The 56,946-nt window shown below is 58.0% G+C and carries 52 protein-coding genes and 1 pseudogene (2 of these 53 only partly in view); 21 read left to right on the top strand and 32 right to left on the bottom strand.

The features are described from left to right. The 4 genes from ACAM29_RS14185 to spoT all read left to right on the top strand — a co-directional run. Positions 1–832, top strand: partial view of a TRAP transporter large permease gene (locus tag ACAM29_RS14185; protein WP_091826248.1) — the 3' portion only. It extends 452 nt beyond the left edge of the window; 832 of the gene's 1,284 nt are visible here — the last part of the coding sequence; its start codon lies off the left edge, out of view; the stop codon is at positions 830–832. An 87-nt stretch (positions 833–919) separates the two neighbouring features. Continuing rightward, entirely contained in the window at positions 920–1,546 is a 627-nt protein-coding gene (gmk, locus tag ACAM29_RS14180) for a guanylate kinase (RefSeq protein WP_091826250.1), read from the top strand. 56 nt (positions 1,547–1,602) lie between these two features. Beyond that, positions 1,603–1,815 carry a DNA-directed RNA polymerase subunit omega gene (rpoZ, locus tag ACAM29_RS14175; protein WP_091826252.1) on the top strand — a complete coding sequence of 71 codons (213 nt, stop codon included), beginning with the start codon at positions 1,603–1,605 and terminating at the stop codon, positions 1,813–1,815. 81 nt (positions 1,816–1,896) lie between these two features. Further along, positions 1,897–4,020 (top strand): bifunctional GTP diphosphokinase/guanosine-3',5'-bis pyrophosphate 3'-pyrophosphohydrolase, encoded by a 2,124-nt coding sequence (gene spoT / locus ACAM29_RS14170; protein WP_091826253.1) that lies wholly within the window; start codon positions 1,897–1,899, stop codon positions 4,018–4,020. A gap of 20 nt (positions 4,021–4,040) precedes the next feature. Here spoT and ggt read toward each other — a convergent pair whose 3' ends face one another. Further along, positions 4,041–5,783 carry a gamma-glutamyltransferase gene (gene ggt, locus ACAM29_RS14165; RefSeq protein ID WP_369624502.1) on the bottom strand — a complete coding sequence of 581 codons (1,743 nt, stop codon included), beginning with the start codon at positions 5,781–5,783 and terminating at the stop codon, positions 4,041–4,043. After that, entirely contained in the window at positions 5,780–6,265 is a 486-nt protein-coding gene (locus tag ACAM29_RS14160; protein ID WP_206838021.1) for an asparaginase domain-containing protein, read from the bottom strand. Before ACAM29_RS14160 ends, ggt begins: the two co-directional genes overlap by 4 nt. Positions 6,266–6,364: 99 nt before the next feature. On the opposite strand from ACAM29_RS14160, the gene ACAM29_RS14155 reads away from it, so the two are divergent. Further along, complete coding sequence (locus ACAM29_RS14155) at positions 6,365–7,681, top strand: HDOD domain-containing protein (protein ID WP_369624501.1); 1,317 nt, start codon at positions 6,365–6,367, stop codon at positions 7,679–7,681. Here the strand turns inward: ACAM29_RS14155 and ACAM29_RS14150 are convergent, their stop codons facing one another. Then, positions 7,682–9,610: an ATP-binding cassette domain-containing protein gene (locus ACAM29_RS14150; protein ID WP_369625147.1), complete on the bottom strand. Its 1,929-nt coding sequence runs from the start codon at positions 9,608–9,610 to the stop codon at positions 7,682–7,684. Positions 9,611–9,631: 21 nt separating this feature from the next. On the opposite strand from ACAM29_RS14150, the gene ACAM29_RS14145 reads away from it, so the two are divergent. Then, entirely contained in the window at positions 9,632–10,117 is a 486-nt protein-coding gene (locus ACAM29_RS14145; RefSeq protein ID WP_369624500.1) for a TIGR02444 family protein, read from the top strand. 59 nt (positions 10,118–10,176) lie between these two features. Beyond that, complete coding sequence (locus ACAM29_RS14140) at positions 10,177–10,875, top strand: FKBP-type peptidyl-prolyl cis-trans isomerase (protein WP_341868542.1); 699 nt, start codon at positions 10,177–10,179, stop codon at positions 10,873–10,875. Between the two features lie 89 nt (positions 10,876–10,964). On the opposite strand, the gene ACAM29_RS14135 is transcribed toward ACAM29_RS14140, so the two are convergent. Further along, positions 10,965–11,945, bottom strand: a complete 981-nt coding sequence (locus ACAM29_RS14135) for a WD40 repeat domain-containing protein (protein WP_091826264.1) — start codon at positions 11,943–11,945, stop codon at positions 10,965–10,967. A 2-nt stretch (positions 11,946–11,947) separates the two neighbouring features. Beyond that, positions 11,948–12,412, bottom strand: a complete 465-nt coding sequence (gene rsd, locus ACAM29_RS14130; protein WP_369624499.1) for a sigma D regulator — start codon at positions 12,410–12,412, stop codon at positions 11,948–11,950. A 138-nt stretch (positions 12,413–12,550) separates the two neighbouring features. Here rsd and fliL point away from each other — a divergent pair, with 138 nt between their 5' ends. Then, positions 12,551–12,949, top strand: coding sequence for a flagellar basal body-associated protein FliL (gene fliL, locus ACAM29_RS14125; RefSeq protein ID WP_091826267.1), 399 nt, complete (start codon positions 12,551–12,553; stop codon positions 12,947–12,949). 3 nt (positions 12,950–12,952) lie between these two features. On the opposite strand, the gene gshA is transcribed toward fliL, so the two are convergent. The 3 genes from gshA to pyk form a co-directional block, all read right to left on the bottom strand. Next, the gene (gshA, locus tag ACAM29_RS14120) at positions 12,953–14,524 is read right to left on the bottom strand and encodes a glutamate--cysteine ligase (RefSeq protein ID WP_369624498.1); all 1,572 of its coding nucleotides are present in this window, start codon (positions 14,522–14,524) and stop codon (positions 12,953–12,955) included. Between the two features lie 66 nt (positions 14,525–14,590). Continuing rightward, on the bottom strand, positions 14,591–16,855 hold the full coding sequence (locus ACAM29_RS14115) for a Tex family protein (protein ID WP_369624497.1): 2,265 nt from the start codon (positions 16,853–16,855) through the stop codon (positions 14,591–14,593). 18 nt (positions 16,856–16,873) lie between these two features. Beyond that, positions 16,874–18,310 carry a pyruvate kinase gene (gene pyk, locus ACAM29_RS14110; RefSeq protein WP_091826271.1) on the bottom strand — a complete coding sequence of 479 codons (1,437 nt, stop codon included), beginning with the start codon at positions 18,308–18,310 and terminating at the stop codon, positions 16,874–16,876. A gap of 134 nt (positions 18,311–18,444) precedes the next feature. On the opposite strand from pyk, the gene ACAM29_RS14105 reads away from it, so the two are divergent. Beyond that, positions 18,445–20,319: an ATP-binding protein gene (locus ACAM29_RS14105; RefSeq protein WP_369624496.1), complete on the top strand. Its 1,875-nt coding sequence runs from the start codon at positions 18,445–18,447 to the stop codon at positions 20,317–20,319. Continuing rightward, on the top strand, positions 20,316–21,683 hold the full coding sequence (locus ACAM29_RS14100; protein ID WP_091826274.1) for a sigma-54 dependent transcriptional regulator: 1,368 nt from the start codon (positions 20,316–20,318) through the stop codon (positions 21,681–21,683). Before ACAM29_RS14105 ends, ACAM29_RS14100 begins: the two co-directional genes overlap by 4 nt. A 63-nt stretch (positions 21,684–21,746) precedes the next feature. On the opposite strand, the gene ACAM29_RS14095 is transcribed toward ACAM29_RS14100, so the two are convergent. The 4 genes from ACAM29_RS14095 to ACAM29_RS14080 all read right to left on the bottom strand — a co-directional run bounded on the left by ACAM29_RS14095 (position 21,747) and on the right by ACAM29_RS14080 (position 27,324). Beyond that, on the bottom strand, positions 21,747–23,354 hold the full coding sequence (locus ACAM29_RS14095) for a methyl-accepting chemotaxis protein (RefSeq protein WP_369624495.1): 1,608 nt from the start codon (positions 23,352–23,354) through the stop codon (positions 21,747–21,749). A 221-nt stretch (positions 23,355–23,575) separates the two neighbouring features. Continuing rightward, entirely contained in the window at positions 23,576–25,741 is a 2,166-nt protein-coding gene (locus ACAM29_RS14090; protein WP_369624494.1) for a TRAP transporter fused permease subunit, read from the bottom strand. An 82-nt stretch (positions 25,742–25,823) separates the two neighbouring features. Beyond that, a complete protein-coding gene (locus tag ACAM29_RS14085) occupies positions 25,824–26,807 on the bottom strand; it encodes a TAXI family TRAP transporter solute-binding subunit (RefSeq protein WP_091826279.1) in 984 nt (327 codons plus the stop codon). 64 nt (positions 26,808–26,871) lie between these two features. Continuing rightward, a complete protein-coding gene (locus ACAM29_RS14080) occupies positions 26,872–27,324 on the bottom strand; it encodes a universal stress protein (protein ID WP_369624493.1) in 453 nt (150 codons plus the stop codon). 275 nt (positions 27,325–27,599) lie between these two features. Between ACAM29_RS14080 and ACAM29_RS14075 the strand changes: the two genes are divergently transcribed. Further along, positions 27,600–28,151 carry a hypothetical protein gene (locus ACAM29_RS14075; protein ID WP_091826282.1) on the top strand — a complete coding sequence of 184 codons (552 nt, stop codon included), beginning with the start codon at positions 27,600–27,602 and terminating at the stop codon, positions 28,149–28,151. On the opposite strand, the gene ilvA is transcribed toward ACAM29_RS14075, so the two are convergent. Further along, positions 28,137–29,654 (bottom strand): threonine ammonia-lyase, biosynthetic, encoded by a 1,518-nt coding sequence (gene ilvA, locus ACAM29_RS14070; protein WP_354409480.1) that lies wholly within the window; start codon positions 29,652–29,654, stop codon positions 28,137–28,139. The two genes, ACAM29_RS14075 and ilvA, sit on opposite strands and share 15 nt — an antisense overlap. Before the next feature lie 143 nt (positions 29,655–29,797). Between ilvA and rpiA the strand changes: the two genes are divergently transcribed. After that, a complete protein-coding gene (gene rpiA / locus ACAM29_RS14065; protein ID WP_091826512.1) occupies positions 29,798–30,469 on the top strand; it encodes a ribose-5-phosphate isomerase RpiA in 672 nt (223 codons plus the stop codon). A gap of 2 nt (positions 30,470–30,471) precedes the next feature. On the opposite strand, the gene ACAM29_RS14060 is transcribed toward rpiA, so the two are convergent. From ACAM29_RS14060 to ACAM29_RS14045, 4 genes are all read right to left on the bottom strand, one after another. Next, positions 30,472–30,921, bottom strand: coding sequence for a heavy metal-responsive transcriptional regulator (locus ACAM29_RS14060; protein ID WP_091826286.1), 450 nt, complete (start codon positions 30,919–30,921; stop codon positions 30,472–30,474). A gap of 16 nt (positions 30,922–30,937) precedes the next feature. After that, complete coding sequence (locus tag ACAM29_RS14055) at positions 30,938–31,063, bottom strand: hypothetical protein (protein ID WP_277987737.1); 126 nt, start codon at positions 31,061–31,063, stop codon at positions 30,938–30,940. Between the two features lie 130 nt (positions 31,064–31,193). Continuing rightward, positions 31,194–33,662 (bottom strand): ABC transporter permease, encoded by a 2,469-nt coding sequence (locus ACAM29_RS14050; protein WP_369624492.1) that lies wholly within the window; start codon positions 33,660–33,662, stop codon positions 31,194–31,196. Then, positions 33,659–34,354, bottom strand: coding sequence for an ABC transporter ATP-binding protein (locus tag ACAM29_RS14045; RefSeq protein WP_206838086.1), 696 nt, complete (start codon positions 34,352–34,354; stop codon positions 33,659–33,661). The genes ACAM29_RS14050 and ACAM29_RS14045 overlap by 4 nt, the downstream gene beginning before the upstream one ends. Between ACAM29_RS14045 and ACAM29_RS14040 the strand changes: the two genes are divergently transcribed. Further along, positions 34,353–34,970, top strand: a complete 618-nt coding sequence (locus ACAM29_RS14040) for an arylesterase (protein WP_369624491.1) — start codon at positions 34,353–34,355, stop codon at positions 34,968–34,970. The genes ACAM29_RS14045 and ACAM29_RS14040 overlap by 2 nt on opposite strands. On the opposite strand, the gene ACAM29_RS14035 is transcribed toward ACAM29_RS14040, so the two are convergent. The 3 genes from ACAM29_RS14035 to nudE form a co-directional block, all read right to left on the bottom strand. Further along, complete coding sequence (locus tag ACAM29_RS14035; RefSeq protein WP_369624490.1) at positions 34,909–36,624, bottom strand: sensor histidine kinase; 1,716 nt, start codon at positions 36,622–36,624, stop codon at positions 34,909–34,911. The two genes, ACAM29_RS14040 and ACAM29_RS14035, sit on opposite strands and share 62 nt — an antisense overlap. Before the next feature lie 88 nt (positions 36,625–36,712). After that, positions 36,713–37,297 carry a Fe-Mn family superoxide dismutase gene (locus ACAM29_RS14030; protein WP_091826295.1) on the bottom strand — a complete coding sequence of 195 codons (585 nt, stop codon included), beginning with the start codon at positions 37,295–37,297 and terminating at the stop codon, positions 36,713–36,715. 216 nt (positions 37,298–37,513) lie between these two features. Continuing rightward, positions 37,514–38,062, bottom strand: a complete 549-nt coding sequence (gene nudE / locus ACAM29_RS14025; RefSeq protein WP_091826297.1) for an ADP compounds hydrolase NudE — start codon at positions 38,060–38,062, stop codon at positions 37,514–37,516. Between the two features lie 46 nt (positions 38,063–38,108). Between nudE and yrfG the strand changes: the two genes are divergently transcribed. Beyond that, the gene (gene yrfG, locus ACAM29_RS14020; protein WP_369624489.1) at positions 38,109–38,765 is read left to right on the top strand and encodes a GMP/IMP nucleotidase; all 657 of its coding nucleotides are present in this window, start codon (positions 38,109–38,111) and stop codon (positions 38,763–38,765) included. Further along, the gene (gene hslR / locus ACAM29_RS14015) at positions 38,762–39,187 is read left to right on the top strand and encodes a ribosome-associated heat shock protein Hsp15 (protein WP_354409500.1); all 426 of its coding nucleotides are present in this window, start codon (positions 38,762–38,764) and stop codon (positions 39,185–39,187) included. Before yrfG ends, hslR begins: the two co-directional genes overlap by 4 nt. On the opposite strand, the gene ACAM29_RS14010 is transcribed toward hslR, so the two are convergent. Next, positions 39,188–39,982, bottom strand: a complete 795-nt coding sequence (locus ACAM29_RS14010; RefSeq protein WP_091826300.1) for a phosphatase PAP2 family protein — start codon at positions 39,980–39,982, stop codon at positions 39,188–39,190. A 95-nt stretch (positions 39,983–40,077) separates the two neighbouring features. Between ACAM29_RS14010 and hslO the strand changes: the two genes are divergently transcribed. Together hslO and ACAM29_RS14000 are read left to right on the top strand one after the other, a co-directional pair. Then, a complete protein-coding gene (gene hslO / locus ACAM29_RS14005; RefSeq protein ID WP_369624488.1) occupies positions 40,078–40,953 on the top strand; it encodes an Hsp33 family molecular chaperone HslO in 876 nt (291 codons plus the stop codon). Between the two features lie 196 nt (positions 40,954–41,149). Next, complete coding sequence (locus tag ACAM29_RS14000; protein WP_091826304.1) at positions 41,150–42,697, top strand: phosphoenolpyruvate carboxykinase; 1,548 nt, start codon at positions 41,150–41,152, stop codon at positions 42,695–42,697. A gap of 57 nt (positions 42,698–42,754) precedes the next feature. On the opposite strand, the gene ACAM29_RS13995 is transcribed toward ACAM29_RS14000, so the two are convergent. Together ACAM29_RS13995 and ppx are read right to left on the bottom strand one after the other, a co-directional pair. Then, a complete protein-coding gene (locus ACAM29_RS13995) occupies positions 42,755–43,726 on the bottom strand; it encodes a hypothetical protein (RefSeq protein WP_369624487.1) in 972 nt (323 codons plus the stop codon). Beyond that, the gene (gene ppx, locus ACAM29_RS13990; protein WP_369624486.1) at positions 43,726–45,246 is read right to left on the bottom strand and encodes an exopolyphosphatase; all 1,521 of its coding nucleotides are present in this window, start codon (positions 45,244–45,246) and stop codon (positions 43,726–43,728) included. The genes ACAM29_RS13995 and ppx overlap by 1 nt, the downstream gene beginning before the upstream one ends. 187 nt (positions 45,247–45,433) lie before the next feature. Here ppx and trxA point away from each other — a divergent pair, with 187 nt between their 5' ends. From trxA to ACAM29_RS13970, 4 genes are all read left to right on the top strand, one after another. Then, entirely contained in the window at positions 45,434–45,760 is a 327-nt protein-coding gene (gene trxA, locus ACAM29_RS13985; RefSeq protein WP_091826310.1) for a thioredoxin TrxA, read from the top strand. Positions 45,761–45,977: 217 nt separating this feature from the next. Next, positions 45,978–47,237, top strand: a complete 1,260-nt coding sequence (rho, locus tag ACAM29_RS13980; RefSeq protein WP_091826312.1) for a transcription termination factor Rho — start codon at positions 45,978–45,980, stop codon at positions 47,235–47,237. Between the two features lie 113 nt (positions 47,238–47,350). Beyond that, a complete protein-coding gene (ubiD, locus tag ACAM29_RS13975; RefSeq protein WP_091826314.1) occupies positions 47,351–48,832 on the top strand; it encodes a 4-hydroxy-3-polyprenylbenzoate decarboxylase in 1,482 nt (493 codons plus the stop codon). A gap of 43 nt (positions 48,833–48,875) precedes the next feature. Then, on the top strand, positions 48,876–49,613 hold the full coding sequence (locus tag ACAM29_RS13970) for an NAD(P)H-flavin reductase (protein WP_369624485.1): 738 nt from the start codon (positions 48,876–48,878) through the stop codon (positions 49,611–49,613). Between the two features lie 64 nt (positions 49,614–49,677). Here ACAM29_RS13970 and ACAM29_RS13965 read toward each other — a convergent pair whose 3' ends face one another. From ACAM29_RS13965 to exbB, 9 genes and pseudogenes are all read right to left on the bottom strand, one after another. Then, positions 49,678–50,931: a heme biosynthesis HemY N-terminal domain-containing protein gene (locus ACAM29_RS13965; protein WP_369624484.1), complete on the bottom strand. Its 1,254-nt coding sequence runs from the start codon at positions 50,929–50,931 to the stop codon at positions 49,678–49,680. Then, the gene (locus ACAM29_RS13960; RefSeq protein WP_369624483.1) at positions 50,928–52,208 is read right to left on the bottom strand and encodes a uroporphyrinogen-III C-methyltransferase; all 1,281 of its coding nucleotides are present in this window, start codon (positions 52,206–52,208) and stop codon (positions 50,928–50,930) included. The genes ACAM29_RS13965 and ACAM29_RS13960 overlap by 4 nt, the downstream gene beginning before the upstream one ends. Positions 52,209–52,225: 17 nt before the next feature. Continuing rightward, positions 52,226–53,008 carry a uroporphyrinogen-III synthase gene (locus ACAM29_RS13955; protein WP_369624482.1) on the bottom strand — a complete coding sequence of 261 codons (783 nt, stop codon included), beginning with the start codon at positions 53,006–53,008 and terminating at the stop codon, positions 52,226–52,228. Next, positions 53,001–53,939 carry a hydroxymethylbilane synthase gene (gene hemC, locus ACAM29_RS13950; protein ID WP_369624481.1) on the bottom strand — a complete coding sequence of 313 codons (939 nt, stop codon included), beginning with the start codon at positions 53,937–53,939 and terminating at the stop codon, positions 53,001–53,003. Before hemC ends, ACAM29_RS13955 begins: the two co-directional genes overlap by 8 nt. A gap of 106 nt (positions 53,940–54,045) precedes the next feature. Beyond that, positions 54,046–54,822 (bottom strand): IclR family transcriptional regulator, encoded by a 777-nt coding sequence (locus ACAM29_RS13945; RefSeq protein ID WP_206838168.1) that lies wholly within the window; start codon positions 54,820–54,822, stop codon positions 54,046–54,048. 64 nt (positions 54,823–54,886) lie between these two features. Continuing rightward, positions 54,887–55,117 (bottom strand): annotated as a pseudogene (locus ACAM29_RS13940) (LysR family transcriptional regulator); the annotation flags it as partial. A gap of 86 nt (positions 55,118–55,203) precedes the next feature. Continuing rightward, on the bottom strand, positions 55,204–56,127 hold the full coding sequence (locus ACAM29_RS13935) for an energy transducer TonB (protein WP_369624480.1): 924 nt from the start codon (positions 56,125–56,127) through the stop codon (positions 55,204–55,206). Next, a complete protein-coding gene (gene exbD, locus ACAM29_RS13930; protein ID WP_369624479.1) occupies positions 56,124–56,576 on the bottom strand; it encodes a TonB system transport protein ExbD in 453 nt (150 codons plus the stop codon). Before exbD ends, ACAM29_RS13935 begins: the two co-directional genes overlap by 4 nt. Before the next feature lie 2 nt (positions 56,577–56,578). Then, positions 56,579–56,946, bottom strand: partial view of a tonB-system energizer ExbB gene (exbB, locus tag ACAM29_RS13925; protein ID WP_369624478.1) — the end only. The gene runs 433 nt beyond the window's last position; only the last 368 of its 801 coding nucleotides appear in the window; its start codon lies off the right edge, out of view; its stop codon occupies positions 56,579–56,581.

Below are 56,946 nucleotides of genomic sequence, written 5' to 3'. Positions count from 1 at the left end.
CCCCCCCAGCATCGGCATGATCATCTATGGTGTGGTATCCAACACCTCAATTTCTGAACTGTTTATCGCAGGTGTCGGGCCGGGTTTGCTGATTCTTGGCATGTTTGCACTCTACAGTTATATCTATGCCTGCATTAACCGAGTGCCCACAGAAGAAAAAGCCAGCTGGCCCGAGCGCTGGCAGGCCGTGCGCAAGGCGATTTGGCCCTTGGGCTTTCCGGTTATCATTGTGGGCGGTATCTATGGCGGTATATTCAGCCCGACCGAAGCGGCAGCTGTGTGTGTCCTCTATGCCGTAATCCTCGAATTCATCGTGTTCAGGGCTCTCAAACCCGCTGAGCTGTACAAGATTGCCAAGTCGACCGGCCTTATCACGGCGGTTGTGTTTATTCTGGTGGCGGCCGGAGCGGCCTTTTCCTGGATCATCTCCTTCGCGCAGATACCCCAAACCATTATCGCCTCACTGGGGCTGGCCGATGCCAGCCCTACAGGGGTGCTGATCGCGATCTGTATAGCGTTTTTTATCGGCTGCATGTTTGTCGATCCGATCGTGGTGATTCTGGTACTGGTGCCGATCTTTGCCCCGCTGGTCGCTTCGGCAGGGCTTGATCCTGTGCTGGTTGGGGTGTTGATTACGCTGCAGGTGGCCATTGGTTCCGCTACCCCGCCGTTTGGCTGCGATATATTCACCGCGATCGCCATATTCAGGCGTCCCTATATTGAAGTGATCAAAGGCACTCCTCCTTTTGTCTTCATGCTGATACTGGCTGCGGCCTTGCTGATCATCTTCCCGCAGATCTCTCTGTTCCTGCGTGACCTGGCGTTTGGCTGAGGGTATTGGAAGCAGGGTGCTGGGTCAGTCTGGAGCTGCGTGCTATAGTTTCGGTTCGCAATCAGGATGACATCGGGACAACAGGCAATGACTCAGCTCGCAGGCACACTGTACATTCTTTCGGCTCCCTCTGGCGCTGGCAAGACCAGCCTGGTCAAGGCTCTGCTGGAGCAGGACCCCCAACTGGTGGTATCGGTATCCCATACCACCCGGGCAAGGCGTCCTGGTGAAGTGGGTGGCCAGGATTACAATTTTGTCAGCATGGATGCATTCAACGAGCTGATCGAGCAGGGCCAGTTTCTTGAGTATGCCGAAGTGTTCGGCAACAAATACGGCACCTCCCAGCAGTGGGTGCGTGAGCAGCTGGCTGCAGGGCAGGATGTAATCCTTGAAATTGACTGGCAGGGTGCCGAGCAGGTCAGGCGTTTGATGCCCGAAGCGGTAACGGTTTTCATTCTGCCTCCCAGCCGAGCCGCTCTGCGTGAGCGACTGACCAACCGGGGTCAGGACAGTGATGCCATCATCGCCGGACGGATGTCTGCTGCAGTAAGCGAAATGAGCCACTACCCGGAGTATGACTATCTGGTGATTAACGACCGGTTCGAAGTTGCACTCGATCAGCTTGCCAGTCTTTTCAAGGCACGGCGGTTGCGGCAGGAGGTGCAGCAGCAGTTGCAGGCTGAACTGCTGAGTGAGCTCTTGTCTGAACGCTGAAACCCCCGTAGACTTATCGGTCTTTTCTCTGGCTCCAACCCTGTCTGAGGTCCGCAATGGCACGAGTAACCGTTGAAGATTGTCTGGAAAATGTCGAAAACCGTTTTGAATTGGTGATGATCGCATCTAAGCGTGCACGCCAGATCGCAGTTGGCGGCAAGGACCCCAAGGTCGATTGGGAAAACGATAAGCCCACCGTTGTTGCCCTGCGTGAAATCGCTGAAAAACTGGTCGATCGCAGCGTGCTGGATGAGCAGGTACAGCGCTGATCTTTCCCCCGCACGCTTAATACGGCATCATCAGGGTATATGGCTGGCCCAAGTGCCAGCCCTGGCCTGACGGAGTGATAGATGCCGACCATTGATGCCCTTTCACATCGCCTCGAAGAGTATCTGACACAGGATCAGATTGCTCGGGTGCGTCGCGCCTATTTCTATGCCGAGCAGGCCCACGATGGTCAGCGCCGTAAAAGCGGCGAACCCTATGTGACTCATCCACTGGCCGTAGCCAATGTACTGGCCGGGATGCACATGGACCATCAAAGCTTGATGGCGGCCATGTTGCACGATGTAATCGAAGATACCGAGATCGAATATGCGGGCATTGAGGGGCAGTTCGGCACCTCTGTAGCGGATATTGTCGATGGCGTCTCCAAGCTGACCCATTTGGAGTTCGAGACCAAGGCGGAAGCCCAGGCCGAGAATTTCCAGAAAATGGTGTTGGCGATGGCGGAAGATATCCGCGTCATTCTGGTCAAGTTGGCAGATCGGCTGCACAACATGCGTACCCTCGGTGCCATGCGGCCTGACAAACAGCGTCGTATTGCCCGCGAAACCCTCGATATTTATGCACCCATTGCCGCGCGTCTGGGTATGCGAGACCTGCAGGTTGAACTGGAGGATCTGGCATTCCAGTCCTATTACCCGATGCGAGCCAAGCGCATTCGGCGAGCGGTGGTGCATGCGCGCGGACAGCGCAAGGACATCATTGAACAGGTGCGAGAATCGATCCAGGCCCGGCTGGATCAGGAAGGGCTCAGCGGAAGTGTATCCGGTCGCGAGAAACACCTCTACAGCATCTATCGCAAAATGAAGGTACAGCGTAAGGCGTTCGCCGACATTATGGATGTGTTTGCCTTTCGGATTGTGACCGGCAGCGTTGATGACTGTTACCGTATTCTGGGGGCCGTGCACAACCTGTACAAGCCGGTACCGGGTTGCTTCAAGGATTATATTGCCATTCCCAAGGCCAATGGTTACCAGTCGTTGCACACGGTGCTGTTTGGCGCCCGGGGCATGACCATCGAGGTACAGATCCGTACCAGTGACATGGATGCGGTCGCCAGCCAGGGGATTGCCGAACACAGTCATTACAAGGTCAAGGGTAGTACTGAAAGCGCACTGGGTTCTTACAACCGTGCTCGTAAATGGGTACAGGGGCTGCTGGAGATGCAGCAAAGTGCCGGTGACTCGATGGAATTTATCGAGAGCGTGAAAAAAGACCTGTTCCCGGACGAGGTCTACATCTTCACCCCCAAAGGACGGATTTTGGAGTTGCCGCGTGGCGCAACACCGGTCGACTTTGCCTACGCCGTGCATACGGACGTGGGTAACTCCTGTGTTTCCTGCCGTATCAACCGTCGCCTGGCGCCACTGTCGGAACCTCTGGAAAGCGGTCAAACGGTCGAAATCATCACTACGCCGCGGGCCCAGCCGAACATGGCATGGCTCAATTTTGTAGTGACCGGCAAGGCACGCACCAGCATCCGACACTTTCTGAAGAATCAACAACGCAATGAATCGATCGAATTGGGGCGTCGACTGTTGAGCCAGTTTTTGGGCAACTACGGTGCAAGCCTTGATGACATTGACCCTGATCAGTTGGCGCAGCTGCTGGACGAAGCTGAGTTCAAGCAGCTGGATGACCTGCTGGAAGATATCGGCATGGGCAACCGCATGGCGTATGTGGTAGCGCGCCGTCTGCGCCCTGCCGAGCATGTTGAGCAGGACCCTGGGTTGACTGAACAGGGCCGGCCTCTGGCTATTCGGGGTGCTGAGGGGATGGTCATGCAGTATGCCCGCTGCTGCCACCCCATTCCCGGAGACAGCATCATCGGGCATATCAGCAGTGGTCGTGGGCTTGTGGTACATCGTACCGACTGTCGCAACATAGGTTACCTGCGTGATAACCCCGAAAAAACCATCTATCTGGAGTGGTCAGCACCACAAAGCAACGAAGAAGAATTTGTGGTCGGGCTTTTCCTTGAGGTTGAATCCCAGCGCGGCATCATTGCCAACCTGGCGACGGCCGCTGCCAGTATGGGTGCCAACCTGCTTAAAATCGACAGTGGCGAGCGTGATGGTCAGCTGTTCAGCGTGAACATGGAGCTGACGGTTTACAACCGTGTGCATCTGGCACGGGTGATTCGCAAGCTGCGCAGCCTGCGCTCAGTCAATCACATTAACCGCCAGTAAACATATGGCTGGCTGATAGTTCAGCGTCCCAGTGCCTTTCCCTCGCGGCGCGGATCGACCCCCGACTCCCAGCGACCATCGGACCGTTGACGAATGGCGTGTACTCCGCTGTTGAGTTCCCGAATGCTTACGCGATGCCCCATATCCCTGAGCTCGAACAGCAGTTGCTCGGCGGAGGTGGCTTCCTCCAGTTCGGTATCGCCGTTACGGTTACTTATATTGGGCTGGTAGAGGATCTCCTGCAGTGACATATCGGTATGCAGCATCAGCAGGAGAGTTTGTGTCACATAGTTGATGATACGACTGCCACCAGGAGAGCCGAGCGCAGCGATCGGGCGATTATCGGCGTTGAATACCATCACCGGTGCCATTGAGCTGCGTGGGCGCTTGCCTGGTTCAACCCGGTTAGCCACTGGCACGCCGTTGATCTCGGGGATAAAGGAAAAGTCAGTGAGCTGATTGTTGAGCAGAAAGCCCCCTGCCATCAGGGTCGAGCCGAATGCCATCTCAATACTGCTGGTCATCGACAGCAGGTTGCCATATCTGTCTCGAATGACGAAGTGGCTGGTTGACGGCAACTCGGGCGAGCGGTCATCGGCACGGGTCAGTTCCACTGGCTGGCCTGGCTGGGCCTGCCCCATGTCGTGCTCAGAGCTGATCAGGCTGGCGCGCTGGCGCAAGTATGTGGGATCGAGGAGCGCCGCTGTTGGGACCTCCACAAAGTCCGGGTCAGCCAGGTAGCGACCCCGGTCGGCATAGGCCAGGCGGCTGGCCTGGGTAAACAGATGAGCAAAGCCACTACTGTCGTGAGGCAGTGCAGCCAACGGAGTGTGCTGCAGCAGGCCCAGTATTTGCAGCAGCGTCACACCACCCGAAGTCGGTGGTGGAAAGCCACAGACACGGTATTCGTGATAGGGCAAACATATCGGCTTGCGTTCCCGTGCAACATAGCTCGCCATATCCGTTCGGCTGATCATGCCCGGGTTGTCTTTAGCCTCGGATATGCTGGTTAGAATCTGGTCTGCAATAGGACCGTGATACAGGGCGTCCGCCCCTTGGGCGGCGATCAGTCGCAACGATTCGGCCAGTTCAGGGTTACGCAGCAGAGCTCCGGCAGGCAGCGGCGCACCGGAGTGGTCAAAAAAGTACTGGCGACTGGCCGCATAGCGATCCAGCCCGGGATTGACTCTGTCTGAGATCAGTTTGTGTAACCGGTTACCGATATGGAACCCCTGCTCGGCACGGGCAATGCTGGCGTCAAACAGCATCGACCAGTCCAGTCTGCCATGGCGCTGATGGGCCAGTTCAAGCATCCGCAATACTCCCGGAACCCCAACTGAGCGCCCGCCAACAAGCGCTTCATGCCATGGCATAGTGCTACCGTCAGATTGCAGGAAGAGATTTTCAGTGACGTCAGCCGGGGCGGTTTCACGGCCATCATAGGCGTGCAATGTTTGGCTGGACTGGTCCCAGTAGAGCAGAAAGGCACCGCCACCAAGGCCAGAAGACTGGGGCTCGACCAGGGTCAGCATTGCCTGAACAGCGATGGCTGAATCCACAGCGGTGCCGCCCTGGCGGAGCATATCAAAGCCCGCTTCAGTCGCCAGTGGGTGAGCCGTGACCACCAGCGAATCCTCAGCGATGACGCGCTGGGGGTGTTGCCAGCCGGTAGCGCTTTCCGGTGCGATCGACTCATCAGCGGCCCAGAGGAAAGGGATCTGCAAAGCCAGCAGAGCGATAATTGCTTGGCGAAAAATGCTCATGTAGACACCTGAAATTGTCCGGCTGCACGATTCTTGATGGTGTGCTCAGGGTTGAAAACACGTCCGTTCATAAAGATGTAGACCCCCGCAGGCAGCGTTTGGGCCAAGGCCATGGCTCCTCCCAGATTGAAGGCCGCATCACTGTCGCGAAATCGGGCCGGTTGCATGGCGCCGGTGAGGACGATGGTGCGGTCATTCAGCGCCTGCAGGGCACGGGCTGTATCAACCATGGTGTCGGTACCGTGTGTAATGACGATATGTCGGCAGGTATCGGCTTCAATATGGTCACGAATCAGCGCCCGGTCATGTGCATCCATTTCAAGGCTGTCCTTGCGCAGCAGGCTTTCGATGCTGTATTGGCAACTCACACCGGCCTGTGCCAGCAGTTCTGTCGCCGCCGGCTCACCGATACGATAGTCACTCAGTGCATCGTAGTAGACCTTGTCGATTGTGCCCCCGATTGTCAGAATCTTGATCTGCATTGGATGCCTGTAGCCTCTATTTCCGTTATTCTTAATGCAAGCTTAAAGCATCGAATAGTGTCACAAAAGCGCCAACTAATCCGCCAGCGGAGAAAAGTCTTGTCTGTAGATATCGGCACACTCTCAGAGATGAGCACCCCGGCACAGCAGGTTCGGCTGGTGCTGCTGCATGATCGTCAGGGTAAGGTATTGGCGCTGCTGCCTCCGTCACGGATGCTGGACCTGACCTCGGTAGCGAAACTGTATGGGCGCGAGCTTCAGGCTGCACGAGTGGATGATGCGCAACGCTTTTTTACTCAGCCGGGTCTGCAGACAGAGGCCGGTCAGGCAAAGCTGCTGTCGTTGCCGTTGCTGCTCGACAGTAGCCTTGGCGAAGCGCCACTGAGTTGCAACGAGCTTCATTCCGGTCTCTGTTTTACACTCAGCAGCGTGCCCACGCACGACCAGGTCAGTCGCGGTCAGGTCAGTTGTGATCCGGCAACCAGCGGTGTGGGTAGCGCTGGGCTGGATGATGCGACCGTGATCACCCGGGCCGTTGAGCGATTCACCAGTTTGCGGGTTCAGCAACGACTGGAAGATACGCTGGGTCTGCCGGGTCTGTCTCAGACCATGCGCAAGATTGTAATGCTGCGCTCCGACCCGGAAGCCGGCGTGGATGAGCTGGTGCCGGTCGTGAAGCTGGACCCGAGTCTGTCTGCACAGGTGATGAGCTGGGCGTCTTCACCCTATTATGCTGCCCCCGGACGCGTACGCTCAATCGAGGACGCGATCATTCGGGTATTGGGGTTCGACCTGGTCATCAACCTGGCGCTGGGGGTTGCCATGGGGCAGGTGCTGCGGCTGCCCGAAGATACCCCACGGGGTACAGTGCCCTACTGGGAGCAGGCTGTTTATACGGCTACGCTGAGCGAAAAGCTGGCGCGATCCATTCCGCTGGAGCGACGGCCCCGTCCAGGGCTGGCCTACCTGGCTGGCTTGTTGCACAACTTTGGTTATCTGGTGTTGGGGCATCTGTTCCCGCCTCACTTTTCGCGCCTGTCACGTCATATCGAGGCCAACCCCCAGCTGGAGCAAAGCCTGATTGAGCAGGAAGTGTTGCATGTGACCCGTGAGCAGGTGGGTGGGTGGTTGCTGGAAAGCTGGAAGCTGCCGGCTGAAGTGTCTGTTGCGGTACGCTATCAGCATGAACCCGGCTTTGAAGGTGAGCACGCGGAGTATGCGCGCCTGCTGTATCTGGCCAGCCGGCTGCTGCGTCAGCATGGCATGAGTGCAGGTCCGGCAGGGCCGCTGCCGGATGAGGTGGTCCAGGAGCTGGGCCTGCAGCAGGCGGACCTGGAACAGGCCATGCTGGTGCTGAAAGCCGATGCGGAAGGGCTGTCGCAGCTGTCCGACCTATTCAGCAGTTCAGCGAGCTGATCAATCCTCGAGCGACTGTTCCAGTTGCTCCAGTGCCTCCAGCTGGTCCATCCAGTCGGTTTCAATTTGTTCTTGCTGCTGTTTCAGATCGACTTGTTGCTGCAGCAGTGTCTTCAGCTCTGTCTTGCGGTTTTCACTGTACAGGTCGGGATCCCCCAACTGTGTTTCGAGATCGCCGATCTGGGTGGTGACCTGCTCAAGTTGTTGCTCCAGGCGAGCGACCTGCTGTTTCAGCGGTCGCAAGCGAGCACGTTGCTCAGCCTGGACTCGCTTGAGTTCCTTGCGCTCGGTGGCACTGAGTGAACGCTCGGCGGCACTGTCGTTGGTGGTTTCAGGCTCGCTGCGTTTCTGCTCTTCTCGGCGCTGTTGGGCCAGCCATTGGTGATAGTCCTCCAAATCGCCATCGAACTCGCTGATCTGGCCATCGGCGACCAACAGGAACTGATCGACTGTGTTGCGCAGCAGATGGCGATCATGTGACACCAGTATCAACGCACCTTCGAACGCCTGCAGTGCCAGGCTTAGAGCGAGTCGAACCTCCAGATCCAGATGGTTGGTCGGTTCGTCAAGCAACAACAAATTGGGTTGCTGCCAGGCGATCAGGGCCAGCGCCACACGCGCCTTCTCACCGCCGGAAAAACGACCCACTGGATCCAGTGCGTCATCACCAATAAAGCCAAAGCTGCCGAGAAAGTTGCGCAGTTCCTGGTCAGTGGCGTCGGGGCTGATGCGCTGCAGGTGCAGCAGGGGAGAGGCGTCCATATCCAGCGCCTCCAGCTGGTGCTGAGCGAAGTAGCCAATACGCAGATGCTCCCCTTCGTGGCGTTCGCCGGTCAGCAACTCCAGATCGCCCACCAGGGTCTTAATCAGGGTGGATTTGCCTGCACCATTGGCACCGAGCAGACCAATGCGGGCTCCGGGGATCAGACTCAGAGACTGACCCTTGAGAATAGTACGATCCGGATAGCCCAGATCTGCTTCCGCCAACGTAAGCAGGGGAGAGGAGATCTTGTCGCTGGTATCGAAGCGGAAGGAAAAAGGAGAGTCTACATGGGCCGGCGCAATCTGCTCCATGCGTTCCAGCTCTTTGAGCCGACTCTGAGCCTGTTTGGCCTTGGTGGCCTTGGCCCGGAAACGGCGTACAAACTGTTCGATCTGTTCGACGCGGGCCTGCTGTTTTTCGAACGCAGCCTGCTGCTGTGACAGTTTTTCGGCACGGAGGCCTTCGAACGCGGTGTAGTTGCCTTTATAGAGTGTCAGGGTCTGCTGGGCCTGATGCACGATATGGCTCACCACGTTGTCGAGGAAGTCTCGGTCATGGGAGATCAGCAGCAGGGTGCCGGGGTACTGGCGCAGCCACTGCTCCAGCCAGATGGTGGCATCCAGATCCAGATGGTTGGTGGGCTCGTCCAGTAGCAACAGATCGGACGGGCACATCAGGGCCTGGGCCAGATTCAACCGGATACGCCAGCCGCCGGAAAAGCTGTTGACTGGCCGTCCTGCGTCATCCGGGGCAAACCCGAGCCCGGCCAATAGCTGATGCGCGCGTGCTTCGGCGCGATAGCCATCCATCGCATCCAGCTCGGCATGTAGCTCGCCGATCCGGTTAGCCTGATGCTCCGCTTCTGCGACTGCCAGTGCGGCCTCAACGGCACGCAGACGGTGGTCTCCATCCACTACATAGTCCAGTGCACTGCGCTCGGACGTATCCACTTCCTGTGCCATATGGGCAATACGAAGCCGTGAGGGCAGTTGCAGCTCACCGCCGTCGGGTTGCAGCTGGCCCAGCAGCAGCTTGAACAGGGATGACTTGCCCACGCCGTTGGCGCCGACAATACCCACCTTCCAGCCGGCATGAAACGTCAGGCTGGTCTGTGCTAGCAACTGTTGGGTACCGCGATGTAAGCTTAGGTTCTGTATCTGAATCATGGCGCGAGATTTTAGCACAGCATGAGTCTGGAAAATCCTCTCTGGCAGTACGCATTGACACTTTATTCTCGGTCGGGGGTTGAACAATGCTGCCTGCAGTTGCAGGATCAGGGAGCCGTAGTCAATCGCCTCCTGTTTGCCTGCTGGCTTGCCAGTCAGGGCATCAAGCTTGATCATGATCGGTTACACCAATCAGGCAACCGTTGGCAGCCTGAGGTTACCCGGCCATTGCGGGCAGTGCGCTTCAGGGTGCGTGAGCAGTTGGCCGCGCTGCCCGAGGCTGAAGCCTGTTATCGAGCTTTACGTCAGGCGGAGCTGGCGGCAGAGCAGCTGGAGCTCATGCTGCTGTGGCAAGATGGCCAGAGCTGGTTACCTGACAGTGAGGTGGGCGCGGCGCTGTTCCGGCACAACCTGCAGCAGGCGCTCGGCGAACACTACAACCGGGTCTCTGGTGTGCTTCTGCTGCAACTGCAGTCGGCTGCGATTGCACTGCTTGATGATGACTGAACTTTCCTCCGGGCAAGATGTACTAACAAGAACATGTCCGAACAACACTAAGGATTCACATGATGAAAAAAAGCATGCTGGCACTGGCTCTCAGTGGAGCACTGGCCACAACGGCAACAGTGCAGGCACAGGCACTGGAAACTGAACAGCAGAAACTGAGCTACAGCCTGGGGCTGATTTTGGGCGAGCGTATCCAGGCGGATGTTGAAGAGCTGGATATCACTGCATTCAGCCAGGGTGTCGAAGCTGTGTTTTCCGGCGAGGAGCCGGCACTTGATCAGCAGCAGGTTGCCGAGGTGATGCAGGCGTTCCAGAGTCGCAAGATGGAAGAGCAGCGTCAGGCGATGGCAAAGCTGGCCGATGAAAACAGCGCCAAGGGCGCCGCCTACATGGCTGAAAATGGCGCGAAGGAAGGTGTTAAAACCACTGATTCAGGGCTGCAGTATGAAGTTCTGACAGCCGGCGAGGGCAAGAGCCCCAAAACCACGGATACCGTCAAGGTCCACTACCGTGGCCACCTGATTGATGGTACTGAGTTTGACAGTTCCTACGCCCGCAATGAGCCGGTTTCTTTCCCGCTCGATGGTGTGATTCCGGGCTGGACCGAAGGCTTGCAGCTGATGAAAGAAGGTGGCAAAAGCCGCCTGGTGATTCCGGCAGACCTGGCTTATGGCCCGGGTGGTATGGGTAATGCGATCGGCCCGAACGAGACACTGGTGTTCGAAGTGGAGCTGCTGGAAGTGAATCCTTCAGAGTAAGGCTGTTCCGGTCAGGGTGAGCCCGCTGCCTTCAGACAGAGGCAGCGGGGTCGCCGGCCACTGCTGCTCCTGTCACCAGCTGTACCGTCCTACCTGAGCCAGTTCATGACCCCGTTGGACCCTGCAGCCAGCCAGCTGTTTCCGTCCGCACCAAACGCCAGTGCAATGATACCGGTACTGGTAGGTCCGTAGGCGGCTCGCTTGTGTCCCTTCCAGCGTTTGATCAGCTCGCCCCGGTTTACATCCCAGAGCTCTACCGTACCATCTGCACGTCCGGCCAGAAGGCGATCACTGTTGTCTGAGAAACGGGCGCTGAGATAGCTGAGCTTGCGTGGAAACAGGGTCTCGCCCCCACTGAGGTGAAACAACGTCTCGCCGCTGGATGTATCCCAGACCAGTGCCTGATCCAAACTGCCGGAACTGAACGCAAAGCGACCATTGGGTGAAAGTGCAACAGTGTCGACCGTATTGCCAAGTTTCACCTGTTGCAGAATCTGGCCGCTGTCGAGATCCCACAGGCGGGCGCTGTAGTCATCAGCCCCGGTCAGGGCCGTGCGCTCGTCGCCACTGAGGGCGACGCTGCGTACCCGCGCCTGGTGGCGGAGGCTGGTGCGGATACCGCCGTTGCGAATATCGAAGTAGACCGCCTCATGGTTGGCCAGCCCAAGCAGTGCATAGGCACCGCCGCTGGAAAGATCGGCCGCCAGAATTTCGCCGGGTGAGCTCCAGAAGCCTTCTGCCATGCCGGTATCGACGCTCCACAGCACAAGATCCTGTGGGTTTGCAGTCAGGGCGTAGCGGCCATCGGGGGAAAAGTCTACCGCCGGTAACACCGAGAATACGCCAGGCTGGTGGTTCCAGTCATACAGGCGCGCTTCATTATTCAGATCCCAGAGACTGCCACCATGGGTCACGGCACCGACCAGTGCATGCCCTCCGTCGGGGGCAATGGCCGTGCTGTAGGCACCGCTTTGCTCGGTCAGCTCAAGCCAGCGGCTTGGCGAGTGAGCGCTGCCGTCACAGCCGGCAAGAGCGAATGCAGACAACAGCAGGCAGACGGATCGTTGCACGGCTACACCATGTCCTTGTGGGCGTTGTGCAGCGTTTCGATGAGTTGATCTTCCAGCTCAAAACGCTCTTCCAGGGCCTCGCCAAGTGCCGACAGATCTTTCGAAAGTTGGCACAATTGACGCAAGGTGGGGCGTTCCAGCTTGCCATAATGATCGTTGAAATCCAGCGCTGCATCAGTGGAAGGCTGAATTTTCGGAAAGATTGCCTGAGAGCGCTCGAGACTGCCGTCAGCGAATTCACTGCCTTCTCGCAGCAGCTGCTCGTAGACCTCGAAGTGGCCTGAAGACAGGTAGTCCATCAGCAGTACACAAAACTCTGACAGGGAACTGTTGAGTGGGGCACCGGCCTCCTGACCCTGCAGGGAAACGAACACCGAAATCAGCTGCTGTCGCTCCTCCAGCCAGTGATCAATGATTGTGCTGACACCACCCCAGCGTTCTTTGGCGTCGCGGCATTTTTCCAGCATGTTCGATCCCTCCCGATTGACTGCCTCAATACTACTGCCAGGCAGCCAGCGGGTGCAACAAGCATCCGAAGGCATGGAGATTGCGCACCGTGCAGCGGTATACTGAGTTTTTGCACACACGATGCGGAGAGTTTTGGGATGTGGAAAAGCAAAATGCTGGCATTACTGCTGCTGGCAGCCAGTGTCAGCCTGCCTGCGCAGGCGGAAAAAACAGCTGAAGACTACATCAACTACATTGAGCTCAAGCCTTTTGTGACCAACTACGGTGGCCCGGGACCGGTTCGTTTCCTGAAGGCTGAAGTGACGATCCAGGTGGATGACCCGTCAGCGCATCATGCCGTCAATGCTCACGTTGCGCACATCCGCAATGATCTGGTGTTTCTGTTTTCGGGTGTTACGGAAGAAGATCTAGGCAGCATCGCCGCCCAGCAGGTACTGGCAGAACGGGCCCTGCAGACGGTACAGCAGCTGTTGAAGGAAGAGACCGGCAACACACATGTGGCCGACCTCTTTTTTACCAGCTTTGTAACCCAGTAGTTTTCAGCGTGCCACGTAGTCGGCCAGAAACTGATCAAACGGCGGTTGTTCGGCCTGCTCCAGTTCAGCCTGCTCCGTCAGCGAGCGAGCGGCTTCGTCCAGCAGGGATTGCTTCACGGCGGGGTCGATAAGGGGCTCAATATTGGCTCGATGCTCTGAGCTGATTGCCAGTACCCATTCACTGTAGCCCATGCCGCTTTCACGCAGGGCTTTAAGCACTTGGGCCGATGGCGTCAACGCGGAGTCTTCCAGCTTGGCGCGCTGCAGCGAGACAGATCGACGGTAGTGGTCGGTGCCCTGTGCATCGTCCAGCAGCGCAGCGGTTTTGGCCACTTTTTCCAGCACTTGGTAGCCCAGCGCCTCACGGCTGACTTCACCGGCGGGCGTCAGCAGCTTGAGACCCGGCTCGCGACCGCGGTTGACGACACGGCTGTGGTTTTCAGCCACCATCCGGCACTCGGCTTCGTCCAGGTCATCGGCCTGTCCCAGCAAACAGCTGATCAGGAAGACATTGAGGAAGCGGGCCTGATCCAGATCCATGCCCAGGGGCAGCAGTGGGTTGATATCGGTGTTACGTACCTCGATATACTCAATCCCGCGCTTGATCAGGGCGTGCACGGGCTTTTCCCCGGACTGTGTCACCCGTTTTGGACGGATGTCACTGTAGTATTCGTTTTCGATCTGCAGCACGTTGGTGTTCAGCTGACGGTATTCGCCATCGACTTTGACACCAATGTCTTCATAGGCCGCGTGCGAAGTGTGAATCGCCTGCTGCAGCGAGTCGGCGTAACTGTCCAGATGGTTGAAACAGATCTGCAGTGATGCCTGAGCCTTGTTTGAATAGCCCAGATCGCTCATACGCAGGGAGGTGGCCCATGGCAGATAGAGCGTGTTCGCATTCAGTGTTTCCAGCTGGTGAGACCGTCCAGCCATGAAAGAGGCGGACAGTGCCGGAGAGGCTCCGAACAGATACAGCAGCAGCCAGCCGTAGCGACGGAAATTGCGGATCAAACGGAAGTAGCTGGCAGAGCGAAACTCCTGCAGGCTGTCACTGTTTTCACATATCGCCTGCCACTGTGGCCAGAAGGCTTCCGGCAGGGAAAAGTTGTAGTGGATGCCTGCAATGGTTTGCATCATCTTGCCGTAACGGTATTTCAGCCCCTGACGGTACACGTGCTTGAGCCTGCCCACGTTTGAGCTGCCATAGTCGGCGATGGGGATCGCATCCTCTCCAGCAATTTCACACGGCATGCTGGCACACCATAGCTGCTCATCACCGAGCTGCTGCCAGCTGAAGGCGTGCAGATCGGAAAGAAACGCCAGTGCAGACTCCGGGCTTTCGTGTACCGGGGTGATGAACTCCAGCAGCGCTTCAGAGTAGTCGGTCGTGATGTACTTGTGAGTCAGTGCCGACCCCAATCCTTGAGGGTGGGGTGTCTGTGCGATCTGCCCGTCAGGACGCACTCTCAGGCCCTCCTTCTCGATGCCCTGCAGGGTCCGGGTAAGGAGGTTGGCACAGCCCTGGCGGGCCAGAAGTTCAAGTTGGTGTTCCAGAGTTGCCAGCACCGTCATCATTCCTGTCACTTGCGTTGAAGGGGCGCATTATACGCCCTGCCCCGGTTTAAATGCATCCGCTTGCTGTCAACGGCCTTGTTTGAGGCCGGCCGCGCGCAGTTTGTCCGCCAGAGTTCCACCTGCAGCAGCTGGTGCCGGACGAGGCGGCGGGGCGGCGGACTGTCCCGTCGCGCCGGTTGGCTGCCTGCGGGAGCCTGACTTCATGCTCAACGCAATCCGCTTGCGTTTTTCGTCTACCTCCAGCACTCGGACCTGTACGATCTGGCCGCTGCTGACCACTGTATGTGGATCGCTGATGAAGCGGTCGGACAGCTGAGATATGTGCACCAGCCCGTCCTGATGCACTCCGATATCGACGAAGGCGCCGAAGTGGGTCACGTTGGTAACGACACCTTCCAGCTCCATGTCAGGCTGTAGGTCCTTCAGGGTTTCGACGCCGGCGGCATACTGTACCGATCGAAACTCCGGACGTGGGTCACGGCCGGGCTTTTCCAGCTCGGCGATCACATCACGAAGGGTATAGGTGCCATAACCCTGTGCTTCCAGCCGGGCTCTGTCGACCTGCTGAAGTTTCTCCGGCTGTTGCAGCAGGGCTTTGAGTGACAACTTGCAGCTGTCGGCAATCGCTTCGGCAAGAGGATAGCTCTCCGGGTGTACCGCCGAGTTATCCAGTGGCTCTTCACCTTCACGAATGCGTAGAAAGCCGGCGCACTGCTCAAACGCTTTTGGTCCAAGACGCGGAATCTTCAGCAGCTGGCGTCGGTTGCGTAGAGCGCCATTGGCATCGCGCCAGGCGACAATGTTCTCGGCCGTGGTGCGGTTAAGGCCTGCCACGTGGCTTAACAGGGCTGCCGAGGCGGTATTCACGTCCACACCGACATGGTTGACGCAATGTTCAATCACGCCGGTTAACGCATCACCTAGGCGGCTCTGATCGACATCGTGCTGATACTGGCCGACGCCGATCGACTTGGGATCGATCTTGACCAGCTCTGCCAGAGGGTCCTGCAGCCGGCGCGCGATGGATACAGCACCACGGATGGTGACATCTAGATCGGGGAATTCAGCCGCCCCCTGTTCGGATGCCGAGTAGATGGAGGCTCCCGCCTCGTTGACCAGTACGGCCTGAATGTTCTGCTGCGGCAATGCCTTGCACACTGCCTGTGCCAGCTGCTCGGTCTCGCGCGAGGCGGTGCCGTTACCCACAGCGATCAGCTCGATCTGGTGCCTTTTTGCCAGTGTGGTCAGTGTGTGGAGGGACTTGTCCCATTGCTGTTGTGGTACATGTGGATAGATGGTTGTGTAGTCGACCAGCTTGCCGGTAGCGTCGATAACCGCCACCTTGACACCGGTACGCAGGCCCGGGTCCAGCCCAAGGGTGGCGCGGGCCCCGGCCGGAGCAGCCAGCAACAGATCCTGCAGGTTGCGGGCAAAGACCTCAATGGCGGCCAGGTCAGCCTGTTCACGCAGACGTTTGATCAGCTCGGTCTCCAGCGAGGGGCGCATTTTTTTCTGCCATGTCTGCTGCAGTGTTTGCAGCATCCAGCTGTCGAGCTGGGCCGGACGTAGATGGTGGCGTTTGGCCATCTGCTCTTCCGGCCAGCCGGCAAGATTTTCCGGCAGCTGCAGGCTGGCCTTGAGTACGCCTTCGGCTACCCCGCGCAACGCAGCCAGTGCCCTGTGCGAAGGTACGCGCGCGATCGGCTCGGCGTAGTCGAAGTAGTCACGGAACTTGCTGTCCGGATCCGCCTTGCCACGGGCTGCACGAACCTGCAACTCGCCCTGCTGCCACAGTCGTTGGCGCAGGACGCCGATCAGCTCGGCATCCTCGCTCAGGGTCTCCAGCAAGATCTGGCGCACGCCCTCGGCCACTGTGTCAGCATCAATAAAACCGGCTTCAGAGTTGAGAAACTGCTCCAGCTTGCCTACGGGCAATTGCCCTTGCTGCAGGGCTTCCAGCGCCAGCGGCTCCAGTCCTGCCCCACGTGCTTCCTGTGCCTTGTTGCGCCGTTTGGGGCGGTAGGGCAAGTAGAGATCTTCAAGGCGGGCGCGACTGTCGGCCGTCAGCAGGGCCTGCTCCAGCTCCGGTGTCAGCTGCTGCTGTTCACGCAGACGACCAAGAATCGCTTCGCGCCGGCTTTCCAGCTCTCGCAGCTGCCCCAGCCGCTCATGCAGTTGGCGCAGCTGGGTATCATCCAGGGCGCCGGTCTGCTCCTTTCGGTAACGGGCGATGAAGGGAATAGTGGCGCCTTCGTTCAGCAGGGCCAGCGTAGCTGCTACCTGAGCCGGGCGGATGCTCAGCTCGGTAGCCAGTTGTTGTTCGATTGTCATGGGCGCTCGTGCTCAGACTCAGGGGAGCTGCAGAATCTGCAGCGAGTTGGTGCCGCCATGCTCGCCGAGACGGGCGCCGCGGGTCAAGATGATGCGGTCGCCGCTGCCGAGCAGTTCTCGAGCCTGAAGGCCGGCCAGAATTTCGTCATTCAGGCGCTCTTCACTGACGGCGGTGGCATCGAAAAACATCGGCATTACGCCACGGTAAAGTGCCATGCGACGCAGGGTACGGTCATTGCGGGTGAGGGCAAAAATTGGGATGCCGGAGCGAATGCGCGACATCCACAATGGGGTCGAACCGGATTCGGTCAGACAGATGATTGCCTTGATGTTCTCCACGCCGTTGGCGGTGTACATGGCAGCACGGGCAATCGCCTCGTCGGTGCGGGTACACAGGTGATCAGGTGCTACAGGGGCCGGGCGCGACAGCTGATGCTTTTCGGCACCCTGGCAGATACGGGTCATCGCCTGCACCACTTCTACCGGGTAGTTGCCGGCGGCGGTTTCCGCCGAGAGCATCACCGCATCGGTACCGTCGAGAATGGCGTTGGCCACATCGAACACCTCGGCACGGGTCGGCATCGGGTTGAGAATCATGGTCTCCATCATCTGGGTGGCGGTGATCACCACGCGGTTGAGCTGGCGTGCACGCTTGATGATATGTTTCTGCACACCGATCAGTTCTGCATCACCGATCTCTACACCCAGATCGCCCCGCGCCACCATGACACCGTCGCAGGCGTTGATGATCTCATCCAGCGCTTCGGGTGTGGCTACGGTTTCGGCGCGCTCCACCTTGGCGATAATTTCGGCGCGGCTGCCGGCGGCTTCCAGCAGTTCACGCGCGACGTTAAGATCCTCGGCGGTACGCGGGAAGGAAACGGCGACATAATCCATTTCCAGCTCGGCGGCCACCTTGATGTCGTGCCGGTCCTTGTCGGTCAGTGCAGCGGCACTCAGGCCGCCGCCCTGACGGTTGATCCCCTTGTTGTTGGACAGAGGGCCGCCGACCGTTACTTCGGTTTCAATGCGACTGCCATTGATCTCCAATACCTTTAACTGTACGCGACCATCGTCCAGCAACAGAATGTCACCTGCGCTGCAATCCTGCGGCAGTGCCTTGTAGTCCACGCTGACAGCGTTTTGGTCGCCAGCGGTTTCATCCATGGCGGCATCCAGTGTAAAGCGATCACCGATCGCCAGCTGGATAGGCCCTTCCTTGAAGCGGGAAATGCGAATCTTTGGGCCCTGCAGGTCACCCAGCAGGGCCACGGACTCACCGGTGCGGCGGCTGGCCGCACGCACGGCATCCACCCGGCGGCGGTGATCGGCTGCGCTGCCGTGTGAGAAGTTAAGACGTACCGTGTTTACGCCGGCACGGATCAAGTCATCAATTACGCCGGCTTTGTCAGTAGCAGGGCCCAGAGTGGCAACAATTTTGGTACGCTTAAGCATCTGTTTGGGTCTCATGGTCGAGGATGGGACGGGAGCTGCGACTAAAGTATGATTCTGCATCTGTTTTTTCAAGCACTGGCGGGTAATCAACCGGTGGCTGACTGCCCTTATGGGGGCGGCAGGTGAATTCCGCCGTGCGCAGCAGCCACCGGCCCCTGTCGTTGTTGCTGGGGTTATTGGTGCTGGTACTGGTGTTGCTGCAAACGGCCCAGCTGAGTCAGCGACAAGCACTGGAAGCACTGCAAAGTCGGGCCGAATCGGATCTGAACCGCTATGCCCTGAGTGTGCAGCAGAAGCTGGATCGGTACAAGGATCTGCCACGGCTGCTGGCAACCCACTCCAATTTCATGGAAGCACTAGCCCAACCGGAAAATCCCGATGTTATTCAGCATACGAACCTCTATCTGGAACAGGTAACGCGTATCCTGGGTGCATCAGACAGCTACCTGATGGATGCGCAGGGCGTCACCCAGGCCGCGAGCAACTGGAACCGGGAGAACAGCTTTGTCGGGCTGAATTTCGGCTTCCGGCCCTATTTTCGTGATGCCATGGCAGGCAAGACCGGACACTATTTCGCGCTGGGAACGACCTCTCGCCAGCGTGGCTATTATTTTTCCTGGCCGGTCAGGATCGGTGAGCGGATTGCGGGTGCGATCGTGGTCAAGATCGACCTGAATGAGGTGGAACAGGACTGGAGCGATCCGATCATCGATATTGCCGTGACCGATGAAGATGGCGTTATTGTCATCACGACTCGGCCGGAGTGGAAGTTCCATGCACTGGGCGGTTTGTCTTCACAGGATCTGCAGCGCATTCAACAGAGCCAGCGCTATCTGGGACAGCCACTGGAGCCGCTGGAGCTGGTTCGCCACCAGACGCTGGAGGGAGGGCGGGCTGAGCGGGTGACCCTGCGAAGGACAGGTGATCAGGCATCCCATCCGGTTGCCCAGCGCAGTGAGGATTTCCTGCTGCTGACCAAGCCGGTGCCTAATACTGGCCTGAACGTGGCGGTCTTTGCGCGCACCACTCCCGTGGATCGGGCCGTGCTGCAGGCCGTTGTGTTGGCGGGTTTCGTCTGTATAGCGTTGTTATTGCTGGTGCTGTTTATTCAGGCTCGCTGGCGTATTGTGCGGCAGCGACGTGAATTTGAAGTTCGTGAACTGCAGGCCCTGCAGGCGGCACGGGATGTACTGGAAACTCGTGTTGAAGAGCGAACGGCCGATTTGACACGGACCAACGCCCGCTTGCTGGAAGAGATGGAACAGCACCAGAGTACCCAGAACGAACTGGTACAGACCGCCAAGCTGGCAGTGTTGGGCCAACTGGCGGCCGGGATTAATCATGAGCTGAACCAGCCACTGACGGCGATCCGCAATTATGCCGATAATGCTCAGGCCTTCCTGCGCCTGGAACGGTTTGATCGGGTTGGGGATAACCTGAAAGAGATAGCCGGGCTGACCGACCGAATGGCGAGGATCATCCACCCGTTGAAAGAGTTCGCTCGCAAAAGCAGTGGCCGTCCGATGCCGGTGTCATTGCAGGCCGTTAAGGATGGAGCCATGTCGATCATGTATGGGCGCCTGGGCCAGCAGGGTGTTGAAATCGTTTGGCCGGCAGGGCTGTCTCGGATCCATGTGCTGGGCGATACGCTCAGACTGGAGCAGGTGCTGGTTAACCTGTTGGCCAACGCCATGCAGGCAATGGAGTCGTGTGTGCACAAACGAATCGAAGTTGGTCTGGAACAGCAGGGTGAGCGGATAAGGCTTTCGCTGCACGATACCGGTCCTGGCATTGAGGCGGAAGATCCACAGCAGGTATTTGAGCCTTTCTACACCACCAAACAAAGTGGTCAGGGCCTGGGTCTGGGGCTATCGATCTCCCACAGGATTATTGAAAACCTGGGTGGGCACCTGACTGCGGCCAATCATCCCGAAGGTGGTGCCGTGTTCACCCTTGAACTGCTGCTGGCCCAGCCCGCCGAGGCTGGCATGGATGGAGATTCACAATGAACAAGCCTGATCTTCTGCCGGTTATTTTGATCGATGATGAACACCATATCCGTGTGGCGGCTGGACAGACGCTGGAGCTGGCCGGATATGAAGTGACGACGCTGGAACGCGCTGAGCCAGCACTCGAGCGCGTCAGCGAGGACTGGCCAGGGGTGGTTATCACGGATATCAACCTGCCGGGAATCGATGGACTGGAGCTGATGCGCCGCATCCATCAGGTTGACGCAGACCTGCCGGTCATTTTGATTACAGGGCATGGTGATATCTCCATGGCCGTCAGCGCGATTCGCGAAGGGGCCTACGATTTTATTGAAAAACCCTTTGCAGCTGAGCTATTGCTGGATGTTGTGCGCCGTGCACTGGACAAGCGCAATCTGACACTGGAGATCCGCCAGTTGCGGGATGAACTTGAAGCGCAGAACGTGCCGGGCCCGCGTATCATTGGCAATACCCCCATCCTGCGCGCCTTGCGTCGTACCAGCCGCTCTGTTGCCGGGATGCCGGCAGACATCCTTATTCATGCCGAAACCGGCTGTGGCAAGGATCTGCTGGCGCGCTATCTGCATGAACACGGACCGCGGCGTGAACACAACTTCGTTGCCATCAACTGTGGTGCCGTGCCGGAAAACCTGATTGAAAGTGAGTTGTTCGGCCACGAGGCCGGGGCGTTTACCGATGCCAAAACGCGTCGCATCGGCAAGTTTGAGCACGCCAGCGGCGGCACGCTGTTTCTGGATGAGATTGAAAGCATGCCGATGGCGCTGCAGATCAAGCTGCTGCGTGTGCTGGAAGAGCGTGCCATCGAGCGACTGGGTTCGAATACGCTGATTCCGCTGGACTTGCGTGTCATCGCTGCCACCAAGGTGGACCTCAGGCAGGAGGTGGCGGCAGGCCGCTTCCGTGAGGATCTGTACTACCGTCTTAACGTGGTCAAACTGGATATTCCGCCCTTGCGGGAGCGGCGAGAGGATATTCCGCTGCTGTTCCAGCACTTCGCTCTGGTGGCATCTTCCCAGTACGGGCGTGAAATGCCATCGTTGTCAGCCGAGCGCATGCATAGCCTGATGCTGCATGACTGGCCCGGTAACGTCAGGGAGCTGCGTAATCTGGCCGAACGCTATGTTCTGCTGGGGGAGGGCTGTACTTTCGATTTCGATAATCGTCCGATCAGCGACCCTGACTCGGTCGGGGAGATGAGCCTGCCGCAGCAGGTGGAGCGGTTTGAGAAAATGTTGATCCATACCGAACTTGGGCGACACGGAGGATCGATCAAGGACACCCAGGAAAGCCTGGGGCTGCCACGCAAGACACTGTACGACAAGATGAAAAAGTACGGCCTCGACAAGCGTGATTACAAGCAGTAATCGATCGACACCAGAGTCGGTTGCCAGCCAAACCTGATGGATTTGGTTGGCAACCAGCGGGGTTTAGAGCTTGAAGCGGCTGAGCATTTGCTCCAGCTCTTTTGACAGCTGTTCCAGCTCATCTGAAACACGGTTCAGATGCTCGGAACGCTCGGCGGTGTCTTCTGCACTGTTGCTGATCTCGCTGATGCTGCGTTCCACACTGCTGGCCATTTCACTCTGCTCGCGGACGGCACTGGCGACCTGATGGTTAAGGTCGTTGATCACGCGGACTTCTTCCGTGATATTGGTCAGCGCAGAGTTGGTCTTCTGTACCTGCTCGACTCCGTCGCCTGCCGCTGCCAGTGCCTGTTGCATCACGGTCACGGCCTCCTTGGCATCATTTTGCAGTTCGGCAATGATGTGATTGATCTCTTCGGTAGAGTTGTGAGTCCGGCTGGCCAGTGTCCGTACCTCGTCCGCGACCACGGCAAAGCCACGACCCTGTTCACCGGCTCGAGCCGCTTCGATCGCCGCATTCAGGGCCAGCAGGTTGGTTTGCTCGGCGATTTTCTGAATCACCTCCAACACCGTCCCCACATTCTGACTTTGACTGTCCAGTTTCTGGATCACTTGGGTTGCGCGGTCTATATCCTGCTGCAAACGAGTAATGGCGGTAATGGCCTGCTGAGTAACGCGCGCGCCGTCACTGCTTTCCTGTAGCGCCATATTGGATGCGGACACCGTGTTTTCAGCACTGGCCGCAACACTGCGCGTGGCGGCTTCCATCTGCTCCATGGCCGAAGCGACTGAGCTGGTTTGCATTTGCTGATGATGTACAGCCGAGGCCGATTCGGTAGCGACTTTGCTGATACGGCTGCCTGAGTCGGCCAGTTGTGCCACGGTTTGACGAACATGCTGCATGCTGTCGTGGATGTTTTCCAGCATCGAGTTGAAAGCAGCCGACATCTCGCCAATTTCGTCGCTGGAGCTGACCGGAGTGCGCTGGTTCAGGTCGTTGTCGCGCTCAATGGCATGAATGGTCTCGGCCAGGCGGTTCACCGGCGTGACCACGATACGACGCAGAAGCAGGCTGATCAGGATGATGCCGGCAACGAACAGTGCCAGCTCGATCAGGGCAACACTGATCAGATTGCTGTTGATCTGCTTGTCCAGCGCTTCATAGGAATAGGTCACACGAACGGCGCCGACCACTTCATCTTCTTCCACTTGATGGCACAGCAGGCAGTTGGTGCCCTTGTAATCAGACAGGGCACGCATTGGCGTGACGACGGTAAGGCGGTGCCCCTGCTCATCGTTAAGTTCTTCAATCACCTGCTCGCCGCGCATGGCTCGTTGATCATACTCATCAACCGGCATCGAATCTGGAGTACCGGGGCCGTACACGTCTGTGATCTGCTGACCACGAATAATGCGGGCTTCAGTGATGGCTGGGTTGGAAAGAATTTTTTGCTGTAGAGTGCCACGGTTGGCCATGGCGCCACTGAGCATCAGCATGTTGATGCTGTCGAAGTATGAATCGGCCGAGTCAAGAGTCGAACGGGTAACAACGTTGTCAACCAGTGAGGTTTCGCTGCGATATATGGTGGTCAGAGAGCTGATGAGAATAATCAGAAATACAGCAATCAGCGAGAGGTTAACCTTGTTTTGTATCGACAGACCTTTTTTCACTGTATCCCGTTCCGATCTTAGGTTGGAGGTTGTTATGTGACAGGGGGCAGACACTAATTGTGTATTCACATTACCAGATCCTAAGCGAAAAAACGCTGAACCGCTACAGACCCGGATCAACTTCAGGCCCGTTAACACAGCTACTTGTGAGCCCTGTGCCCTGAAATGAAAAAGGGCGCCCCGGCAGGGGGCGCCCTTGACTATTACCACGGATCCAGGGGCTAGCTGGCCAGAGCAGTGCGACGTGTTGCCAGCTGCCAGAACAGCACCAGTGCACTCAGGCCGATACCGATCGCATCGGTGAGCAGGCCACCGGCAATCATCGCCAGAGCGGCCACCAGCAGCATGCATCGCTGGACACGGTTGACACTGCCGTTCAGGAACCAACCCTGAATCGCGGCGGCCAGCAGGTAGATGCCGGCAGAAGCGGTAATGAACACGCGCAGTACCTCGCCCCAGCTGCCTTCCATCAGCAGTGCCGGGCTGTAGAAGAACATGAATGGCACGATGAACGCAGCCAGACCGAACTTGAATGAAGTGACGGCGGTCTTCAGCGGGTCTGTTCCGGAAATCGCGGCAGCCGCGTATCCGGCCAGTGCAACAGGCGGTGTGATGGCTGACAGTACCGCGTAGTAGAACACGAAGAAGTGTGCAACTAGCGGCGGAATGCCGATCTGCTGCAGACCCGGAGCCACCACGGATGCCGCGACGGCGTAGGCGGCCGTGGTTGGCATGCCCATGCCCAGCAGGATACTGATGCACATGGCGAAGAACAGTGCCAGCATATGGCTTGCATCTGCAATCCCCAAAAGCATGGAGGCGAAGCGAGCGCCCACTCCGGTCAGGCTGATGACCCCGACAATGATACCGGCACAGGCACAAACAGCGATCAGCGGAATCGCCATGCGCGCACCCAGCGACAGGGCTTCAAGCAGGGCGCGTATGCCCATGCGGTAGGGGGTCAGCCAGGAGACAACGGCGGCACTGACCATCGCCAGCGTACCGGCCCGAATAACCGAGTAACCCATGAACAGAGTCGATACCAAAATGATGATCGGCAGGAACAGGTAGACCTGCTTGATCATTTGGCTGAACACTGGCAGCTGGTCTTTCGACAGGCCTGACATGCCTTCGCGACGTGCTTCCAGGTCAACCATGAAATAGATCGACAGGAAATACAGTGCAGCCGGGATCAAAGCGGCAATGGCGATATCGGTGTAGGGAATGCCGGTCACTTCAGCCATGATGAATGCGCCGGCACCCATGATCGGCGGCACAATCTGACCGCCGGTTGATGCGGCCGCCTCAATGCCACCGGCACTGCGTGGGTGGTAACCGACCTTTTTCATCAGCGGGATGGTAAGACTGCCGGTGGCCACCACGTTGCCTGCCGAGGTACCGTTAATCATGCCCATCAAGCCGGATGCGAATACTGCCACCTTGGCCGGGCCGCCACGGGCGCGACCGGCCGCGGCAAAGGCAAAGTTGACGAAGTAATCACCTACACGCGATGCCTGCAAAAAGGCGGCGAAGGTGATGAACAGAATGATGTAGGTGGATGATACCGCGGTAGTTGGGCCGAGAATGCCGTTATCGGTGTAGATGTAGGTGAAGAAACGCTGCATGGAGTAGCCACGGTGCTCCAGAATACCCGGCAGCCAGGGACCGGCAAAGGCGTACGCCAGAAATACCGCCGTGATGATAATCAGGGCCAGACCGGCGACACGTCGTGTCAGTTCCATGATCAGCACGACACCGGCCAGTGCCACCAGAAACTCGGTTTGGCCCGCCATCGGTGTACCTGCAGCCATGCGCCAGCGACCCAGAACAAACAACAGGTAGGCTGCAACAACGATGGCCGACAGCATCAGTACCCGGTCAGCCCAGAAAATATGCCGGTTATGGCCGGTGCGCCAGATCCAGCTGCTGATGACAGCGGCCCCGGTTCCGAGTGCCAGTGCCCAGGCAACCTGGGGCAACAGCCAGTTGGGCGGCAGTTCACCCAGCACCATACGACTGAACCACGCATAGGCGATGCCTGCGGCGGCCAGAACGATAGCCAGGCTGGTTGGCACGCGGGCGGCCCACTGCAGTGGCGACAGCGGTGCTGGTTGTGTCTGCCGGTCGAGGGTAAAGGCTGCGATCAGTGCAAACCCCACCACCAGACCCCCTGCGACATGGATGATGCGGAATGCCCAGGTTTCGATGGGGGATACGTTCAATGCGTAGAGGTGCAGCAGTGTGTAGCACACACAGGTGAAGAAAATGATCTTGCCAACTGCGCCACTCAGATCCCGCTCGTTATGACCAAGCGGAACATCGGCTACGCCTTCTGCGCCGATTTTGTCTGCTGCGGCATCGGCGGATGCCGGAGTTTTGTCTGTCATGTTATATGGACCTGCATTAAGCCATGTTGAGCGCTGCCGGCCAGTGGTCCGGCAGCGCGGGCAAACGTCCCTATTGAGCGAATCAATCCTTCATGTTTGCCGGGATTTCATAGCCGTTCTCTTCGAACCAGCGGACTGCACCGGCGTGCCAGGGCACGATGGTGTTGTACTTGTAGTTCTCCGGCAGGGTTTCCTTGGCCGCACCATGGATCTGCAGCATGCGGTCGTTGTTTTCCATCACGGTCTTGGTTACGCCGTATACCAGCGATTCCGGCATGTCCTTATGGGTGATGGCAAAGTTCCACAGTGACAGCGCAGATACATCTTCATCCAGTGAAGAGTAAACAGAAGCAGGGATGGTACCGGCACTCAGCTCAGGGTAATCAGCTGCGATCTTTTCGATGTTCTTCGGCGAGTAGGAGAAGATGTTCACATCAGCCTGGGCTTCCAGCTGGTTGAAGGCCGAGATCGGCACGCCGGCTGCAAAGGCAAAGGCGTCAATCAGGCCATCCTGCAGCTGACCGGCCTGATCGGCCGCACCACCATTACGGGTGCTGACGTTCAGCCCCAGTTTCTTGAACAGCTGCGGATGGTACATGTCAGCGGTACCGCCGGCAGGGCCAACACCCACGGTCTTGCCATCCAGATCATCCACGGAGTCGATGCCTGAGCTCTTGAGGGCAATGATCTGCAGAGTGGTCTGATACATCGGGAATACAGCGCGGACATCTTCATGGGACATGCCCGGTGCCAGAGCGCTCTTGCCCTGCAGTGCTGCTACCAGCGGCCCGGTGGTGACCATGCCAAAGGCATGCTCGCCCATCTGTACCAGAGTGGCGTTCTGAACCGGACCACCGGTCACTTCTGCACCGGCCGAGATACCCAGGGCTTCACCGACCATATTGGCCCAGCCGGCGCCATAGATGTAGTAAGTGCCACCCTGGCTTGCGGTACCCACCGTAATGCTGCTGGGCCAATCGCTGCGGTCTTCGGCGAATGCTGCGGTGGTCGCCATGACAGCGCCGATACAGCCGGCAACCAGTGATTTCTTGGACAGAATATTCATTATTGTATTTCTCCTGTTGTGTTGCTTGTTGTCTTGCGGTTGTGCTCCAGTGACCTGATAAGGCTCAGGACCTGACGGTCAAAACGGGAATGGGGGAGTGGCGTACCACACGCTCGGCTGTAGAGCCGACCAGTATTTTTTCGATACCGGTCTTGCCGTGGGTACCCAGAATGATCATGTCGGCACCCAGCTGTTTGGCGGCCTCGATGATGTCGGTGTAGCCACTGCCGAACATCACCTCATGGGTCAGCTGAATGCCCTGAGATTCGGCATCGGCAAAGTGCCGCTGGCAGAAGGCTTCCATATCCGTGTTGGCCACATCTGTGACCTCGTGGATAAAGGTGTCGATCACGTCAGCGGGAATGCGCTTGCGGCGCTGGTCGGACAGTTCCGTGATCACATGCAGCAGATGGAGTCGTGCACCGGTCAGTGTGGCGAGGGTGCGGGCATGTTCTACGGCCTTTTCTGCGCCTTCCGAGAAGTCGGTCGCGAACAGCAATGTGTTGTAGGTCGCCATGGATGTACCTTTACTTGTTGTTGTATCCGGCAGTGGCTGATGCAAGCCCGGGCGCCGTGTAACAGCTGTAAAGCAGGCTCCGTGCCAATCTGTGGCAAACAGCCTTTTTCGGGGGGTGGGAGATGAGCAGGCGATCCGGTAAACCGCAAGATGGGCGGAGAATCACCCGTAGTCATGGATGAAATGGGTGGAAAGCCGCCCGTTTGTTGCTGTTTTCTGCCACCGGGTGGTTCAGGCTATAATGCCCCTCCTTTTGAATCCGACAGAGAGACAAGATGCTCGGAGTAATCGCAGCATTCTGGGGCTTTACCGGCATCTGCCTGCTGCTGGGCAGTGCCGTCTGGCGCCTTGGCAGCATGGCGCTGGATATGCCGCTGGACAGTTTTGACTGGTATCACTGGGTGGCGCTGGTACTGTGCCTGGGCTTCATGGGATTTGCAGAGGGCTACCGTGGCTTTCAGCAGAACTTTTCACCCCGCACGGCCGCGCGAATCCGCTACCTGAAAGGCCATGTCACGCCGCTGCGACTGCTGTTGGCACCTTTGTTCTGCATGGGATTCTTTCATGCCCAGCGGCGTCGGCAGATCATCACCATCTGTCTCAGCAGCGGCATTGTGTTGTTGATACTGCTGGTGCGACTGCTGGAGCAGCCCTGGCGCGGAATTGTGGATGCGGGTGTGGTGCTGGGTCTGAGCTGGGGGCTGGCGTCGCTGGCGCTGTTCACCCTGCAGGCGCTGACACGTGATGTCTATGATGTCTCGCCGGAGACACCGGATCGGCCGGTGGGGCCGAGTCCGGTGGTGCGAGCGGGCTCAGCCCAGAAATAGCTGATAGGCAGGGTTGTCGGTCTCGTCGTACCAGGTGTAGCCGATCTCTTCGAGGAAACGGGTCACTTGGCTGCGCTCGGTCTGCGGGACCTGCATGCCAACCAGTACGCGTCCATAGGCGGCACCGTGGTTGCGATAATGGAACATGGATATGTTCCAGCGTCCGCCCAGCTTGCTTAGGAATTTCATCAAGGCGCCGGGGCGTTCCGGGAATTCGAAGCGGAACACCGCTTCATTGTCCACGCTTTGCGGGGCGTGACCGCCGACCATGTAACGTACATGCAGCTTGGCGGTCTCGTCGTCGGTGAGATCGACCACCTCATCCAGATGCTCGCGCAGTTCTGTCAGCAGCTCTTCACGCCCGTCATTGTTCGGCCGTACCTGAACACCGGCAAAGACGATCGCCTGATCATCATCGCTGTAGCGGTAGTTGAATTCAGTGATGTTACGCTTGCCCAGTACGGTGCAGAACTTCTTGAAGCTGCCGGGGCGTTCCGGGATTTTGGCGGCGATGATCACCTCACGCTTTTCGCCCAGCTCCGAGCGTTCGGCGATATGCCGCAGCCGGTCAAAGTTAACATTGGCACCTGAGTCGATGGCGATAAGTGTCTGGCCGCTGATGCCTTCACGGGCAACGTACTTCTTCAATCCGGCCACGCCCAGAGCCCCGGCCGGCTCGCACACCGAACGGGTGTCATCGAAAATATCCTTGATGGCGGCACAGATCTCATCGATCGAGACGGTGATCACTTCGTCCACGTGGTCCTTACAGATTTCCCAGGTGTGCTCGCCTATCTGGGCAACGGCCACGCCATCGGCAAAAATGCCAACCTGGTCCAGAATTGCACGCTCGCCCTTCTCCTTTGCCAGTGCAAGGCAGGCGGATTCGACCGACTCAACGCCGATGACCCGAGTTTCCGGACGCAGATACTTGACGTAGGCGGCAACGCCGGCGATCAATCCACCACCACCTACCGGTACGAAGATCGCATCAATATGACCACTTTCCTGACGCAGGATTTCCATGGCAATGGTGCCCTGGCCCGCAATCACCTCAGGATCGTCATAGGGGTGGACATACACCAGCCCCTTTTCAGCCATCAGCTTTTCCGAGTGGCGGCGAGCATCGTCAAAGGCGTCCCCGATCAGTACCGCTTTGCCACCAAGGCGGCGCACGTTGTTCACCTTTACATCCGGTGTGGTGCGCGGCATCACGATGGTGGCCTTAACACCGAGCAGTCGGGCTGCCATGGCAACGCCTTGTGCATGGTTGCCGGCAGATGCGGTAATCACGCCGCGCGCCTTCTCATCGTCGGTGAGCTGCACCATCTTGTTATAGGCGCCGCGCAGTTTGAAGGAGTAGACTGGCTGTTCGTCTTCACGCTTGAGCAGCACTCGGTTGCCAAGGCGTTCAGACAGGCCGCGCGCTTCGTCCAGCGGTGTTTCGATGGCGGCGTCATAGACACGCGCTTCGAGAATTTTCTTGATATATCGGTGTGGCATAGGGACAGGTATCAGCATCGGTTCAGGTGGCCCGAAAGGGCACAGGATCAGAGAATGGTATCGGCTTGACTGCCCAGCGTCTACAAGGGCAACCCAGGGTTGCTATAATCCGAACTCAGTTTGAATCAGCGACGGGCACAAAGATGACACAGGAAAAGATGAAACTGGCGGTAGCGCAGGCAGCCGTTGACTACATTAAACCCCGACTACGTGATGACAGCATAGTTGGAGTCGGTACTGGTTCTACAGCCAACTGTTTCATCGACGCACTGGCGCAGGTGAAAGACCGCTTTGCGGCGGCTGTTGCCAGTTCTGAAGCTACAGCAGAGCGCCTGCGCGGGCACGGTATTGACGTGCTGGATCTTAATTCAGTCAGCCAGATGGAGTTCTACATTGATGGGGCTGATGAGTTCGACCCCTACATGAACTTGATCAAGGGCGGTGGCGGTGCGCTGACGCGAGAGAAGATAGTTGCAGCCGTGGCAAAGGAGTTTGTTTGTATAGTGGACCAGTCCAAGCAGGTGGACTTGCTCGGAGCATTCCCGCTGCCGGTGGAAGTGATCCCCATGGCACGCTCGTATGTGGGCCGTCAGTTGGCGGCGCTGGGTGGACAGCCCGTGTACCGCGAAGGCTGTGTGACTGACAACGGAAATGTGATTCTGGATCTGCACGATCTGGAAATTCTGGATCCAAAAGCGCTGGAGGTGCAGCTGAATAATATTGTTGGCGTGGTGACCAACGGTCTGTTTGCGCAACGCGGAGCGGATCTGATTCTGATGGGGACGCCCGAAGGGGTTCAAACCCTCAAGCGCTGATATCAGCGTCTGGTCTTGTCTGCATCATGCGGGCAAGGCCGGGGCGGGTCACTATCCTGCTCCAGAAAGGCCAGTATCGGACAGTCTGCCGCTGAGCCTTCACCGTCACACAGGGCGGACAGTCCTTCCAGCGCTGCCAGTATCTGCTGCAAGTCACGTACCTTGCTGCGAATATCAACAATGCGTTGTTCGACCCGCTGTTTGACGGCAGCCGATTCCAGTTCGGGGTGCTGTTGCAGTTGCAACAGGTCCAGCGTTTCTTCGAGTGTAAAGCCCAGCCCCTTGCAGCGGCGGATAAAGGCCAGCCGTTGCAGGATTGCAGGCGGGTAAACGCGATAGCCCGAAGGCAGGCGTTCAGGGGGCGGGATCAGGCCTCGGCGCTCGTAATACCTGAGGGTTTCGACGCTGAGGCCTGAACGGCGCGCCAGCTCACCAATCTTGAGTGAGCTCATGCGGCCAGTCCGGTGTTTACCACTGAACCACCTTGGTCAACACGATGCTCACCGGCATGGTTACCCAGGCCAGTGCGACCAGGTTGATCAGAATCCAGCCGTAGCCGGAGCTGTCACGAAAGTTTTCATCATGATGAGCCATGTTTCACCCTTATCCAATAGAACTGTTTAATTAATGATCAGCATAGGGCCGCCGATTATAGCTCAAGGGTTAGGGTTTTTATAGCCAAAGGTAATAAGCGCTCTTTTTGTAAGGTTATTGCTGCACCCGGCTAACCTGAGCGCAGCAATCGGTAGCATTGATCCAGCCGCAGGGGCCGTCGAATCAACAGTCCTATCAGCACGAACAACAGGGCCGCCATTGGTGGCAGGCTGAGCCATAGCAGGGGGTGCAGGCGCGGGTCGATCTGCAGAAGATACAGGTGCAGGCTGGCCAGCACGGCTTCGGCACTGATACTGGCCAATACGCCACACACCAGTCCAATCAACAGAAACTCCAGCAGATCAAGGCGGCGTGCCTGCTCTGCGGTCACTCCCAGTGTCTGTAACAGGGCTGACTCAAACCGGCGTTGCTCCAGTGCTTGCAGCAGGGTAACGCCGAGCAGCATCAGGCCGCAGCCGAGGCTCAGCGCCAGTATGAGAGCCGAGCTGTCGGCCAGCCGCTTCAACCATTGCGATAGTTGAGACAGCAGCTGATCAATGTCGATCAGTGTCAGCGAGGGGAACTGCTGCAGCAACTGCCGCGACACCTGTTGTCGCTCTGGCGGCAGGTGGAAGCTGGTGATCCAGGTTGAGGGCGCTCCCTCAAGCGCACCCGGACTGAAAATGATGTAGAAGTTGGGGCGGAAGGAGGTCCAGACTACCTCGCGAATATTACTGATGCGCCCTTCAATCTGCACTCCGCCAACGTCGAAGCCGAGTCGGTCACCGATCTTGAGTCCCAGCTCCTGTGCCATCTCCCCTTCGATGGAGATCAACGGCTCGGTGCTGTCAGCCGACCACCACTCACCCGCTTGCAGCGGATTGTGTTCAGGGCGTTCAGTGCTCCAGCTCAGATTCAGCTCGCGACGCAGGGTGTTGTGTGATTGTTGCTTCTCGTTGAGCTGGGGTTGAACAGGTGCGCCGTTCAACTCAGTGAAGCGGCCGCGAATCATCGGGTAAAGCTCGGTTTCAAGCGACTGCTCATCCAGAAATTGGTCCAGCGCTTCCTTTTCCCAGGGCTGAATGTTGATCACAAAATAGTTGGGCGTGTCGCTGGGGAACTGCGCCTGCCACTGCTGCAGCAGGTCGGAGCGGCTGATCCAGATGACGCTGAGCAGAGTGAGCAACATAACGACCACGGCGGCCTGCAGCCGGTGCCACTGACGCTGCTGGCGCAGACGCATCAACAACAGACGTCCCAACAGCAGGCGTCGAGCGAGCGGTTTGGCGCTGGCGATCAGCGCCCATTGAGCCAGCCAGCCGAACAGTACACCGCCAATCATCAGAAACAGCAGCAGGCTGATGGCCGCTGCCGGTGCCTGCAGGAATGCCAGCAGGGTGATGATCAGCAACAGGGCAGAACTCCCCTGCAGCAGCATGGCGATGCGATCCCGTGGAGGCGGATCGCCGCGCAAGAGGTGGGCGACCGGAATGCGAGCCAGTTGCAGAATGGGAGGCAGGCCGAGCAGTACCAGCAGTGCCAACCCCAACGCCGGGCCAGTCAGCCAGCGCAGCCAGCCGGCAGCGGGCAGCGATTGTGGCAGAAGGTCGGCCAGCCACTGATAGACAGCGGCCTGTAACAGGTAGCCGGTAATAAAGCCGAGAATGGAGGTTATGGCCCAGGCCATTAGCAGCTGGTAGAGGTAGAGTTGAACCAGCTGGCCCGGCTTGAGGCCCAAGTTCAGCAGCAGGGCGCTGCGGGTGTGCTGGCCGAGTGCGAACCGGCGCAGGGCCAGCACAATGGTCATGGCAGAGAGCAGCAGAGCGATCAGTGCCGTGAGCTTGAGGTAACGCAGTGCATTGCCCAGCGCGTTGCCGGTCATGGGCTGGTCAGCCTGCAGTGCATGCAGGCGTTCATGGTCGGCGAGGGTGGGCCGCAGCTTTTGATCAAGCTGACGTATCCGCTCGCTGCTGCCGGCGATCAGCAGGCGATAGTCGGCACGGCTGCCCTCGGCCAGTACGCCGCTGGCTTCAAGGTCGGCGTGATTGACCAGGATATGTGGACTGAAGCTGCGAAAGCCCGAGCCCCGATCCGGTGAGGCCAACAACCGGTGTGTGAGCGTCAGTTTTGCGTAGCCAAACTCTAGCTGGTCGCCCAGTTCAAGCCCCAGCTGAGTCATCACTCGGGGTTCGGCCCAGACCTCGCCGGGGCCCGGAATCTCGCCCTGTTGCACAGGTTCAGTGACCAGCTCACCCCGCAGGGGATAGGGTGACTTCAGTACACGTACTGAAACCAGCATCAGCTCGTCACCCTGTCCCACCATGCTGGGAAACTGGATAACCTGAGTGTGGTGTGTATCAGACAAGTCTATCTGATCCAGCCGCTTGGACGTAATCGGACGGCTGCTGCTCAGCACCAGATCAGCTCCCAGCAGGCTGGCACTCTCACGCAGCAGGCCTCGCTCCAGTCGGTCGCCGAGGACCGCCAGCAGAGTCGTCAGAGCGATGGCAACCCAGGTTGCCAGCAACAAAGCACGCCATTCAGTGGTGCGCAGCTGGGTATGCAGCTGACGCCGGGCCAGTCGGGGCAACAGGCTCATTCTACCACCTCTTCCAGACGGCCGGCATGAAGGTGCAGGCGTCGACGGCAGCGCCGCGCCAGCTCCAGATCATGCGTGATCAGGATCAGCGTTGTACCTTGGCTGGCATTGAGACTGAATAGCTGTTCAATAATCTGGTGTCCGGTCTCGTCATCCAGGTTACCGGTTGGCTCATCCGCAAACAGTACACTGGGGCGGGTCGCAAATGCGCGAGCGATCGCCACGCGCTGTTGCTCGCCGCCTGACAGTTGCGAGGGGTAATGATCCATGCGGGCACCCAGTCCAACCTCCTGAAGCCAGTGGCGAGCCTGTAGTTCAGCATCTGCAGCACCCTGAATCTCCAGCGGCAAGCGAACATTGTCGAGAGCGTCCAGCTCCGGCAGCAGATGAAAGGACTGAAAAATGAAACTCAAATGGCGCAGCCTGATATCGGCACGAGCCGGGTCGTCCAACTGGTCAAGCGGTTGACCGGCAAACATGACATGGCCTGAGGTCGGGGTATCGAGACCGGCCAACAGGCTGAGCAAAGTGGACTTGCCTGCTCCGGAACGGCCGATAATGGCCAGGCTTTCACCGGGGGCAACACTCAGACTGAGTCCGGTGAAAAGCTCTACCTTTCCCGCTTGTGTATTGAAACTTTTTGCGACATCGTGAGCCTCAATAATCGGTTTACCACTGTCGAGGTGCTGCATGCGTTATCTGGTCTCTTGTCTGCTGTTGCTGTTTGTTTGTGTCACTCCACTGCAGGCGAAAACCCTGCTGGTGGTCGGGGATAGCCTGTCGGCCGCCTATGGCATGCCTCAAAGCGATGGCTGGGTCAGCCTGCTGGAGCAGGAGCTGAAACAGCGTGATAGCCACCGGCGGGTGATCAATGCCAGTATAAGTGGAGAAACCAGCAGCGGCGGGCTGAGTCGACTGCCTCGGCTGCTGCAGGACTATCGCCCGGATCTGGTACTGCTGGAGTTGGGCGCCAATGACGGCCTTCGCGGTACTCCCCTGAGCATACTGGAACAGAATCTGCGCCAGATGATTGAGCTAAGCCAAGCGGCGGATGCGCAGGTGCTGCTCATCGGCATACGCCTGCCCCCTAACTATGGACCTCAATATACAGAAAGGTTCTATCAAATCTATCCACAGTTGGCCGAAGAGTTTGGGCTGCCACTGGTACCCTTCCTGCTTGAAAGCGTGGCAACTGACCTGCGATTTATGCAGCGTGATGGTTTGCATCCCAATCGTGATGCTCAGCCTATCCTGCTGCAGACGGTGTGGAAGCAACTCGGACCTCTGCTTGAGAAAGAGGGATTTTAAGTCGCAGCCGGGTGCCGTCACCCGGTTGACTGTTGATGGTCAAATCTCCTCCCAGAGCCTTGGCTCGAGCCTGAATGCCGAGCATACCGAAACGCCCTTTGCGGCTGATGATGGATGGGTCAAATCCGCAGCCGTTGTCACGGATTTCCAGTTCCAGCCGGTCGGACGGTTCGTCGGCATCATAGCGTTGTAGCCGGATTTGGACTTCGGTACAGCTGGCATGCCGCTGGATGTTGGTCAGCGCCTCCTGAATCATGCGGTAGAGATTGATGTTGAGCCGTTCCTCCATATCGTTCAGGGCGCCCTTGAGGGTCAAATCCAGCTGAACCCCCTGTCGTTCAAGATGTTGGCTGCGAATTAACTCGCGTACTGCGTCCACCAGCCCCAGGTCATCCAGCAGGGTTGGGCGGAGTGCGCGCATCAGATCATAGGTTACATCGTAAATATGTCGTGCGATAGCATCGATGCTTTCGGCGTGATGGTTAACGCTGTCACCGCTGTCAGGATGATCCTGCAGCAGCATGCGTGCATCGGTACGTATTGCAGTGAGGCACTGGCCCAGCTCATCGTGCAGCTCTTGGGCAAGGTGGCGCCGTTCCCTTTCCTGAATATCCAGAATGCGATGGGTGAGCTGTTGGTTTTCTTGCAATTGCTGCTGCAGTTCTTCTGAATGGGTCTGAAGGTGTTGCTTGAGACGCTGAATCTCAAGTGTTTCAAGGTAACTGATGGTGGCAGCCTGCCGTTGACGCAACCAGGCGTAAAACAGCAGGCTGCCGCTGGTATTGAGGACGAGCGTGATCAGTACCAGCCCCCAGCTGAAGTCGGCCAGTCGTACCGGGTATTCCAGTAGCAGGCTTAGTTGCAGGTGTTTATTGCCTACAGTCTGCTGGCGCGGCAGATAAAACAGCACCGCTTCAGGCGTGGTACTTTGCCACAAAGTCTGGGGGCCGTTCTGTGGCAAGGTCAGGCTGACACGACTGCCCGGTGGCAGCATTTCTGTGTCGAGCAGGTCACGGCCGCGCAGGGCGACTGACAGCAGCAGGGTTGGATCCTGTGGTACAGCCAGAAAGGCAGCGATCAGTGGCTCTCCTCGCGCCTGGTTGAATACATCCGAATAGGCTACCAGTGACTGATTGCGAGCGGTGGCGATGGCGGTCTTGAGGGCGGGAATCAGGCTCAGGTCTGTGCCCAGCGGTGGCAGGTCGCTCTGCCCGGCCGGCAACGCAAGGATAACAGGCTGATAGATGACCGCTCCTGATGTTTCAGTGTTGGCGGGTGTAATGGCGCTGAGACCGTGCAGAAGAAAGTCGGGGTACTTCAGTCGCATTTGCCGCTCGAATGCGTAAATCTCGTCTTCCGTGACCAGCTGCTGCAGGTGGAGGCGGTGGATGACGGGTGAGAGCGGCAGAAGCTCTTCCAGCGTTTGCGACAGACCGCTCAGGTCGTGACTGCTGCGAGCGGTCAGGATAGCCATGTGGTGCAACAGCTGCTCGGTTTTGTTCAGTCGCTGATTCAATCGCTGCTCAAGGTTGACAAGCAGTGCACTCTGGTGACGGCTCAGGCCGCTCAGATCAAGCTGAACCAGCAAGCCGAGCAACATCACTGTCAGCAGTATCCAGAGCAGCAGGGCCGTGAGCTTGTGAGATCCGAGCATCAGTCAGGTGTCCTTTCCCGAGCGAGAAACGCAGACAGTATAAACAGAAAAGGCGCCCGCAGGCGCCTTTTCAAAACGACGAGGTTGATCAGCCGTTGTAGTTTTCGTTAACGAAGTCCCAGTTAACCAGTGCCCAGAAGTTCTTGAGGTATTCAGGGCGCAGGTTGCGGTAATCGATGTAGTAGGCGTGCTCCCACAGGTCAACCGTCAGCAGAGCGGTCTGTCCATCGGTCATCGGTGTACCGGCGTTGCTGGTGTTAACGATATCCAGAGTGCCGTCTGCGTTCTTCACCAGCCAGGTCCAGCTGGAACCGAAGTTGTTCACAGCCTTGTCGTTGAACGCTTCCTGGAACTTCTCGAAAGTGCCCCATTTTACGGCGATGGCATCGGCGATATCACCGGTCGGTGCGCCGCCACCATTCGGAGACAGGCAGTGCCAGTAGAAGGTGTGGTTCCACACCTGAGCCGCGTTGTTGAAGATGCCGCCAGCCGGAGCAGTCTTGATGATCTCTTCCAGAGACTTGCCTTCAAACTCGGTTCCCGGTACCAGACCGTTCAGCTTCACAACGTAGGTGTTGTGGTGCTTGCCGTGGTGGTATTCCAGAGTCTCGGCAGAGATGTGCGGTTCCAGTGCATCTTTCGCATACGGCAGTGCAGGCAGTTCGAAGCTCATAGTAATCACCTTGTTTATTGAGACAGGTTCAGCATAAAACCGATTGTTGTTGGTGAGGTTGGACCAGACAGGGGCCAAACCTCTTGGGTGCCCTGATGATAGCACCGAAAAGGCGTCTTATCATGGCACAGTTTGTAGCAGTATTATGAAGTGCAGACGGGCTGTACCAATTGCACCTCAATGGGTATGTTGAGGCGCAGGGGAAAAAAACAAGGCCTATCCCGCGCGAGACAGGCGCTGCTGTACCAGGCAGAGGGCGGCGATCGCACGGCCTTCGGAAAACTCTGCCTGGTCGAACAGCTCCGGCAGCTGTGACATGGGCCAGGGCACCAGTTCCAGTGGCTCGGGCTCATCACCTTCCAGTTTGTTGGAGTACAGATCGCGTGCCAGAATCACCTCAAGCCGGTGCCCCATATAGTTGGGTGCCGCCGTGAGCTGGCGTATATGGCTCAGCTCGCGTGCGCCGAAGCCGGCTTCTTCCTGCAGCTCACGATTGGCGGCTGTCAGTGCATCCTCACCGGGGTCGATCAATCCCTTGGGTAGTGTCAGGACATACTCCTCCAACCCTGCGGCATATTCACGAATCAGCAGCACCTCGTCGCGCTCGTTGATGGCGACGATCATCACCGCCCCGTGACCACCGGTTCTGAGCCGCTCATAGTGCCTCTCAACACCGTTGCTGAAACGAAGCTGCATGCTTTCAATATGAAACAGCCGGCTGCTGGCCACTTTGGTTAACTTCAAAATCTCGGGCTTGGCGGTCATACTGATATCCGAAAACTGTTATTACCTGTCAGAGTGTTCCCTGATTATGCTTGATTGGCAAGCCATAGATACTGTGCTGTTGGATATGGACGGCACCCTGCTCGACCTGCACTTCGATTCCCACTTCTGGCTTGATCTGGTGCCTCAACGCTATGCGCAAAAGCGAGGACTGGAGCTTGAGAATGCCCGCCAGTGGCTGCACGAGCGGATTCGGCAGGAGCAGGGCTCACTCAGCTGGTACTGCCTGGACTACTGGACCGAGCAGCTTGATCTGCCGATTGCCCAGCTGAAACGGGAGATCATGGATCGAATCGGCTTCCGCCCCGGCGCCGAAGCCTTTCTGCAGGCGCTGCGCCGCAGTGGACGGCGTACCGTGATCGCTACCAATGCCCACCGGGACAGTCTGGCCCTCAAGATCGAAGTGACCGGTATCGATCAGCAGGTGGACCTGGTGATCTGCTCGCACGATTTCGGCTATCCCAAGGAAGGGCAGGCGTTCTGGCAGACACTGCAGGAGGTGGAGCCTTTCAACCCGGCGCGCACACTATTGGTCGATGACAGTCTGGCGGTGCTGGCATCTGCACGGCGGTACGGTATCGCTCACCTGCTGTCGATCACCCAACCGGACATGCAGCAGCCGGCGCGGCAAGTGACTGAATTCGATGCAACCAATGATTTCAGCGAGGTGATAGCAGCCCTATGAGTCATCACTATAAGGAAGAACTGGAGCGCGAAAAGTCTCAACAGGCGCACCAGGGCGTGCGGCTGGACAAGTGGCTTTGGGCCGCCCGCTTTTACAAGACTCGGGCCCTGGCCAAGGAAATGATCGAGGGTGGCAAAGTGCATTACGATGGCCAGCGCAGCAAGTGCAGCAAACATGTGGAGATCGGTGCGCTGATCCGCCTGCGGCAGGGGAATGACGAAAAAACAGTCGAAGTGCTGGCGCTGTCGGATCAGCGTCGCGGTGCCTCGGAAGCACAAAAGCTGTATCGAGAAACCGAAGACAGCATCCGCGCCCGCGAACAGCGGGCACTGGAACGCAAGACCCAGGGCAGCGCGCCGGAGCAGCGGCCGAACAAGAAAAGTCGGCGTGAGCTGCTGCGGATCAAGGGCAGTTGGGACTGATCAGCGGCCCGGGTTGAAAAACGGCAGCCTTCCCAGCAGCGGAATGCGGCCGGCCAGTCGATACAGGGGCGTCAGCCCCATCAGCAGCCATCGGTTGAGCCAGCCGGCAACCGGTGTGGCCCAAGCCCATGCCAGTGTGGTGAGCGCCAGACACATGCCACCAACGGCAGCATCGGTGAACCAGTGGGCTCCGCCAAACAGGCGTGGCAACATCAGAAAAATACCTAGCCCCGCCGCGCAGAAAGTTGCCGGGCTCCGCCGAATGAACAGCAAAAAACCGACCCAGACCAGCAGCACACTGGCATGGTCACCGGGAAAACTGGTAGACGCACTGTCCTTGGCCGGGATCTCTGGCAGATGTTCACCGAACAGATAGGCTGGCTGTAACTGCAGGGACGGGCTTGGACCACTGAGGCCGGCGCTGTGTGCGTACTCAGATAACAACTCCCGCATCGGCAACATCAACAGCATCAACAGCAGAAAACCGGTAAATGCGGCCTGAAGCTGATGACGTCTGAGCCCCCCCAGTCCGGGGAAGATCAAAAACAGCAGCATCACAACCGCTGACAGGGCATCAACCTCGCGGGTGTTCATCCATGCCCAGAAGTGAGCCCAAGGCTCGTTGTGGAACAGTGAGCCGTTGAGTGTAAAGAATACCGATCGGTCGATGCTGCGCCATATTTCACGACCAGCATCGCTGGCAAAGCTGAGCAGCAGCAGAGCCGCCACCAGCTGAGTCGAAATGAATGCCAGCGGTCGCCAACGAGTGGAAAAGACAGGTTCCGGGGTGATCATCAGCGGTCCATTCAGCTAGAATTACGAAACCACTATTCTAGCAACACCGCTCGGCCGACTCACGCGGTACGAGCAGAAATCTCCGGGAATCCTGCATGAGCAACCCAGATCAGATCCAGCGCATTCTGTTCGAACAGATTGATGTCCGCGGCGTGGTCGTTGGACTTGAAACCAGTTACCAGGAAGTGCTGGCGCGGCACAACTATCCGCCGGTACTGCAGCGGGTACTGGGGGAAATGCTGGCGGCCGTCGGCATGCTCAGCGCGACACTGAAGTTTGAAGGCCGCCTGCTGTTGCAGGCTGAAGGGGAAGGGCAGGTTAAGATGCTGATGGCTGAGTGCAACCGGCATCAGGATCTGCGCGCCATCGCCCGCTATGATGGAGAACTGGGCGATGATCTGAGTTTTGATCAACTGCTGCAGAACGGTCGTATAGCCTTAACTATCGAACCGGAAAAGGGTCAGCGCTATCAAGGGGTTGTCCCGCTTGAAAATGAGACGTTGGCGCAGTGCCTGCAGGCATATTTCGAACAATCTGAGCAGCTGGGTACCTCAATTCAGTTGGCCGCTGATGGGCAGCGCGCCGCCGGCCTGATGCTGCAGGTTATGCCGGCCGAAGGGCGGGGAGATGAGGACTGGAATCGGGTCAGCATGCTGGCCTCTACGCTCAAGGATGAAGAACTGCTTCAGCTGGACAACGAAGCGCTGCTGTTCCGTCTGTTCCACGAAGAGGTGTGTCGGCTGTATGAGCCTCAGCCGCTTCGATTCCGCTGTGACTGCTCACGCGAGCGTAGCGCCGAGGCACTGAAATTTATGACCGAAGAGGAATTGCTGGAGATTCTCAAGGAGCAGAACGGCATCATTGATGTGGGCTGTCAGTTCTGCAATCAGACCTATAATTTCGATGAAACCGATATCCGTGCATTGTTCAGCGAACCGGGCTATCTCGACGAAGATGGTAGAATGCACTGAATAATCAGTGAGTTGGAAAGGTGGCCGTAGGATCGGGGAAGATTTTAAATGAGAATGATTCCGGCAGTCCCATCCCGGCGGATTTTGTGCAATAATACGGCCCCAAAAATAACAACCCGAGCTGCGTTAACCGGAACGCAGTGGCCCTTTTTTGCTTTCAGGTAATTGTTTGGCGAACAGCCAAGGGAATCCAGTAATGACCAAAGAAACCGTCACTAGCGTACACGTGAATCTGACCCCGGCTGAGCTGGTCGAGCGTGCGATTCAGCGTAACGAAGGCGTCCTCGCGGACACCGGCGCACTGGTTGTCACCACCGGTCAGCGTACAGGTCGCTCACCGATGGATCGCTTCATCGTCGAAGAGCCGAGCACGTCTGACGTGATCGAGTGGGGCAATATCAACCGTCCTTTCAACGCCGACAAGTTCGACGCACTCTGGACCCGGGTTGAAGAATATCTGACTGACAAGGAACACTTTGTCTCTCATGTGCACGTAGGGGCTGATCACAGTCATTACCTGCCGGTCAAAATGACCACTGAAACCGCGTGGCAGAATCTTTTTGGTCTCAACCTGTTCATCCGTCCGCACGAATACAATCCGAAGAGCAAAGAAGAGTGGCAGATCCTGAACGTGGCTGGCTTCCAGTGTGAGCCTGAACGTGATGGTACCAACTCCGATGGCTGCGTCATCCTGAACTTCGCCAAGCGCAAGGTGCTGATTGCGGGCATGCGATACGCCGGTGAAATGAAGAAAGCGATGTTCTCGGTACAGAACTTCCTGCTGCCGGAAAAAGACGTACTGCCGATGCACTGCTCTGCCAACATTGGCGAAGATGGTTCCACTACCCTCTTCTTTGGCCTGTCCGGCACCGGCAAGACCACTCTGTCTGCTGACCCCGAACGCTACCTGATCGGTGATGACGAGCACGGCTGGGGCAAGGGCGTTGTCTTCAATCTGGAAGGTGGCTGCTATGCCAAGACCATCAACCTGAGCAAAAAGAACGAGCCGATCATCTGGGATGCCATTCGCTTCGGTGCCATCGTTGAAAACGTGGTACTGGATGGCAGTCGCAAGGCGGACTACAACGATGTATCCCTGACCGAAAACGGTCGCTGTGCCTACCCACTCGATCACGTTGACAAACGTTCTGCCACCAATATGGGTGACGAACCTGACTCAATCGTGTTCCTGACCTGTGACCTGACCGGTGTACTGCCGCCGGTATCTGTATTGAGCAAGGAAGCGGCCGCATACCACTTCCTGTCCGGTTACACCGCATTGGTCGGCTCTACCGAAATGGGGTCAGGTGGTGGTATCAAGTCCACCTTTTCCACCTGCTTCGGCGCGCCGTTCTTCCCGCGTGCTGCGCATGTGTACGCCGAACTGCTGATGAAACGTATTGAAGAGTACGGCTCACGTGTTTACCTCGTGAACACTGGCTGGACCGGTGGCTCCTTCGGTACCGGTGAGCGCTTCAGCATTCCGACTACGCGGGCCATCATCAGTGCCATCCAGAGCGGTTCATTGAAGGATTGCGAAACCGTGCAGTTGGACGGCATCAACCTGGCGGTACCGACAGCGGTTCCGGGCGTTGACACCAAGTTGCTTAACCCGCGTGATACCTGGGCTGATCCGGCCGCCTATGACGCAGCGGCAGCCGATCTGGCCAAACAGTTCGTCAACAACTTCACCAAGTTTGATGGTGTATCCGCCGAGATTCTGGCGGCAGGTCCCAAAGCCTGAAACTGGACTTGCTCCAAACGCAACGCCCCGCATGTCGGGGCGTTCTTGTATCCGGGACTAGCGTTCAGTGGTCGGCGCGACAGAGCGTACCAGTAGTTTTTGCCAATATGGGTGTTTCAGGGTGCGGCTAAGCAGAGCGATGACCAGCAGGGCGAACCCCAGCCGTGCCCAGAAAATGCCGGACAGGTCGGCCCCGACCAGCATGACCAGCAGGGTGTCTTCGATCAGGCTGTGACACAGGCCGAGCAGGCTGATGGCGGCAAAGATATCCGCCGGTGCGATGTCGCCTCGCTCGGCTTCACGAATCAGCAGTCCTCCGCCGTAGGCCAGACCCAGAGTCATGCCAATCAGAGTGATTGACAGAGCGCCGGGCGCGATGCCGATCAGTTTGAGTAACGGCCGCAGCAACCATTCCAGCAGACGCTCGATGCCGAGCAGACGCAACAGGCGCAGTGCGGTCAGCAGCAGAACGATTACTCCCGCAGTCCATGCCAGTGTTTTCAACTGGCCTAGTGTCCACCCGAGCAGGCTTGGGTCTTCCGGTTGAGGTACCCAAGGGACGCGATTGACGGCCTGCAGGGTTTCACTGTGCTGATAGAACTGGTGCAGCAGCACAGACAGAACAATGCCGCCACCGATACGCAGCAGCAGTTGTGGAATGACACGACAGCCCGCTTTCTGTGCCACGCGAATCTCAACCGGAAGGTTGTGAGCGCTGAGCAGCAGGGTACCAAGAATGGTGGCCTGGGCGATGCTCCAGTGCTCAGTGCCGGTGGTGGAAAAGAAGATGATAATGCCGGTGTAGATATTGGTCAGCATGGCACTGGCCCAGATCAACCCCGCCTCCGGCGGCAGCCCCATCCAGCCCATCAAGGGTGCAAACAGATGACCCAGCAGTTCAGCAGCCCCCAGTTCAGTCAGCAGCTTGACGATGAGAATGGCCGGAACCATCACTTTGAACAGGGTCAGAATCACCCTGTAACTGTCAGTCAGAATCTCTCTGATCGAATGCAGCAGGGCTCGATACATCAGCTGATCTTGAGCTTGAAATCAATATTGCGCAGGTAGCCGGCTTCCTGCTCCAGGTCAGCCCGGGTCAAGGGATGTTGATCCAACCAGCCCGGAGGGAGTGCCAGCTCGATTCGATGTCCGTCCACATTAAGCCTGAAAGCAGGCAGGCGTGCCTTGCTGCGGCTGCGGTGCAGTAATACCGCCAGCCGTAACAGCAGACAGAGGTAGCGGCAGGATGCTTTCAGAGCAGGCGGCAGGTTGCGAAACTCATCCTTGGGAAACTTGCGTCGGTGGCCCCGCACCAGAAATGCCAGCTGCTGCTGTTCGGGGCGGGTGAAGCCGGGCAAGTCTGAGTGCTGCAGCAGGTAGGCACTGTGTTTGTGAAACTGGCTGTGGGCTACAGCGAGTCCGATCTCGTGGGTCCTGGCCGCCCAACTCAGCAATTCTCGGTACTCGATATCCTGCAGCTTCCAGGCCTCTGCTGTCTGTTCCAGAGCGGCCAGTGCTGTCGCCTCTACCCGAGCGGCCTGACGCCTATCCACGTGGTAACGCCGAGCCAGTGCGGTGATGGTGCGCTCGCGTACATCCTCATGGCGCAGTCTGCCTGCCATGTCATATAACAGGCCTTCACGCAGGGCACCCTCTGAAAAACTCATGCTTTCGACGCCCAGAGATTCGAAAATGGCGCCGAGAATGGCGATGCCGGCGGGCAGTACGGCACAGCGCTCAGGCTTGATGCCATCAATCTGAATGCGATCAATATGCCCCACACTGACCAGATACTCGCTGAGCTGTTTCAGTCCACTGGCACTGATCTGGTCATTGCTCAGGCCGAGAGAGATACAGGCCTGACGGGCGGCCTTGATGGTGCCTGATGCTCCTACACTGCTGCTCCAGCCGAGGCGGCGATAGTCACGCCGGATTGACAGCAGCTCCTGCAGGGCGGCTGTGCGTGCCTCTCGCATGGCGGCAGCCGAGATTTCGCCGCCGGAAAAGAACAGGTCGGTATAGCTCACACATCCCATCTGCAGACTTTCACACAGGCGTGGTTCAAACCGGGAGCCGATAATAAACTCAGTGCTGCCGCCGCCAATATCCACCACCAGGCGTCGACCGGTATCATCGGCCAGAGTATGCGAGACACCAAGATAGATCAGGCGGGCCTCCTCTCGACCGGCGATAACTTCAACCGGTGTGCCCAGCAGGGCCTCGGCCCGGGCAATGAAGTCATCACTGTTGCGAGCTTCGCGCAATGCGTTGGTGCCGACTACCCGAATCGATTGGCGGGGAAGGTCCGCAACCCGCTGGGCGAAGCGGCCCAGACACTCAAGCCCACGTGCCATGGCGTTTTCTGTCAGGCAGCCTTCGGCGTCGAGCCCGGCAGCCAGTTGTACTTTCTCTGACAGTACGTCCAGTGTGCTCAGTTCGCCGGCAAAAACGCGGGCAACGATGATGTGAAAACTGTTGGAGCCGAGATCGATGGCAGCCAGCAGAGAGGTGTCGGCGGTCGTCACGGCAGCCGTGTCCTGTGCGTACATCAGCGATTTTCCCCAATTTACAGCGGTCAAGAGTGCAAAAATACCGGTTAACGGGGGCCGGATGCTACCCTTTTATGATGACAGTCGTACTGCAGTGTCCGACGGACAGGATGTGGCAGGCGTGGGTAGCAGGTGTTATCATCCTGCCAATGTCTTAAACGCACCTCGTGCACTGGAGAATCGATCCATGAGTGAAAATATCGTCAATGTGACTGACGCCTCCTTCGAAGAAGATGTTCTCAAGGCTGAGGGCGCTGTGCTGGTAGATTACTGGGCCGAGTGGTGTGGACCCTGCAAGATGATCGCCCCGGTGCTGGAAGAGATCGCCAAGGAATATGCGGGCAAACTGAAGGTTTGCAAATTGAACATCGACGAAAACAATGAAACGCCGCCCAAGTTTGGCATTCGTGGCATCCCGACTCTGATGCTGTTCAAGGGCGGTAATGTGGAAGCGACAAAGGTAGGCGCGCTGTCCAAGTCTCAGCTGGCGGCTTTCATCGACGCCAATCTGTGAGCCTGGCCAGGTGGAAACACGCAGGCTGCGCAACGGTCGCGTTTTTCCACCAGCTTCTGCTGGACAGGTCCCGTTTTACCTTTTATAGTGGTCCCACATACCGGCCCGGCGATCCATTGTCTGGGTGTCACAAGTAAGACCTTAACCTTATTTCTTCCGACTAACCATCCGGTTTCCATCCGTAACCAGCCGACTCTGGGCTGCTTCTCTGAATACTATGAATCTTACCGAACTCAAACTAAAAAGCGTTCCGGAACTTCTGGATATCGCCATCGAAATGGGCCTCGACAACATGGCCCGCTCCCGCAAACAGGACGTGATCTTCGCTATTCTGAAGAAACATGCCAAAAGCGGAGAGGACATCTACGGTGACGGTGTGCTGGAGATCCTGCAGGACGGCTTCGGCTTCCTGCGCTCAGCCGATTCTTCCTACCTCGCTGGCCCTGACGATATCTATGTATCTCCCAGTCAGATCCGTCGTTTCAATCTGCGCACCGGTGATACCATCTCGGGCAAGATTCGCCCGCCGAAAGATGGGGAGCGCTACTTCGCGCTGCTGAAGGTCAACGAGATCAACTATGATCGCCCGGAAAACGCGAAAAACAAGATCCTGTTCGAAAACCTGACGCCTCTGTTTGCACAACAGCGCATGCGGATGGAAATCGGCAATGGCAGTACCGAGGATCTGACGGCGCGTGTAATTGATCTGGTGTGCCCCATGGGCAAGGGCCAGCGCGCCCTGATCGTATCACCGCCCAAGGCCGGTAAGACGCTGATGCTGCAGAACATTGCCAACAGCATCACCCGTAACAATCCTGAATGCTACATGATCGTGTTGCTGATCGACGAACGCCCCGAGGAAGTGACCGACATGCAGCGCACCGTTCGTGGTGAAGTGGTTGCATCCACCTTCGACGAACCGCCGTCACGTCACGTACAGGTTGCTGAAATGGTGCTGGAAAAGGCCAAACGCCTGACCGAGCACAAGAAAGATGTGGTGATCCTGCTCGACTCCATCACACGTCTGGCGCGTGCCTACAACACCGTTATCCCATCTTCGGGCAAGGTACTGACCGGTGGTGTTGATGCACACGCACTGGAGCGCCCCAAGCGCTTCTTTGGTGCAGCCCGTAATATCGAAGAAGGCGGCAGCCTGACGATCATCGCCACCGCACTGGTTGATACCGGCTCGAAAATGGACGAGGTTATCTTCGAGGAATTCAAGGGTACCGGTAACTCCGAAGTCCACCTGGACCGCAAGATTGCTGAAAAGCGTGTATTCCCGGCGATCAATATCCGCCGTTCAGGTACCCGCCGTGAAGATCTGCTGACCAGCGAAGAAGAGCTGCAGCGGATGTGGATTCTGCGCAAGCTGCTGGATCCGATGGACGACTCCGCAGCTACCGAGTTTGTGATCGACAAACTGAAGGACTTCAAGACCAATGATGAGTTCTTCCTGTCGATGAAGCGCAAGTAAGCCGAATTCACCTGCTGTAGTGAACCAAGGCGACGAAAGCGGGGTAAGCTAATCACTTACCCCTTTTTTATGTACAGGATGTACCCAGTCGTATTCTTTGGACAGGCGATCCCATGTCGACACCCAAATACAAGGACCTGCGCGACTTCATCGAGATGCTGGAAGCGCGTGGCGAACTCAAGCGTATCCGGATGCCGGTTGACCCGGTACTGGAAATGACCGAAATCTGCGACCGTACCCTCAAGGCCGGTGGCCCCGCGCTGCTGTTCGAGAACCCCAAGGGCTATGACATGCCGGTGCTGGGCAACCTGTTCGGTACTCCTGAACGTGTGGCGCTGGGCATGGGTGAGACGTCGGTAGCGGCCCTGCGAGAGGTCGGCAAGACGCTGGCCCAGCTTAAGGAGCCTGAACCGCCCCGCGGCATGAAGGATGCCTGGGACAAGCTGCCGTTGTATCGTCAGGTGCTGCACATGGGGCCGAAACAGGTGCGTAAGGCGCCCTGTCAGGAGATGGTCATCGAGGGCGATGATGTCGACCTTTACCGTATTCCGATCCAGACCTGCTGGCCCGGTGATGCCGGTCCGCTGGTGACCTGGCCACTGGTGATCACCCGCGGGCCGGACAAGCCGCGACAAAACCTGGGCATCTACCGTCAGCAGTTGATCGGTCGCAACAAACTGATCATGCGTTGGCTGGCCCACCGTGGCGGCGCCCTGGATTTCCGTGAATGGAAGCTGGCTCATCCCGGTGAGCGTTTTCCGGTTGCAGTGGCGCTGGGCGCCGATCCGGCGACCATTCTGGGTGCTGTGACGCCGGTGCCGGATACCCTGTCCGAGTATGCCTTTGCTGGCCTGTTGCGCGGTGGCAAAACCGAAGTGGTTAAGTGCATCGGCAGTGATCTACAGGTGCCGGCCAGCGCGGAAATTATTCTTGAGGGGTACATTGATCCCGAGGAGATGGCGGACGAAGGTCCGTTCGGCGATCATACCGGCTACTACAACGAGGTGGATCGTTTCCCGGTGTTTACCGTAGAGCGGATCACACGGCGCAAGGATGCTATCTATCACAGCACCTACACCGGACGGCCACCGGATGAGCCGGCTATTCTTGGCGTTGCGCTGAATGAAGTATTTGTGCCGATCCTGCAGAAACAGTTTCCCGAAATTGTGGACTTCTATCTGCCGCCGGAAGGCTGCTCCTATCGCATGGCGGTGGTCACGATCAAGAAGCAGTATCCGGGGCATGCCAAGCGGATCATGTTGGGTGTCTGGTCGTTTTTGCGTCAGTTCATGTACACCAAATTTGTCATCGTCTGCGATGACGACGTCAATGCTCGCGACTGGAATGACGTGATCTGGGCGATCACCACCCGTATGGACCCGCAGCGGGATACGGTGATGATCGACAATACGCCGATCGACTATCTCGATTTTGCCTCACCGGTCTCGGGTCTGGGCTCGAAAATGGGGCTGGATGCCACCAACAAGTGGGAAGGCGAAACCACTCGCGAGTGGGGTGAACCGATCAAGATGGACCCAGCCGTGAAGCAACGGGTGGACGAGATCTGGGATCAGCTGGGTATTCTAGACAACTGATACCGGCAGGCGGCTACGGTTGCCTGCAGCAAGGAGTGATGTTTTGGAAACAAGAGTATGTGATGTGACAGGGTTCGAAGCCCTGAATCAGGATGTGTTTCGGGTTCGGCTGCGTCTGACAGCGGTGGACCCGGAGTCGATGCATTATCGAGCCGGCCAGTATTTGGATATTCTGTTGCCGGAGGGGAAAAAGGCATCCTTTTCCATTGCGTCGGCACCGGATCAAGGGCGAGACCTTGAACTGCATATACGCCAGGTGCCGGGCAGTGAGTTCAATGCCATGATTCTCAGTTATCTGCAAACCAGTCCATCCGTCCAGATCGAGCTGCCCAAGGGTGCTGTAAGCCTGACTATGGCTGACGTAACGCCTGAAACCCGATTTGTATTTGCGGCTGCCAGCACTGGCTTTGCTCAGATCAAGAGCATGGTCGAACACCTGCTGGCCAATCAGGCCCGCAACCGGATTGATATTTACTGGGGCGCGCGCATGGAGGCAGACCTTTATCTGGAGAAGCTTCCACAGCAATGGGCGCATGAACATGCCAATGTGCATTTTGTGCCGGTGGTGAGCGAACCCGAAACCAGTCCGGGCTGGACCGGGCGTACCGGGCTTATGCCGGATGCCATTGCCAAAGACCTGGACAGTATCGAGGATCTGGCAGTATATGCCTGTGGCTCACCTGGGATGGTGTATGCCTTGCTGGATCGACTGACGGAAAAAGGGGTGGCAGAGAATCAGGTTCATTCTGACGTGTTTGCCTGGGCGCCGCGACCGGCCTAGTTCATTTTGCTGCCAGTGATATGAAAACGCCCGGCTTTGCCGGGCGTTTTCATTTGGGGCAGGCTCAATGGCTCTCGCTGTTCGGTGCAGGCAGAGGCAGAGCTGGCAGTGAGTTGTCGAGTTGTTGCAGCTCGCGTGTCATCATATCGAGCGCACGCTTGTCTTCGCCCAAGTGATGCAATAGGCGGTACAACTCTTTGAAGGTCTCTGCGTCGGGCTGTAGCTCAAGGCTGCGTTCAAAGTGATTGATCGCCTTGCCCCAGTGTGCGTTACGCATACTCAGGCGTCCCAGTGTCAGCTCCAGACCGGGGCTGTCGGCGTGCTGCTTGAGCCAGCCGCGGGCTATATTCAGTTGCTTCTCGGCATTTTCACCCTGAATGCGGCCATACAACCTGACCAAGTGCTCGTCCCACTGGCGTTTGATCAGGTCACGCAGCATTTTCTCGACTTCCACTTCGGCGCCGATCTCGATCATCAGATCAGTATAGCGGCTGACCAGTACCGGGTTGCGCAGCAGTGGCTGTGGAATGGACTGCCAGCTGCGGCTGAGGCTGCGCAGGCGTTCCTGTGCACCGGCTCCGTCCGGCAGGCTGGAGATGCTGTATTCGAGTTGATGCAGGTGACATTGCAGCTCAAGTTGTTCCAGCTCGTCATCTTTCATCGCCTGCAGTCGCTTTAGCTCCGGTAGAAGCTCGGTAAGGCCTTTCCAGTCCTCCAGCTTCAGATAGGCTTCCTTGAGCAGGCGGATGACATGGGTATGTTTGGGTGCCTGGCGTCGCAGATGGAGCAGTGTGGCCAGGCAGGGTTCCAGTTGACCACGCTCCAGCTGCATTTCTGCCTGAGTGATGCCGATCGCGACCTCGGCCTCGGGGGTTGACTGGCGGGCGCGATTGAGCAGGTCATCGGATGATTTGCTGTCGCCCTGCTCGTGGGCTGCACGGGCCGCCGCAAGATAATTGATGACCGGCAGGTCGGAGCGCTGTGCCGCCTGTGTCAGGTAGCGCTGTGCCTTCCACCAGCTGCCCTCGGACAGCGCCACAAGCCCTTTCAGGGTTTTGCTGCGCGCCAGGCGGTGGTTGCGGTCACTGCGCCAGCTGCGCAGACGATCACCCGGCAAGCGGATGTTATGGACCAGGTTGAACAGCCAGTGCAACAGTGCAAAACCGAGTACCAGTATCAGCAACAGCACCCAGAGACTGGTTTCAACTGTGGTCTGCTGGTATGACAGCAGTACATAGCCTGGATCCTGCACCATCAGCTGGCCAACCCAGGCGCCGGCTACCAGCAGTATTAAAAGGATGATAAACAGTTTTTTCATCTGTTCTGCCCTCCCTCACGCAACTGCTGCATGCGACCGAGATAATCCTTGAGGCTGCTCAGGGAGCCGGAAATGTCCGGCAGCTCTGGTGCCACGTTTACCTCGGAGAGTTCAGCCAGTCCTGTGAGCAGGGCAATAGTGGTGGCATCTTTTGGGTCGAAGTGGGTGGCAATCCACTCCTGCGCCTTGCTCAGGCTGCTATCGAAAGCCTGTTGCTTGCGCTGCAGCAAGGCCATCTGAGCCTGTTCCAGCATCAGATGCAGGTTTTGCTGCAGGAAGAAGGTTTGCTCAGGTGACATCAGCGGCTTGATAGGCTCGTCATGGTGTTGAATCACGATCAGCTGCTCAAACTTGTTTACTGCCTTGTTCCAGCTGGTCTTGAAACCGTCGCCCCAGGACTGCTTGACACTTTCGGGTGTGATCTCTTCCAGCATCTGCGGCAGCTCACGTCGTTCGCTGACGGGTACCACACGCAGGTTGTCCACCTGACGGTTGAGCGCACCCAGTCGCAGGAATACCCCCTCGCTATCCAGTCTGGGCACTGCTTCCAGCGCTGCGATGTCAGCGGCCAACGCCTTGCGTACATCGTAGATGGTAACGTCATCAGTTTCACTGAGAATGGTGTCGGCCGATTTCAGGAGAGTCAGTGCGCCATTTGGAGTCTGTTCCATTAATACGCGCTGATTGGCCAGTCGCAACAGATATTCCACCTCGGCCAGCAACCAGTCTTTGCGGCTGAGCTCACGGCTCGCTGTGACCTGCTGGATACTCCGGGTCAGTCGATCCTGCAGCTCGGCGATATTCTGCGCTTCGGCTTCCGAGCGGGCCTGCAGCTGTCCCAGTTGCTGGTTTACACTGCTGACTGTCTGGGCCACTTCGGCTCGACCATTGGCCAGGGCTGTTTCGACCTGTTGGCTGAGGCGTTCCTGCATCTGGCTGTTCTGTTGTTTCAGTTGCCAGCCTTCCCAAGCCAGATAGCCTCCGCCGCCGAGGGTTATAAGCGACAGCACCAGTGCCAGCTTGCCGGGCCAGGTTGCGCCACAGCGTTTTTCACTTTCAGCCTTCGGCTTGCGGGAGGGCTGTTTGGCAGGTTTGTCTGCAGCTGCGCTGGAGGCTGCATTAGCGTCCTGGTTGACTTCCGGTTTTTCTTTGGTGGTTTCAGCGGCTGATTTGCTGGTATCCGTAGCAGGGGAGTCCTTTGTCTTGCTGCTGGACTCGTCGTGTGCGTCAGCGGGCTTATTGGTTGGTTCAGATGAATTGTCGCGGGTTTCTTTCATGCCGGTGGTTCCGATTGTCAGGCGGGTAGCAGTGCTTCGACCATACTGCGGTCGTCCGGTCCCTGTGCTACCCGGATTCGGGTGAATCCCAGCGAACGGGCCAGCTCGGCAAGGCGGGCACTGGGAACGATGATCCGGATTTCAGCCAGGCCTGCATCGGTGCTTCCGCTCAGCGTGAGCAGGTTCTGCAAGGCTTGACCACTGGTAATGAGGATAGCCGATAACGGCTGTGCATAAATAGTACTTTGGATAATGTCGGTCGAATGGGCTGGGCAGACGCGCCGATAGATATGGGCATAGTCGACTCGAGCGCCCCGCTGGCTCAGCGTATCGGCCAGCATGTCTCGTCCTCCATCGGCGCGCACAATCAGGAAGCGTTGCGTGGCCACGGACTGCATGGACGGGTCCGCCAGCAGTGTCTCGGAGTCGAAGCCATCCTCGGCATGCCAGGCATGGATGCCGAACTGTTCCAGGGCGTCACAGGTTTGCTGGCCTATACCGATCCAGCGCACGCCAACCGGCAACTGCGGCCAATACTGATCGATCCAGTCGGCCCCGATGCGTGCTGCATTGGGGCTGACAAAAATGACGCCGTCATAGAGATCCAAGTCCAGCATACAGCGTTTGCATTGCTGGTAGTCGGCACCGTCTTCTTCTCCGGTGGGCATGATCTCCAGCAGGGGCAGGCAGACGGGCTCAGCCCCCAGTCCGCGCAAATACGCCACCTGGCCTTCGGCCTGATGTGCAGGGCGGGTCACCAGTATCCTCTGTCCGCACAGGGGTTGTATCGGTTCAGTCACGTTCCTTGTACACCTCGGCCAAAATCTTGTCAGCACCGGCGGCCAGCAAACGATCGGCCAGCGTAATACCCATTGCCTCGGCCTGTTCGCGAGGGCCGCGGATTTCATCGCGCAGTACCTTGCTGCCATCCGGGCGACCCACCAGTCCGCGCAGGAATATCTCATCCCCGTCTTCGCTCAGGGTGGCGTAGCAGCCGATCGGCACCTGGCAGCCACCTTCGAGCCGGCGGTTCATGGCACGTTCGGCCAGTACGCGATCAGCGGTGTCGGTGTGATGCAGCGGTTGCAGCAGTTTGATCAGTTCGGCGTCATCGTTGCGGCATTCGATACCCACGGCACCCTGGCCACCAGCAGGCAGGCTCTCTTCTGGTGACATTTCATGGCGGATGCGATCCTGTAACTTGAGTCGCAACAGGCCTGCGGTGGCGAGAATAATGGCGTCGTACTTGCCCGCGTCCAGCTTGGCCAGTCGGGTCTGGACGTTGCCGCGCAGAAAACGCACTTCCAGGTCCGGGCGGCGCTCACGTATCTGTACTTCGCGGCGCAGGGAAGAGGTACCGACGATGGCGCCTTCCGGCAAAGCATCCAGGTTATCATACTGGTTGCTGACAAAGGCATCGGTAGGCTGTTCACGTACACAGATGACCGGTAGCCCCAGTCCCTGCGGGAACTCCATCGGCACGTCCTTCATGGAGTGTACGGCGATGTCGGCGCGGTCTTCCAGCAAGGCGTTTTCCAGCTCCTTGACGAACAGACCTTTGCCGCCGATCTTGGCCAGAGGCGTATCGAGAATCTTGTCACCGCGGGATTCGATTTTCAGCAACTCGATATGGATACCGGGGTGGTGGAGCTCCAGTTCTGCCTTGACGTATTCGGCCTGCCAGAGTGCCAACAGGCTGCGGCGGGTGGCGATGCGAATGGTTCTGCTCATGATTGAATCCTTGTCAGCAGGCGGAGCCGAGCCGGAGCGGGCTCCACCGGATCGAGTTGAATGATCGGCAGTGTAACAGAAAGTGGCACAGCGGTTGACTGATGCCTCAGCTCTGCTCTGGTACGCTGATTACCTGCTCTAGTTCATGTGCTGCCTGACGCAGCAGCGGCTCGAATTGCAGCAGGTCATCGAGTGAGCTGCGAATCACGGGGGCGTGGGTGAACAGGCAGGCAACCAGGCGACCTTGTGTATCCTTGACTGGAACGGCCACCGCTACCATGCCGTCGATGAACTCTTCATTGTCGACGGCCAATTGCTGTTCGGCGACATGCTTCAGTTCGTCGAGCAGTTCTGCGGGATCGGTCAGGGTGTTGCGCGCAAACTGTTGCATGGGCAGCTTTTCAAGCATCAACTTGCGTTGACTGGCAGGCAGGTTGGATAGGTAAAGCTTGCCACTGGCCGTGCACCAAGTAGGCGTGTGGCTGCCCACCGGCAGATTGATCTGCAGGGGCCAGTTGGTCTGCACACGGTCAAAATAGAGCATCTCCGTGCCATCGGGAATCGCCAAGCCGATGGTTTCTCGAATCTGGCCGGAGAGCCCTTCCAGAATGGCGCGGCGCTGGGCCTTGTGGCGGCTGGCGTAGATGATACCAAGCGCAACCTGGTGCAAACGTGCGCCGGGGACGACGAAACCGCGCATGTTGGTCTGCAGAAAACCTTCTTTTTCCAGCGTTTGAATCAGACGATGGCCGGTGGCTTTGGGAATATCCAGTTGTTTCGACAGTTCTGCGGCGGTCATCGGATGGCCGGAGCTGGCTACTGTTTCGATGATTTCCAGAACCCGGAGAATCGAGGAGCCTTTTTCCCTGCGTGTGGTGCTCATAGTATTAGTCAGGTCCAAGGTTGCAATAGGCATTCAGTATATCGTGTTAACGGGTGGGTATAAAAAAACCGACATCGTACAGGTCATCCTGCAACCCCTTAAGTTGCTGGGGCAGAGGTACCTCGAACAGGCGTATTTCCACCTCCGGTTCCTCTTGGCGACACATCGCCAACAGAGCCGGTAGTCGCGAAGGCGTCACGCCATCCGACTGCTCAATGTGCAGCCGCTCGGCAGCACGGGCGAAATGAAGTTCCTCAGCGACGGCAAGAAAACAGCGAAGGTGACGTAGTTCCATACGCGTGGCTCCATATTCCAGTTTATCCTGTTAACACTGTGCTCCTGGAAATATGAACGACCTTCTGATGGGCTCATCTCCCATCGTTATCTGTTCAAATAGAATTCCACCGGCACCACAAATTCCAACGACTCACCAGGCATATCTTCGGGTGGCTTCGGCAAAGGTTGCGCGCGCTCGATCAACGCGAGGGTTTCCTCATCCAATAGTGGATAACCGGAACTGCCTTCGATACTGGCGGAAAGCACACTGCCTTCACGATCCATCGCGAAGCGCAGGTAGGCCACGCCCTCGTGGCGGGATCGCCGGGCGCTGGTCGGATAACGCTTGGCTTCGTTGAGCTTCATCATCAGGCTGCTCTGCCAGTTAAGTACCCGATTGTGGTCCACCACCGGGGCGGAGACACCCTGGTTGGGCGCAGCGGCCTGATCATCATCCATCGGCGCCTCTGGCGGCGCACTGGCGCTACTGGTGGGCTTCTCTTCCGGCGGTGTTTCCTCGATTGGCTCCTCAATCTTTGGCGGCGGTTCCTGCTCGGCTTCCGGCTCTTCCACCGGAGGTTCTTCGACTGGCTCCAGAGCCACTTCGGGTTCTGGCACCTCCGGCAGTGTCGGCAATTCGGGTTTCGGCTCGGGAACGGGCTCCGGTGGCGGTACCGCTTCCGGCGGAGTGGCTTCGACCTGCTCCGGGCCGGGAGGCTGGTGGGCAGGTGCTGGCGGCGCCACTGGCGCGGGTGCCAGTTCCACCACCATGGCGGCGGGCGGTGGCAGATTCACCCCTGGAGCATTATCCGGCCACAGCCACCAGGCCAGTGGCGTGGCATACACCAGCAAGACGAGACCCAGGGACGTCACCCAGCGGGAATACTCGCCATCAAGTCGCCACCAGCGCTTGCGTCCCTCCACCGATGACTCGATCAGTTTAGGGATAAAATCCACGTCTATTTCAGGCGCCGGTTCGCGCCCCTGGACCAGGCTCAGATGAGGCTTGCGGGCCAGGTTATCCCTCACTGGACTTTCCCCCCTTCACCCGGCATACCTTCCAGCCCGGCCCCTTCCAAACCAACAAGAGCCACCTTCAGGTACCCTGCCTCCTGCAACTTATTCATGGTTTGCATCAGGGTTTCGTAATCGACGGTCTTGTCCGCTCGAAGAAACAGGCGCTGTTCGGTATCGCCCTCAGTAACGGAGCGCAGCGACGCCGGCAAGCCATCGAGTGTCACCGGGTCATTGCCCAGCGACAGGCTGTGATCCGCCTCGATGGTCAGGTACAGGGGGGCATCGGGTTTTGGCTGGGGTTCTGCTGACGACGCAGGCAGGTCCACCTTGATATCCACGGTGGCCAATGGCGCGGCCACCATGAAGATGATCAGCAACACCAGCATCACGTCGATAAAGGGCGTGACGTTGATCTCGTGGTTTTCCACCAGTTCGTCGTCGTGCTGGATTTTGGCGCCCATCGCTAATCCTCAACAGTCAGGTTGCGTGCGGCCATTTTTTGCCCAGTCAGCGCATGACGGCTAAGGTCCCGCGACACCAACCGCAACACCGCGGCGGAGGTATCACCCACCAGCGCCTTGTAAGCGGCAATCTGGCGGGCAAAGTGGTTGTAGATCACCACGGCGGGAATCGCCGCCACCAACCCCAGGGCGGTAGCCAACAGTGCCTCGGCAATGCCGGGTGCCACTACCGCAAGGTTGGTGGTCTGCGCCTTGGAAATACCAATAAAGCTGTTCATGATGCCCCATACGGTCCCGAACAGCCCGACGAAGGGCGCCGTCGCGCCAATCGTCGCGAGAATGCTGGTGCCTTTGGTGATCCGGCGCCCCG

The sequence above is a fragment of the Marinobacterium sp. BA1 genome, assembly GCF_041155135.1.
GTDB lineage: Bacteria > Pseudomonadota > Gammaproteobacteria > Pseudomonadales > Balneatricaceae > Marinobacterium > Marinobacterium iners.
The sequence above is the reverse complement of the archived record's forward strand: the minus strand, read 5'-3'. Positions and strand labels throughout refer to the sequence as shown.

What these genes read in the sequence shown, in the direction of transcription:
- gmk (WP_091826250.1), top strand. Translation starts at nt 920, where the DNA reads ATGACTCAGCTCGCAGGCACACTGTACATTCTTTCGGCTCCCTCTGGC.
- rpoZ (WP_091826252.1), top strand. Translation starts at nt 1,603, where the DNA reads ATGGCACGAGTAACCGTTGAAGATTGTCTGGAAAATGTCGAAAACCGT.
- spoT (WP_091826253.1), top strand. Translation starts at nt 1,897, where the DNA reads ATGCCGACCATTGATGCCCTTTCACATCGCCTCGAAGAGTATCTGACA.
- ggt (WP_369624502.1), bottom strand. Translation starts at nt 5,783, where the DNA reads ATGAGCATTTTTCGCCAAGCAATTATCGCTCTGCTGGCTTTGCAGATC.
- ACAM29_RS14160 (WP_206838021.1), bottom strand. Translation starts at nt 6,265, where the DNA reads ATGCAGATCAAGATTCTGACAATCGGGGGCACAATCGACAAGGTCTAC.
- ACAM29_RS14150 (WP_369625147.1), bottom strand. Translation starts at nt 9,610, where the DNA reads ATGATTCAGATACAGAACCTAAGCTTACATCGCGGTACCCAACAGTTG.
- ACAM29_RS14145 (WP_369624500.1), top strand. Translation starts at nt 9,632, where the DNA reads ATGAGTCTGGAAAATCCTCTCTGGCAGTACGCATTGACACTTTATTCT.
- ACAM29_RS14140 (WP_341868542.1), top strand. Translation starts at nt 10,177, where the DNA reads ATGATGAAAAAAAGCATGCTGGCACTGGCTCTCAGTGGAGCACTGGCC.
- rsd (WP_369624499.1), bottom strand. Translation starts at nt 12,412, where the DNA reads ATGCTGGAAAAATGCCGCGACGCCAAAGAACGCTGGGGTGGTGTCAGC.
- fliL (WP_091826267.1), top strand. Translation starts at nt 12,551, where the DNA reads ATGTGGAAAAGCAAAATGCTGGCATTACTGCTGCTGGCAGCCAGTGTC.
- gshA (WP_369624498.1), bottom strand. Translation starts at nt 14,524, where the DNA reads ATGATGACGGTGCTGGCAACTCTGGAACACCAACTTGAACTTCTGGCC.
- ACAM29_RS14115 (WP_369624497.1), bottom strand. Translation starts at nt 16,855, where the DNA reads ATGACAATCGAACAACAACTGGCTACCGAGCTGAGCATCCGCCCGGCT.
- pyk (WP_091826271.1), bottom strand. Translation starts at nt 18,310, where the DNA reads ATGCTTAAGCGTACCAAAATTGTTGCCACTCTGGGCCCTGCTACTGAC.
- ACAM29_RS14100 (WP_091826274.1), top strand. Translation starts at nt 20,316, where the DNA reads ATGAACAAGCCTGATCTTCTGCCGGTTATTTTGATCGATGATGAACAC.
- ACAM29_RS14090 (WP_369624494.1), bottom strand. Translation starts at nt 25,741, where the DNA reads ATGACAGACAAAACTCCGGCATCCGCCGATGCCGCAGCAGACAAAATC.
- ACAM29_RS14085 (WP_091826279.1), bottom strand. Translation starts at nt 26,807, where the DNA reads ATGAATATTCTGTCCAAGAAATCACTGGTTGCCGGCTGTATCGGCGCT.
- ACAM29_RS14080 (WP_369624493.1), bottom strand. Translation starts at nt 27,324, where the DNA reads ATGGCGACCTACAACACATTGCTGTTCGCGACCGACTTCTCGGAAGGC.
- ACAM29_RS14075 (WP_091826282.1), top strand. Translation starts at nt 27,600, where the DNA reads ATGCTCGGAGTAATCGCAGCATTCTGGGGCTTTACCGGCATCTGCCTG.
- ilvA (WP_354409480.1), bottom strand. Translation starts at nt 29,654, where the DNA reads ATGCCACACCGATATATCAAGAAAATTCTCGAAGCGCGTGTCTATGAC.
- rpiA (WP_091826512.1), top strand. Translation starts at nt 29,798, where the DNA reads ATGACACAGGAAAAGATGAAACTGGCGGTAGCGCAGGCAGCCGTTGAC.
- ACAM29_RS14060 (WP_091826286.1), bottom strand. Translation starts at nt 30,921, where the DNA reads ATGAGCTCACTCAAGATTGGTGAGCTGGCGCGCCGTTCAGGCCTCAGC.
- ACAM29_RS14055 (WP_277987737.1), bottom strand. Translation starts at nt 31,063, where the DNA reads ATGGCTCATCATGATGAAAACTTTCGTGACAGCTCCGGCTACGGCTGG.
- ACAM29_RS14050 (WP_369624492.1), bottom strand. Translation starts at nt 33,662, where the DNA reads ATGAGCCTGTTGCCCCGACTGGCCCGGCGTCAGCTGCATACCCAGCTG.
- ACAM29_RS14040 (WP_369624491.1), top strand. Translation starts at nt 34,353, where the DNA reads ATGCGTTATCTGGTCTCTTGTCTGCTGTTGCTGTTTGTTTGTGTCACT.
- ACAM29_RS14045 (WP_206838086.1), bottom strand. Translation starts at nt 34,354, where the DNA reads ATGCAGCACCTCGACAGTGGTAAACCGATTATTGAGGCTCACGATGTC.
- ACAM29_RS14035 (WP_369624490.1), bottom strand. Translation starts at nt 36,624, where the DNA reads ATGCTCGGATCTCACAAGCTCACGGCCCTGCTGCTCTGGATACTGCTG.
- ACAM29_RS14030 (WP_091826295.1), bottom strand. Translation starts at nt 37,297, where the DNA reads ATGAGCTTCGAACTGCCTGCACTGCCGTATGCGAAAGATGCACTGGAA.
- nudE (WP_091826297.1), bottom strand. Translation starts at nt 38,062, where the DNA reads ATGACCGCCAAGCCCGAGATTTTGAAGTTAACCAAAGTGGCCAGCAGC.
- yrfG (WP_369624489.1), top strand. Translation starts at nt 38,109, where the DNA reads ATGCTTGATTGGCAAGCCATAGATACTGTGCTGTTGGATATGGACGGC.
- hslR (WP_354409500.1), top strand. Translation starts at nt 38,762, where the DNA reads ATGAGTCATCACTATAAGGAAGAACTGGAGCGCGAAAAGTCTCAACAG.
- ACAM29_RS14010 (WP_091826300.1), bottom strand. Translation starts at nt 39,982, where the DNA reads ATGATCACCCCGGAACCTGTCTTTTCCACTCGTTGGCGACCGCTGGCA.
- hslO (WP_369624488.1), top strand. Translation starts at nt 40,078, where the DNA reads ATGAGCAACCCAGATCAGATCCAGCGCATTCTGTTCGAACAGATTGAT.
- ACAM29_RS14000 (WP_091826304.1), top strand. Translation starts at nt 41,150, where the DNA reads ATGACCAAAGAAACCGTCACTAGCGTACACGTGAATCTGACCCCGGCT.
- ACAM29_RS13995 (WP_369624487.1), bottom strand. Translation starts at nt 43,726, where the DNA reads ATGTATCGAGCCCTGCTGCATTCGATCAGAGAGATTCTGACTGACAGT.
- ppx (WP_369624486.1), bottom strand. Translation starts at nt 45,246, where the DNA reads ATGTACGCACAGGACACGGCTGCCGTGACGACCGCCGACACCTCTCTG.
- trxA (WP_091826310.1), top strand. Translation starts at nt 45,434, where the DNA reads ATGAGTGAAAATATCGTCAATGTGACTGACGCCTCCTTCGAAGAAGAT.
- rho (WP_091826312.1), top strand. Translation starts at nt 45,978, where the DNA reads ATGAATCTTACCGAACTCAAACTAAAAAGCGTTCCGGAACTTCTGGAT.
- ubiD (WP_091826314.1), top strand. Translation starts at nt 47,351, where the DNA reads ATGTCGACACCCAAATACAAGGACCTGCGCGACTTCATCGAGATGCTG.
- ACAM29_RS13965 (WP_369624484.1), bottom strand. Translation starts at nt 50,931, where the DNA reads ATGAAAAAACTGTTTATCATCCTTTTAATACTGCTGGTAGCCGGCGCC.
- ACAM29_RS13960 (WP_369624483.1), bottom strand. Translation starts at nt 52,208, where the DNA reads ATGAAAGAAACCCGCGACAATTCATCTGAACCAACCAATAAGCCCGCT.
- hemC (WP_369624481.1), bottom strand. Translation starts at nt 53,939, where the DNA reads ATGAGCAGAACCATTCGCATCGCCACCCGCCGCAGCCTGTTGGCACTC.
- ACAM29_RS13945 (WP_206838168.1), bottom strand. Translation starts at nt 54,822, where the DNA reads ATGAGCACCACACGCAGGGAAAAAGGCTCCTCGATTCTCCGGGTTCTG.
- exbD (WP_369624479.1), bottom strand. Translation starts at nt 56,576, where the DNA reads ATGGGCGCCAAAATCCAGCACGACGACGAACTGGTGGAAAACCACGAG.